This is a genomic window from Blautia sp. aa_0143 (genome assembly GCF_004167315.1).
Lineage (GTDB): Bacteria > Bacillota > Clostridia > Lachnospirales > Lachnospiraceae > Blautia_A > Blautia_A fusiformis.
This window is the reverse complement of record NZ_RCXU01000031.1, coordinates 1-46,156: the sequence shown is the minus strand read 5'-3', so window position 1 is coordinate 46,156 and position 46,156 is coordinate 1. Positions and strand designations below refer to the sequence as shown.

Below are 46,156 nucleotides of genomic sequence, written 5' to 3'. Positions count from 1 at the left end.
ACGTACTATTGTTTATATTGAAGCGAATGTTACTATGAGGAGCCGTATGCGGGAAAGCCGCACGTACGGATCTGTGAGGGGCTAAGATTGAGAGGTCTTAGTCTACTCGACTGTATATATCTTTTAAAAGGTATATGATTAAGAAAAACGGCAGGAGGTATCTGAATGAAATCACATAAATATTGGTCTATCGGTGCACTGATTACAATGCTTGGAACTTTTTATACAGGTTATAAGGGATCAAAAGAAGGCCATAAGTACTTTGCAGCAAGTTCTTTGCTTTGCATGATTATGGCTATTTATACAGGACACAAGATGATTTCTGGTAAAAGTAGGAAGAAAAAAGAAGTTTCAGTAGAGAGTGTTGAAGATTAAAAAACAAAATATTTTAATAAATAACGCCGGTGCGGGATTTTTGATATCCAGTACTGGCGTTATTTATTCTACAGGGGATTGGGGGGTGTAGCCACCAAATAGTCAGTTTGCATTCCTTGTCAAAAGACATCGGATCACAGTTCAGTACATCCATATAAAACTCTTTTCATAGGATGCTTCGTCTGAATTCATCTGCAATCTCCGTCATAATAAAAATATCTCCATCATTTCAAAAGAGAATGCTGGAGATATTTCGCCTTGCTTATTCTTGTAGTAACCAATCGGCTATATCGTAAATTACGATTCCTTCATAGCTATATTGGGGATGTTTGGTTCTAGCAATAATCATTTTCGGATAAGCATCTCGAATCTGAAGCCGAGGAAAGCATTCTCTCTCAAATGTTTACTGCCCGGAAATGTTGTCGCTGATCTGAATATAAAACTTCTCGTTGCTTCTCTGAGCAATAAAGTCGGTTTCCTTTTGATAGAGCTTGCCGACATAAACATTATATGAAAATAGATCATACGCTCTGTTTTTTGCAATATTTTATCTTGCGAATTTATCATTGTAACGAATATGCATATCTTCCCAATCCATGAACAATACATAAAATACTTTCCCGTATTGCGGGCTCTCTACAATTCTTCCATGATCAAGAACAGAAAAATAAGTTCCGTCAGCTTTTCGAAGATGAAAGTGAGTATAGTCATTTTCATTGCCGTTGTCAATCTGTTCCCAGATACTTGATTCTATCTGTTGCTGTTCATCTTCACGAATCAAGTTGCGAAAACTTTTCTCAGTAAGTCTGAACAGTTCATCTATATCTTTATATCCGGACATATGAAGAAATTCATCATTTGCAAAAATTAGTTCATCATCTTCTTTGTCAGCTCTGTATATGATGAATGCACCTGGAAGATGTTCAGAGATATCCTTGAATGCGAATCCAAGTTGTTTGCGGGCACCTGACGGAAGTCCTTCTCTGTAGACCATACATCCATTTTTTCCATGAAGCTTTATTTCATAAAGAGCGGCATCTGCGCAGCGCATGAGTTGTGAACGATTGGATGCAAATGTTGGATATTCTGCATATCCTAGAGAAATATAAAATGCATGTTCCTTACCATGGTATGAGAATGATTTAGGAAGTTTGGTGAATTTCTGCAGCTGTATATCTGCTTCTGCAAAGGTACAATTTGGTAAAAGAATGCAGAATTCGTCACCACCATTTCTTCCAAGTAATGCATCGGATGGGAAAAAAGTCTTCATGCTGTCTGCAAGATTCTTTAGTGCCCTGTCTCCGTAATTATGTCCATAGATATCATTAATAAACTTGAAATCATCGATATCAAGGAGCGCAGCCACAAAATGTGTTTTTGGATTTTTTTGAATCATTTTTTCTGCAAATTCATCAAATCCATAGCGGTTATAAATATTTGTAAGAGAGTCTGTGCGCGCCAGTATCTGAAACTTTTTCTTATGTTCTTTTGCTACTAACCATACTCTGGTAAGAACTGACAGGAGAAGGCTTATTGTAAGAAAAATTCCGATGATGATTACCAGTAATGTGGCATTTCTCCATCCACTTTTAGGAGTTACTTCAAATTTCCAGTTTTCGTCTCCTATTGTAAATGTATAAGAAACAGGACGATTTATTTGCCCATCTGATTGATAAACCACTTTATAAGTATCACTCCATGGAGCGTCTGTTTTTGAAATTTTGTATTCGTATCCAAAATTTGAAAGTGCACTGATTGAATCTGAAAAAATATCCGGAACACGCAGGATAACAATAGTAAATCCCCAGAAATACTCATGTCCGTTTTTATCTTTCAGGTATATGGGATTGCGGACTGCAATTCCATATCCTCCCTGTTTTAATTTGAAGGGGCCCTGCGTAATGATTGTATGGTTGTCTCTTGCGTAACAGGAAATTTTTCCGCGGTCTTTATCATGGATCAAATCAATCTTACCTGCCTCATTTTCATTAGCCGGATAAATATCTGTAACAACACCATTAGGAGCGAGCTGTACACTTTCAATAGAATCAGACATAAGATTTCCTGCAATTGTTTCAAACTGACGGATTTCGCCATCTTCACTTATTAAGATTTGCTTCAAGGTATCTGTGATCTCAATTCCATTTGTAATTTCATTCTTTATTTGTTCGCCATAGGTGGCTACGTTTAATTGTGCTGTTATGTGTCTCTGCTCTTTTTCGTGGGTGTCTGTTTTGTATACAATCAAACTAATAAGGCATATGCCCAGTAAAAAAGTGATAAGAGGCACAAGTGTTTTCTTTTTCACTTGGTTCACCTTATTCTGTTCATGGGAATTATTATAATAAAGCATTATATCACAGAAGTTGAAAAACAGAATAAGTTTTATGAAAAAAACGAACTGTGCAAAATCTTTATACATCTATGACAGAAGAATATATATCGATAGGGATTTGTGAAATCTATATATTTTAAGAAGGAGCCTTGGAATCATCATAAATATCCTGTATTTTTGCTTTTACAGCTTTACGACGTTTTTCTGTATCAGAAGGTACGTGGTGGAGCCATGCAAGATATCCTGAGCGAGAGACACCTAAAAATTTCAACATTCCGAAGACGGAAACCCGACGTCCAGCCTTTTTGGCAGCTTCCGTCTTCTCAGACACTTCAAGATAAATGGCTTCCGTCATTTTCCCAGAATGTTGATTGCTTTTTCTAACACATCAAGTGCATCTTGGGCATCACGTAATTCACGTCTGAGACGGGCAATTTCCTTCTGCTCATCAGATGCATAATTACCAGAACCACGAACAGGAATATCACCTGATTCCCGGAAGTCTTTTAGCCATTTTGTTAATGTGCTGTATCCGATGCCAAGATTTTCTGCACATCCACGTACTCCGAGATCTTTGTGATCCTGATAGTACTGGACTGCATCAAGTTTAAATTGTTTGTCATGTTGCTTTGCCATATGAGATCTTCCTTCAGCATGCCTCTATTGTATCATGCTTATGTGTATTTGGAATTTCTCATTTTGGTTTGTACTATTTATATTCTAGCACCAATACCTGCAATCTATGAAGGCAAATCTGAGAGAAATTATTCACTATATTGACGAGTCAACACTTGAAAAAGCGAAGAACGAAAAAGTTCAAAAGCAAGAGTCTCCCTCAAAGACGTCAAAAGACGTAGAGGAGTCTGTTGATAAGATGATCTCCAATCGTATGAGCAAAGCATATTCTGAATGGAAATCAAATCAAGATACACAGCCATTTAATGAAAATATAGAGAAGGAATACCAGAAGCTTTTGGAAACACTGTCTCCGGAACAAGAGGAAGTGCTTACGAAGTATTGTGATGAAATATTTGCCAGCGGAGCAGAGACAGAAGAGTTTTTCTATCGCCTGGGTATAAAGGATGGACTGAGATTAAAAAGTACGGTAAAATCTGTATTAGAAATGATGTCGTGAAATCGGAAGTTGGAGGGATAATGAGATGAATATAAAAGATTTTAAGTGGACGAGAGAACCTGATGATTACACGCTGACAGATGACAAAATTGAGATTATTACACAGCCTGGAACTGATTTGTGGCAAAGAACTTACTATCATTTCCGCAATGATAATGCTCCGGTTCTGCAGATAGAAACAGAGAAAAAGTTTTTTTCATTTATAGTAAAAACTGATTTTAAGGAAAGCCATCATCGCTTTGATCAGTGCGGTGTGGTTATGTATCTTGACAGTGAGAATTGGTTGAAAGGTTCTATAGAATATGAGAATGACTATTTTCAGCACCTGGGAAGTGTTGTGACAAACAATGGATATTCAGATTGGGCAACTACGGAAATTGATGCAGAGATTAAATCTATATGGTATTGTTTCAGTAGACGTGAAGATGATTATTGCATTGAATGTTCTGAGGATGGAATACGGTTTAAGCAAATGAGGATTTGTCATATGTGGGCTGGTGCAGGAAAAATCAAATTTGGAATTTATGCATGCAGTCCGGAAGATTCATCGTTTAAAGCGGTATTTACAGATATGAAATTGACGGAGTGTCAATGGAAAGCCCACGATGGTCAAAAGCCGGATGAGATGTAGCAGACTGTATTTGATATAAAAAACCAATATGAAAATAGTTAAAGTTTTTCAGTTTGTGTAACTGAGAAAAATGAAAATTGCGGAGGTGGATTTGTTGAAGGAAAGTACATATCAAACTCCTTGCGGAACAATTCACTATTGGTCAAATAATCTGAGTTTGGATACAACGACGCTTGTATTTCTTCCGGGGCTGACTGCTGACCATAGACTGTTTGATAAACAGGTTGCGTACTTCGATGGAAAATATAATATTATTGTATGGGATGCACCGGCTCATGCCTCTTCCTGGCCGTTCCGGTTTGATTTTGACTTGTTTGATAAGGCAAAATGGCTGAATGTGATTCTTGAAAAAGAAGAAATCATAAAACCAATTATAATCGGTCAATCAATGGGAGGATATGTAGGCCAGGCTTATGCACAATTGTATCCTGACCGGCTGGCAGGTTTTATTTCCATTGATTCAGCACCGCTCCAGAGAAACTATGTGACAGCAGTGGAGATCTGGCTTCTGAAAAGAATGGAACCAGTATATGCATATTACCCATGGAAGTTGCTTTTGAAATCCGGAACTGAGGGAGTTGCAACTTCTGAGTATGGCAGAAATCTGATGAAGGAAATGATGCTGGTCTATGATGGTGATCAGCATCGTTATGCCCAAATTGCCGGGCATGGATTTCGTATTCTGGCAGAGGCAATGGAAAAGGATCTGCCATATGAAATCAAATGTCCTTCCCTGTTGATATGTGGTACAAAGGATCATGCCGGTTCATGCATAAGGTATAACAGAGAATGGCATCGAAAAACGAAAATTCCTTTAAAGTGGATTGAAGGGGCCGGTCATAATTCTAATACAGATAAACCGGAGATGATAAATAGTTTGATAGAAGAATTCCTTTCAAACATATAAAGACTATTGAAAACAATTGGTCAACCGTTATAAAAGGACAATAAACAAATCGGAATCAGTAGGAGGATCATTATGAGATTTTATAACATATTTTTCAGCCCGACAGGAGGTACAGAGAAAGTAGCAGATATTGTTGCGAAAGGGACGAAGCTGGATGCTGAAGAAATCGACCTAATTAAAGAACCAAATAAACTCATGAAGGTGAAATTTGAAAAAAAGGACCTATGTTTGGTTGCTGTACCGTCTTACGGTGGACGCATTCCATCAGTTGTAACGGATATGTTCCGCAAAGTAAAGGCAGATGGTACGAAAGCAATTCTTGTGGCAGTATTTGGAAACCGTATGATTGATGATACTCTATTGGAACTACAGGATGTTCTGGAGGCATCAGGATTTGTATGTATCGCAGGAATGGAGGCAGTCGCAGAGCATTCCCTGATGCACCAATTTGGAACCGGACGCCCGGATCAGCAGGATGAAAAGGAATTGCTGGAATTTGCCGCAAAGATTATGCAAAACAGCGAAGCACAAAGGACACCTGCATTTCCGGGAAACAGACCATATCGAGAATATGGTGGTGTTCCACTCAAACCTGTTGCAAATGGAAAATGCACTTCCTGCGGTCTGTGCGCAAAAGAATGCCCGGCAGGTGCCATTCCGTTGGACAATCCGAAGATGACCGATAAGGATAAGTGTATTTCTTGTATGCACTGTGTAGCAGTCTGTCCGAAGAAAGCAAGAAATTACAGTAAGCTTGTCAGTTTTATCGCTGGACTGAAAATGAAAAAGGTTTGTTCCAGTAGGAAGGAAAACAAATTGTATTTATAATAGGGCGAGCAATACAATGAGAAACATGTAAATTGATACGTGAACAATCGGCTCAGTATGATATTTAATTAAATATTGCAATGAAAAGATCATTTACCGTAAACAAGCAGTAGATGGTCTTTTTTATATCTTTTTGTGAACAAGTAGAGATTTATAGCTGGTAATATGTGTTTTATCATAATCCGTGAAATAAGATGAGTTAATTCTTCGATTTACATATTTTTTAAGGTGTTCCGGCATGGTATTATGATACTTATAAAGAACCAATTATATCTGTTGGAGAGAGCGGTGAAAAGTTATGAAGTTATTGTTTAAACAAAGGCTGTTTTCATGGTTTGACAGCTATGATATCTATGATGAAGCAGGCAACACTGTTTATGTAGTAAAAGGCCAGTTGTCCTGGGGACATAAACTTGTAATTTATGATGCCTATGGAAATGAAGTAGGAATGGTTGTTCAGAAAGTACTTACTTTTCTTCCTAAATTTGAAATTTATAAAAACGGCAGTTATATCGGATGCCTGAGCAAAGAATTCTCATTCCTGACGCCACATTATAATATTGATTACAATGGATGGCATATTGATGGAACCATTATGGAATGGGACTATAGCATTCTTAATCAAAGCGGTTATTCAATTGCACGGGTTAGTAAAGAACTGTTTCATATGACTGATACATATGTTATTGATGTGCAGGATCCAGGAAATGCATTGGATGCGTTGATGTTCGTACTTGCGATTGATGCAGAAAAATGTTCCAGGAATTAGATAGTTGATCTTGTTACCGAAGATATTCGGAGATGGGGAGGTAGCATGGGATTATTTAAAAAGAAAATCGTGAAAAAAACATATGACCGAGAACATATGAAACCAGTTATTCGTGCAAGCATTTGTACTGGAGAAGAAGTAGCAGGATTCAAAGACATACGGACTGGAAAAATCGAAGAAATCATGCTGATCAGATCTCCAGAGGACTTAGAAAAATTCAAAGAGATATATGAGATAACAGAGGAAATTGCAAAAGAATATTAGACATTGGATGAGGAGGAGATGTTGTCATGAGAACTATAGGTAATATCCTTTGGTTTATATTTGGAGGATTACTGGGCGGTTTGGCCTGGGTTTTTGCAGGTTGCATATGGTGTATTACAATTATTGGAATTCCGGTAGGTCTGCAATGTTTTAAATTTGCAACCTTGGCATTTTGGCCGTTTGGAAAAGAAATCGTGTATGGAAATGGCATGTTTTCATTTCTGGTAAATCTTATATGGATTATATTTTTTGGATGGGAAATGGCACTTGGAAACCTGATAGTGGGTTGTATTTGGTGCATTACGATAGTTGGAATTCCATTTGGAAAGCAGTTCTTCAAGATGGCAAGACTCTCTTTCATGCCATTTGGTGCGAGTGTGATAGGGTAGAATGTGTAAGGTCTTATTGATGAAAAATGAAATAATATTATTCACGGATGGTAATATTAATATTGGAGTTCAAATAAAACCTGAACAGGAAACAGTCTGGTTGACACAGAAGTATTGTTTGATGTTAAGCATATGCAGCAGCCGGTCACTGATAAGGAATTTAAAAATTTCACAGACTGTGCGGTTAAGAAAAGTAACGAAAATGCCCTGATTTTCACAACTGAAGATATGGAGAAGCCTTTCATAAGCTTTAATGAAGGAATGTGGAATTTCTTTGAACCGGAGCTTCAGAAGAGATTGTATGAAATGGAAAAAATCTTTTAATATATATTGATCAATGATATAATATTCTAAAATTTTGATGATAAAGGAAATATAGTAATTAAAAATGTTACAAAGTTGTTCTTGATAAAAATATTATTTGGTAACATGAGATGTTTTATGTTAAAAAGAAAAGTGACGCATTACATAAAAAATGGGTAGATTCAAAAAATAAAAAATGTCTTGTAATTCAGGGAGCCAGACAAACAGGAAAAACATATATAGTTGAAAGATTTGCAGAAGAGAACTATGAAGAAATTGTTGAAATTAATTTTAAACAGATACCTTCTGCGATGGATATTTTTTCCGGTGATCTAAAAGTAGATGATATGGTTATGGCTATGTCCGTATTTGATGACGGAAAGTGCAAAAGCATTAGATAAAATATTGCAGACCATGAGAGAGTGGGGAAACTGATATTTATAACTTTGAATTTGGAGGTTATCGGAAATGACTGAAAGAGAAAAAATGCTAAGTGGAGAGTTGTACGATCCAACGGATAAAGAATTGGAGCAATTACGTGTGAATGCACGTAAATTAGCAAGAAAATACAATTCGACGGATGAAGATGATCAAGAAGAACAAGCACAGATATTGAGGGAATTATTGCCAGCAACAGAGGAACTCCCCTATTTACAGGCGCCTGTTTATTTTGATTACGGATGTAATACGTTCTTTGGAAGATTCAGCTCTGCTAATTTTAACTTTACATGTTTAGATGTATGTGAAATACATATAGGCGATAATGTGATGATTGGTCCAAATGTTACATTGGCAACTCCTATGCATCCATTATTACCTGAAGAACGCAATATTAGGAAAAGAGAAGATGGAAGTTTCTATAATCTTGAATATGCGAAGCCAATAACTATAAAGGATAATTGCTGGCTGGCATCCAATGTGGTTGTTTGCGGTGGTGTCACCATAGGAGAAGGGTGTGTAATTGGTGCAGGGAGTGTTGTAACAAAAGATATTCCGCCGTATAGTTTGGCAGTTGGAAATCCATGCCGGGTCATTCGAAAAATAACTGAGAAAGATCATATGCCAGATGGAATTGAAAAGAATTAAAAATTTGCATTGATGATAAGCAGTTCATCTGAATAAAGAAAATAAAATGATCACAATTAATAACGCCGATGCAGGATTTTTATAATCCTATATCGGCGTTTGTTGGTTATAAGAGAATGTATTTTACACTTATTTTCCAAATGTATTGCTGGATTTAGCAGCAGCTTTAGCTGCCATGGTGTTAGTGGACTCAAACAAGGAAGTTGTCGGTGCGACCGGACACATCAGTACCCGTCCTGTTCCACGATAAACATTTACCAGACCCTCTCCGCTAACTGCAGATCCGACAAGTGTTTTTGTAGATCTTTCTACGGTAAATTCAAGATTTGATGACCAGCATACAGCAAGGTTTCCATCAATTTTCAGTTCATCATTTTCCAATATGACTTCAATCAATTCATCTTCGGGAACATTAGACTCCAGTGCAGCTACACCATTTCCCTGCAAACTCAGATTAAACAGACCTTCGCTACCTAATACTGCTGATGAAAGGTTCTTTCTGGCTACAACTTTACTTTTTACATTTGCATCACAAGCCAGGAACATGCCATCTTCAATTGTCATTCCGGCTGGTCCCCATTTGCCAATGTCTGTAAGGATAATATATTTGTATGTCGGTTCTAATACCAGACAGCCTTCACCAACATATTCCGGTTTAACTGCGGTTTCTTTTGTAACCGCACCCTTGAATGCCTTTCCAAGGAAATCTCCGATACCTTTTACACCAGATGTGGCTTGTACATTACCACCCATCCATTGCATGGCACCAGCCTGGATAACAGCTGAATGGTCTTTATCAATATCAATAACAACCTGTCTTCTTCTGACATGCATTTTACTCATGAAATACTCATTCATTGCATTCATAGGTGAAACGCTGGCATCCTGCACATATTCAAGCACGTGGAAGTTTTCGATACTTTTCGCATATTTTCTGTTTTCATTTTGCAAGTTTTCAATTCGCATAGCATAATCTCCCTTTTAATAATAATTTATGATGTTGCTCGGATATGCTTATTATAAAAGAGGCAGCATAGATAGGAAACAATTCGTGCAGAGAAATATAAAGACAGAATTCTCAAAATTCGAGAAATATAAAGATGCAATTCTTCATGGTGGCTGTGTATTATGAAAAATAAATTTGTTATAGTGACAATATCAACAAAAAAACAGAATATAAATGGGGTGATCAGATGGAAGTGGCACAGAGAATTCGATTAATCCGGATAATAGAAAAGATGGAGAAAAATTCGGCATTCAGTAATAAGCTTGGCATAAAGAACACATCTGAATATTTAGCAGAAAAAGAACAGAAAAAATGAAAGACACATATCAGAATGAGTTTCAGAAGGAGTAAAAAAATGTTATCGTTATTATTTGCAATTTGTATGATTTGGTTTGTTGGAAAATTTTTTGTTTTTGGGTTAAGAGCATCCTGGGGAATTATGAAATTACTTTGCACAGTTATTTTCTTCCCGGTGATATTGATTGGTATGGTTGTAGGTGGACTGATGTACATTGCTTTTCCATTGTTGATTGTCGGTGGCATTATAGCATTGGTGACGTCACATTCATAATCGATCAGGAGGAGAAAACGAATGGATATGATATTGAAAAAGAAAAAAGAGAAGCAATTGAAGCTGGACGTAGAGCTTTGAACAGTCTTCAGGCAGCAAAAGAAAATTTAAACAGTGCAAAGAACTGGGGACTGGTAGATATGTTTGGCGGTGGTTTTTTCACTACGATGCTAAAACATTCTAGAATTGATCAGGCCAAACGGAATATGGAACAGGCAAAGTATGATCTTCGTAATTTCAGTAGAGAATTAAATGATGTAAATATGGTATGTAATTTGAATATCGATACTGGAGATTTTCTTTCTTTTGCGGATTATTTTTTTGATGGATTTGTTGTGGACTGGGTGGTCCAGGATCGAATCAATAATGCAAAAAGACAGGTAGAAGAAGCTATTCGAAGAACAGAAAGTATCGTCAATCAATTACAGCGTATGTAAAGGAAAAGGCAATGAGTCAGAAATGGTTCATTGCCTTTCGTTGCGTTATGGCTTATTTTAATTTTTCTTTTTTGGCATTTAAGAGCTCAAGATTCTTGGTGAAGGCGCTTTCTCCGGAACCTTGATACCAGCTTTGCAGATCATAGCATCAAAAATTTTTCAATTATATGCAGGGTATTCTGTTGCTTCTGGAGATCCTGCTTTTCTTTTTTTGCTGAGGACAGTTCTTCTTCCAGTTCCATCTGTTGGCGCTGCAGTTTTTCAGCCGACGGAAGTTTGTGAATACTAAATTCTGAGCACGTATGATGTCACGACAGGCCCGATAGACTTCACAGTGTTTCTGAATTACTTGTTGATTTTGAATTGCCAGTCTCGTTTGCTGAATCTTATTATCGGTGGCATGAATGGAAGCCTCCAAATCTGCAACATGATTTTGGAATTCTTTGTAGTTTAGTTGGCAATTAAAGGCCTTTAATCAGCGTTTAATCTGCCATAGGACCCAATTATCTCCGCCATAGAACCAGTTGGTTGTCGGGATTTTCGCACAGCCATTTATTGTAAGATGATAACATCAAAAAAGAAGAAAAATCCAAGGAGGACTGGCAGATGAAAGGTTATAACACAAGGTCAGTATGGATAATATCAGCAGAAATAAGGTATCTGCTGTCGGAACAGAAAAAGTTTCAAAATAAATCAAAAAATATTGATGAAGTCTACCAATCAGTGTTTTTTCGTTGTATAATGTTTTTGTCGTACAAGGTCACTTTCCTTTGTAATGTTTTGGGTCAAATTCATTATACATCAGAAAGTCCTGTACGATATTTTTTTATGAAAAAGTTGTAAAGTGGTGTTAGATAATAAAATATTGGAACAATGAAAGAGGAACAGGAAATATTTGAGCGAATTGTTATGACGAGAAAGATTTCTGGTCAAGATAGATAAGAATTAGAGTACAGGAGAAAGTAAATGGTAAAACAAATAGTAAGAGATGTTTTCTTCTTAGGCCAGCCATCTGAACCGGCCACGAAAGCTGACATCCAGGTTGGAAAGGATCTGCAGGATACGCTGCAGGCGAACAGAGAACGTTGTGTTGGTATGGCGGCGAACATGATTGGTGTAAAGAAGAATATCATCATTGTGAATATGGGATTCATAAATGTTGTGATGTTCAATCCGGTGATTGTTTCAAAACGTGACATGTATGAGACAGAAGAAGGTTGTCTGTCGCTGGATGGTGTTCGTAAGACGACCAGATACCAGGAAATTGAAGTAGAGTATTATGACTTTAACTGGAAGAAAAAGCGCCAGAAATTGTCAGGATGGACAGCACAGATTTGCCAGCATGAAATTGATCATTTGTCTGGAAAGATTATTTAACCGCATGCGGATTGCGAATATTCGCTTGACTCAAAGCGGATTGTGAGGTGACGGATATGCTGAAAAACGTACTGATCGTGGTGGATGATATAGAAAAATCCATAGAGTTTTATAAGGACTTATTTGGACTGCAAGTGATTCTTAAGAATGAAGGCAATGTGATCTTATCGGAGGGACTTGTTTTGCAGGATGCCGACGTATGGGGGAAAACATTGAATGAAACTTCTACGCCATTCAATAACAGGATGGAACTGTATTTCGAGGATTTTGATATAGATGGATTGCTTGCAAAATATGAATCCGGTAAGTATTTCGTCCGATATGCCACTGAACTAACAGAACTTGCAGGTGGGCAGAAGCTTGTAAGGCTGTATGATCCGAGTGGTAATCTCATCGAGGTTCGTACGCCATTTATGTGTAATTAAAGGAGAAGATATGCAGATTTTTGTTGATGCAGATGCCTGTCCGGTAATTGGTATTGTTGAAAAAGTTGCAAAAGAGCACAGTGTTCCTGTAACGTTGTTGTGTGATACCAATCATGTGTTATCTTCTGATTACAGTGAAGTGATCGTAGTTGGAGCCGGAGCAGATGCCGTGGATTATAAACTGATCAGCATTTGCCATAAAGGCGATATTGTTGTATCACAGGACTACGGTGTGGCTGCAATGGCATTAGGAAAAAATGCGTATGCGATTCATCAATCCGGGAAATGGTATACCAATGAAAATATTGACCAGATGCTTATGGAACGGCATCTGAATAAGAAAGCACGAAGGGCATCCGGAAAGAATCATTTAAAAGGACCACGAAAACGAACATCGGAGGATGATGAGCATTTTAGAGAATCCTTTGAGAAAATGATACATATGGCAATGGATAAGGAGAATTGATTTGAACGTACAGATTTTTGGAACAAAGAAGTGCAATGATACAAAGAAAGCAGAACGTTTCTTTAAGGAACGTGGGATCAAGTTTCAGTTTATTGATATGAAAGAAAAGGGCATGAGTAAGGGCGAATTTAATTCAGTTGCCCAGGCAAATGGTGGACTGGAAAATATGATCAACTGGGAGGGCAAGGATAAGGATCTGCTTGCGCTCATTAAGTATATTGCAGAGGAAGATAAACTTGAGAAGGTACTGGAAAATCCGCAGGTGATTAAGACACCGGTTGTCCGTAATGGAAAACAATCCACTCTTGGATATCAGCCGGATATCTGGAAGGCGTGGAAGTAAGAAACAGGATGTTTTACCATGTATGAGGAAGAAGAAAATTGTTGGCGTTGTTCCTTCCAATCTGATGGAAAATGGATCAATGTAAACGAACTTCTGCAGACGTTTGGCGGAGGTGGACATGCTGCAGCAGCTGGTGTGCGTAAACGGACGAATGATGTTGAAAAATTCAGGCAGGAAATCCTTGAGCGGATTGTTATGATGAGAAAGTTTTCCGGGCAGGATAAATAAGAATTAGAAACAGAACACAGGAGAATCGGGAGGTGTAGAATGATGGAAAAGGAAAGAACCTATATTGCAATCGATCTTAAGTCATTCTATGCGTCTGTGGAATGTAAAGAACGAAATCGCGATCCTTTGACAACCAATCTTGTGGTTGCAGATAAAAGCAGAACAGAAAAGACAATCTGTCTTGCGGTATCGCCAGCATTAAAGTGTTATGGGATACCAGGAAGGGCTCGTTTATTTGAGGTTGTTCAAAAAGTAAAAGAAGCCAACAGCGCCCGCAGGTGGAAAGTGCCGAACAGAACTTTTATCGGAGCCTCTGATGACAGCACAGAATTAGATACCAATCCGGAACTGGAGATTGATTATATTGTTGCTCCTCCCCGGATGGCTCTCTATCTGGAATACAGCACCAGAATTTACAGTATTTATCTGAAATATATTGCGCCGGAAGATATTTTCCCGTATTCGATCGACGAAGTATTTATGGATGTAACGGATTATCTGCATACTTATAATATGACAGCAAGAGAACTTGCAATGACCATGATACAGGATGTGCTGAAAACGACAGGTATAACGGCAACTGCTGGAATCGGAACGAATATGTATCTGTGTAAGATTGCGATGGATATCGTGGCGAAGCACATTAAAGCAGATAAAGATGGTGTACGAATTGCAGAACTGGATGAAATGTCATACCGAAGGAAACTCTGGGGTCACAGACCACTTACTGATTTTTGGAGAGTAGGAAAAGGATATGCAAAGAAGCTGGAAGAATACGGGCTTTATACAATGGGAGATATTGCCAGATGTTCCATCGGAAAAGAAAATGAGTTATATAATGAAGACCTGTTATATAGGTCGTTTGGTGTTAATGCAGAGCTGCTGATTGACCATGCCTGGGGATATGAGCCCTGTACCATGGAAATGGTCAAGGCTTATAAGCCGGAAACGAACAGTGTTTGTTCCGGGCAGGTACTTCATTGCCCTTATGATTTTGAAAAAGCAAAATTAGTCGTTAAAGAGATGACAGACCAGATGGTTTTGGATTTGGTGGATAAGAAGCTTGTAACGGATCAGATCGTGTTGACGGTTGGTTATGATATTGAGAATCTGAACAATGCCGACAGGAGAAAACAGTATCATGGAGAGGTTACGATCGACCGTTATGGAAGAAGAATTCCGAAACATGCACATGGAACGACTAATCTGAAACGGCAGACTTCCTCAACCAAGATGATAACGGATGCAGTAATAGAGTTATATGACAGGATCGTTGACAGAAACCTGCTTGTCAGAAGAATCAATATCACAGCGAACAGGCTTGTGGATGAAAGTTCTGTCAAGAAAGAAGAAGTATATGAGCAGCTGGATCTTTTTACGGATTATGAGGCGCAAAGGAAAAAGCAGGAAGAGGAAGAGGCTGCGCTGGATCGCGAAAAACGTATGCAGGAAGCAATGCTCAGTATCAAAAAGAAATTTGGAAAAAACGCTGTACTGAAGGGGATGAATCTTCAGGAAGGTGCAACCGCCAGGGACAGAAATGAACAGATTGGCGGTCATAAGGCGTAAAGGAGTTGAAAGAGGATGAAAAATAATTCTTATGACGATATCATTAATTTACCGCATCCGGTCTCTAAGAATCATCCGCAAATGCCACTTCGGGATCGGGCAGCGCAATTTGCTCCTTTTGCAGCCCTGACCGGACATGATGCTGCGATAAAGGAAACGGCAAGATTAACCGATGAAAGATTGGAACTGAGCGAGGAAGCGATTGCTCAGCTGAATGAAAAAATCAATATAATCAGAAATAATATCGGTATAGAACAGAAAGTATCGATAACTTATTTTATTCCCGATGCAAAAAAAGCAGGCGGCTCCTATGTTACGTGCTCTGGTATTGTAAAAAAGATAGACGAATACGAGCATACCATCATTATGACGGATCAAACGGTTATTCCAATCGAGCAGATAAGTGATATTAAATGTGAAGAGTGGCAAATCTGAGAGTTGGATGGCGGAAAGTATCGCATTCCGATGTTATGTGAAAGACTGGCTGGAAAAACAGGGATACTGTTAAAAAATACCCATTATAATTATAAGCCAAAGAATATGAATAGTGCTTATCTATTACTGTTTCGAAACTTCCCAGGGGTGGTATTATAATACTTATGAAAAAGTTCACAAAAATAACTGCTATTTGAAAACCCGCAGGTATATGCTATCTCAGTAACAGACATTGTAGTATTTTGAAGAAGAAAAACAGATTTTTCCAAACGATAGCGATTTAGATATACCATTGGGGAAGTATTCAAATATTTCTGAAAAAGGGAAGTGCATTTTGTCTTGCAGCAATTTCCTGAGGATGAAATATCTTTAAGCATAATTTTTTGGGAATAATTTTTTTGCACATATCCGATCATTGTAGTAAGAGCCAGAGTATCCTCTGTATCTTTATCATAATCTGGAAAATAGTTCATATTTTCAGCAAGGAGGCGAAAAATATGAACGGTTTTTTCCAGCGTAATAAATGGCTGTATTTCATCCACATTTTTTTTGTAAAGCATTTCAAGGTCACGAAGAATAGAATTCTGCCACAGGATAGACGGATTCAGTGGCTGATAGGGAAAATGAATATTCTGTATCAGGGGATTTAGACATTTTTCCACAAAATAAGTATTTACAGAAAGCAACTGCGGAGATAACATAATACAGGTAAAGAGACATTCTGTATGAGTATCGGAATAGCCATAATGAAAGCAGCGGCTGTTTACAAAAATTCCTTCACCTGCTTGCAAAGAAATCTTCTGACCATTCACATCATAAAACATCTGTCCCTCTAAAATCAGAATAAATTCCAGATCGTCATGCCAATGACTGACTGCACGAAAATCAGGATAGCGTGAAAGCTGTCCCTTTTTTATATATGCAGGAAAGTCTGGATTGTTATAGGCAACATTTTCAGATGCATCTGAATTTAAAACAATGCTTGGACATACTTCCATCAAAATAATCTCCTTTTCGAACGTTTGTTATATTATTATAGCTGATTATGGTATAAAAATCAATAAAATTGGTTTATTTTTATATTGTGCACAGAAAGGAAAAATTGTAGATGGGAAACGAATTCACAAATAAGATTTTGAAACTTGCTCTGCCCATTACAGCACAACAATTTATGTTAGCACTTGTAAGTGCATGCGATGCTTTTATGTTGGGAGGATTAAATCAGAACTCTCTGTCAGCAATTTCGCTGGCTTCGCAGATCACCTTTGTTTTTAATTTGATTTTAACAGCACTTACAATAGGGGAAAATATGTTTGTTGCACAGTATTATGGAAAAAGAGATTTTGATGGATTACGGACATCAGCAGGACTTGTATTAAGATATGTATTCATAATTTCCATTCTCTTTCTGCTTGCAACATTCTTTATTCCTGAAATGCTCATGCGACTGTTTACAAACGATACTATATTGATTGATTATGGTATTAAGTATTTGAAAGTGATTGGATTATCCTATATCTTTTCAGGGGTTCTGCAGGTTTTGCAGGGAATCTTGAAAAATTGTGGTTATGCAGGTAGATGTACCATAATAAGTGCAGTTGTTGTCTGTGTTAATATTATACTGAATGTTATTCTGAATGTTATTCTGATTTACGGATACATGGGCTTTCCAAGAATGGAGATTGCAGGTGCGGCACTGGCTACTGTCATTGCAAATGGACTTGGTCTGGTTATTACGATTTATATTTTGCACCTGAAAAAGGAATTTTGGATTGGAGTAAAAGACATAAAAAGCAGGGAAGTCCATATAACGAGGAAATTCTGGAAACATGTCTATCCGGTACTTTTTAATGAACTTGCCTGGGGCGGTGGATTTACGATGTATTCTGTCATACTTGGACATCTTGGTTCCGATGCTATCGCAGCCAATTCTATTGCAAATATAACCAAGAATCTTTTAATCTGTGGTTGTACCGGTTTTGGATATGGTGGAAGTATTATTGTCGGAAATCTGCTTGGTAAAGGGAACTTATCTGAAGCAAAGAAAAACGGAAATATTTTATGCAAAACTTCGGTATTTTTGGGCGTGGTGACGGCTGGAGTGATTTTTCTTGCGACACCTGTAATCCTGCATTTTACGAATCTGACTGATATAGCAACAGGATATTTAAAGAATATGCTGTTTATAAGCAGCTATTATGTAATAGGAAAATCAATTAATTCTATGACAATAGGTGGTATTTTTCCAGCAGGGGGAGATACAAAATTTGGATTAATATGTGATGTGGTTACCATGTGGTGCTTTGCAGTTCCACTGGGATGTATCGCAGCATTTGTATTTAAATTGCCAGTAATGATGGTGTATTTTGTCTTAAATCTGGATGAACTGGTAAAACTTCCGGCAGTATTTAAACATTATAAACAATATAAATGGTTAAAAAATTTAACAGAAATGGAGAATTAAATTATGGATATGAAAAAAAGAAGAGATATGCAGCTTGCTTACATTTCAGATGAAGCGGTTATGGAAGAACAGAGGATAGGTAGAAAAATTCTGCAAAAACTTAATTTTGCAGATCGGTCGGATTTTGATGGGATTGCAGAAATAGTAAAAGAACTTTTGGGAAAATCGGAAGGTGCATGGATTAACCCACCTTTTTACTGCGATTATGGTTCGCATATAGAAGTAGGTAAAAATTTCTTTGCAAATTATAACTGTACAATTATAGATGTGGCAAAGGTAAAAATCGGTGATAACTGTCAGATGGCACCCAATGTATCTATTTATACGGCAGGACATCCAATTTATCCAGATACGCGCAATTCTGCTTTTGAATACGGAAAAGAGGTTACCATCGGGGATAATGTATGGTTGGGAGGAAATACAGTAGTGTGTCCGGGAGTACATATTGGAGACAATGTGGTAATTGGTGCAGGAAGTGTTGTAACAAAAGACATTCCGGACTGGTCCATTGCAGCTGGAAATCCATGTCGTGTGATTAGAAAAATAACAGATGAGGACAGGAGAAAATTGTTTCACAATGAAGAAATTGATGATGAAGCATGGGATATGATATGTGCACAGGCGGAAAAATAATATGATCATGAGAGAACGGATTGCAGCCGGATAATTATCAGCAGATTATTGTGAAGGGCTTCCGGAAGATCGGATAAACTGTAAAAAAGGAATGATTCAGTTTAATTCGGGAGTTTTTTTGGGTATAAACATCAATGCTGTTGTATTGCGGGTTATATTTTGCAAATATTGTTCTCATCGTATCATATCTCCCTAAAGCCAATTGAGTCTGTAAAATGCCTTATGAATTATAAGATTTTGATCAGTCTTTTTCTTCATAACTTCATGGTTCCTTTAACAAAAAAACATAAAAAATCAGAATAAAAATCCATCGAGTTCGATAAATGCATGACTCGATGGATTTTTTTCTATTGGTTAATCAAAACTTTACTGCCCATAAAAGAGGAATTGCAATGATGTTTTTTGTCTAAAACTGTATTTTAAATAATGCAGTTTTTTAAATGTGTAGAATATCAGATTATGAAAGACAAAAAAATATACAAAACAGGTAAAAATACTGAGAAGAAAATAGAAAGAACAAATGTATAATAAAGTTACTAAAAAATACAAAAAAATAAACAGAAAACAAACAATTTAATGAATGGAGGAAGGGAAAATGAAAAGTAATACTGTTATTTTTACTGAACCATATAAGGCTGAAATACAAGAAATTGATTGCCCTAAGCCAGGAAAATCAGAGGTTTTGATTCGAACGGAACAAACCTTAATTAGCACAGGAACGGAATTAACTTTCTTGACTGGGGAATGTCCGGAAAAATCAAAATGGTCAGAATATATTCACTATCCGCAAAAGAGTGGTTACTCAAATGTGGGTATTATTGAAGAAGTAGGTGAAGGTGTTTCAAAGGATTTAATTGGAAAACGTGTAGCAAGTTTCAGTGGACATTCACAGTATGTCATTGTGAATGTAAATGAGCTTCGTATGATTAATTATGAAATTAAACCAGAAGAAGCAACATTTTTTGCACTTGCAGAAACAACGATCAATGGAATTCGAAGAACTGGTATCGAATTAGGAAACAGGGTTGTAGTATATGGAGCTGGTATTGTAGGTCAACTGGCGGCCAGGTTTTTACTTGCAGGAGGATGTACAGAAATTTTTGTGGTAAACAGGAGTGAAGCAAGACTGAAGCATTTACCTGATCAGAGGGCAATTATTCCGATTTGCTCCACAAAAGAAGATCCAATCTCGATTATAAAAGAATATACATATGGGGATATGGCAGATATTGTTATTGAAACAACGGGAAATGCAGATGCGATTCCGGAAGAATTTTTAGCTTTGCACCAGCAGGGAAAGCTTTGTATGTTGAGTTCACCTAAGAAAAAGACCTTAATTGATTTTCATGATTGTTGTAATGCAGTAAGTGTAAACATTATTGGCGCACATACATCTTCACAGGCACCGGTAAAAACTTATGACAATCCGTGGACATGTGAAAGAAATAGTGAAACATTTTTTAAGTTGATTTACAACAAACAGGTAGATATGTCAGAAATGATTACACATCGTGTAAGCTATAAAGAGGCACCGCAGATGTATCAGATGCTGTTAAAGGATCGCACGCAGGCAATGGGTGTTGTTCTGGATTGGAGATAAGATGAAGGGTAGTAAAGAAGAAATTAAGGCAATCGATTTACGTAGCGATTATAAAGTAAATCCGATAGGAATTCACAATGTAGCTCCACGCTTATCCTGGAGAATGACGGCGTATGGAAAAAACCGCAAACAGAGTGCCTACCAGATTCAGGTATTTAAAAAGGAGTCGGATATTAAGGAAGTTCTTGTCTGGGATAGCGAAAAAGTTTATTCCGGCGAATCTGTGAACATTCCGTATAAAGGAAAGCAGCTTGCATCCAGAGAGAGGGTTTATTGGAAAGTTCGTATATGGGATGAAAAGGAAAATGTTTCTGAATGGAGTGAGGAGGCTTTTTTTGAAGCCGGTTTATTAAATAAGACGGATTGGGAAGCAGAGTGGATTTGTGCGCCAGAGAAGGCAGCAGCGGTTTATTTTAGAAAAGTCTGCAATATAGAGAAGCAGCCGAAATCCGGGCGGTTGTATATTTCCGGGTTAGGGTATTACGAAGCTTATCTTAACGGAAAAAAATGTGGGGAAGATGTTCTCACGCCGAATCGAACGCATTATACGGAACGAGTTTTTTACCATACATATGATATAACAACTGCGGTTGTTCACGGAGAAAATGTTTTTGGTGTTGAGCTTGGTAATGGATGGTATAACCAAAAAGATAAAATTAACGAAAAAAAATTATGGTATGGATATCCAAAGCTTTTGTTCCAGATTGAAATAGAATATGCAGATGGAGACAAAGATGTATTTATAAGCGATGAAAATACGAAATGGCATGAAAGCCCTAGAATTTATAATAATATTTATTTTGGAGAAATATATGATGCACGTAAGGAGAGTATAGGCTGGCGAGAAAAAGATTTCGAAGACCTGGATTGGAAATTTGCAGGTAAAGCAGAGAAACCAGGCGGAGAATTAACCAAACAGAAAGCTCCGTCAGATCAAAAGATTTGCGAACTTTTTCCAAAGAAGATCAGTGAAGTAACGCCCGGAATGTATGTGATTGATTTTGGTCAGAATATGACTGGCTGGGTTAAAATGAGGGTATCTGGCAAAGAGGGAGATAAGGTTCAGTTACGGTTTGGTGAAGAACTATGGCCGGATGGGAAAATAAATTATTATAGTACTGGAAGCGGGTGGAAACAGCAAAAAGATATTTATATTTTAAGTGGAAAAAAAGAAGAATATTATGAACCGGCATTTACGTGGCATGGATTTCGATATGTAGAGGTACAGGGATATCCGGGAATCCCAAAGAGGGAAGACTTTGTGGCGGTGCATATTCGGGCAGGTGTCGAACGGTCAGGTAAATTTATATGCTCTAACGCATTGATCAATCAGATTCAGAAAGCAAGTCTGTGGTCGATGGAGAGTGGTTTACATGGAGGCATTCCACTTGATTCTCCTCACAGAGAACGGCAGGGGTATGGAGGGGATGCATTGATTACAGCAAAAGCTATGATGTATAGCTATGACATGCACGAATTCTATTCCGACTGGATGGATGACTTTATAGATGCACAGGACAAGACAACAGGATTTTTGCCACACACAGTACCATGTCAGGACGGCGGTGGTGGTCCGGCCTGGGGCAGTGCTTTGATTATTATCACATGGCTTATGTACCGTTACTACGGAGACACGAAGAGTGCAGAAGAGTATTTTGATAATATGATTCATTGGATGCAATTCCTGCAGACCGGAATGGAAAAAGGAATTGTTGAGGGTGAAGGTACAGATAAGGACTGTCTTGGAGAATGGTCGACACCTGGAGAAATTTTAATACCTCCGCGATTTGTTAATACTTTTTTCTATGCATATAATGCGAAACTTATGACAGAATTGGCAGAGGTGCTTGGCCGGTCAGCAGATGCAGAGTATTTTCAGAATCAGTATAATGAAACAGTGCTTAGCTTTAGAAACGAGTTTTATGATTCTAAAAATGGTAGGTACAGTATTGGGGCACAGGGAACGGAAGCATTTGCGAATAAGTTGGGTGCTATCAGAGAAAGAGAACTTTGCGAAGTAAAACAGTATTTGGAGAAACATATTACCAAGGAGTGCGAAGGAAACTTAGATACAGGAATTTTTGGGACACCATTATTATTTGAAACACTTGTTGAATTTGGCCTTGGTGAAGTAGCCTATCATATGATTACTAGCGTAACGTATCCAAGCTATGGATATATGATTACAAATGGAGCCACTACATTATGGGAATACTGGGAAAAAGAGTATGGATTTTATCAGTGTCCTGCGAATCATAATCAGCCGATGTTCGGCAGTATAAGCAGCTTCTTTTACGAAAAGCTGGCTGGAATTAAGCCATTAAAGCCGGCATACAAGAAAATTGAAATTAAGCCGGCAATGATAGGAGATCTCAGATTTGTATCATCCAGTGTAAAGACACCGTATGGAGAAGTCTGCATAGATTGGGAGAGAAACGAAGACGAAATTTTAGTGTCTGTGGTAATTCCGCCAAATACGGAAGCAGTTTTGCTGATTCCAGGACAAGAAAGAAAAGAAATTGGATCTGGTAACTATCAGTTTAGATATGTTGCATGTGAGAAATAATAAGAAATACAGCTTGCCTTTTTTAGCAGGCTGTATGACTATGAAAAACTGGAGTTAACACGATAAAAGTTTTAAGTTTATCAGTATGAAGATTGTGAGAGATTATAATTTATGGAAGGGTGATAAAAAATGTCTTACAGAAGTCATGAAATTTTACAGGGTCCCGGGTATGCAAATGTAAGAGCTTTATATAAAGCAGACGGATATGCAGAAGAGGAACTGAAACGCCCAATCATTGGGATTGCAAATGCATATAATTCGATTTGTCCGGGTCATATTGTCCTGCGCCAGATGGCAGAAAGAATTCGTGAAGGAATTCAGGCGGCAGGGGGGATGCCAATTGAATTTGGAACAATTGGTGCCTGTGATGGAATTGCAATGGGACACGAGGGCATGCGTTATATCCTTCCGGCAAGAGAAATGATTGCAAATGATGTGGAGGCAATGGTGCAGGCTCATCGTTTAGATGGCATTGTATTACTGGGAAGCTGTGACAAAATTATTCCGGGAATGTTGATAGGAGCAATGAGGGTAAATTTGCCTGCAATTTTTATTAATGGAGGACCAAGTCTTCCGGGACATATGGCAGATGGAAATCCCTATGGAGGAGAGTGGATCGACCATTCCTGTATTCAGCAGTCGGAAGGAGCTTTACAGGCAGAAAAGATTACAGAAAAAGAGTTTAAGTGGATAGAGGATAATGCAATGCCGACAGTTGGATCCTGCGCGATGCTTGGTACAGCAAATACAATGGGATGCCTTGCAGAAGCTATGGGAATCATGCTGCCAGGTTCAGCTACGATTCCGGCAGTATATAGTAAACGTATGGCCGCCGCTTACAATAGTGGAAAAGCAATCGTTGATTTGGTACATAAGAATATAAGGATTCAGGATATTATTACAAAAAGGGCGCTGGCAAATGCAATAATGGTAAATTCAGCGATGGGAGGGTCAACAAACGCTGTATTGCATTTGCTGGCAATTGCACATAGCGGAAAAATTAATTTAACAATAGATGATTTTGAAACGATCAGCAGTGGGATTCAGCATTTGGTGGCTATGATTCCGGCTGGAAAATATACATTGTTTGATTTCTTTGAAGCTGGCGGCGTACAGGCTTTGATGAAAGAGATGGAAGAAAAACTGTATGTGGATGCATTAACATGTACAGGAGATACATTATATGAGAATTTGATGCATGCAGAGAATAGATCTCGGGAAGTAATTCATGCAATTCAAAATCCAGTACATAAGCGAGCAGGTATTAAGATCCTGTATGGAAATATAGCACCCGACGGTGCGGTAACGAAGCCGTCAGCAATTCCAGAAGAGGCAGTACACTTTTGTGGAAAAGCAAAGATTTATGAAAGTGAAGAATCGGCGTTGACAGGAATTCGGAATGGAGAAGTACAAGGTGGGGAAGTTGTTGTGATTCGAAATGAAGGACCCAAAGGTGGACCAGGGATGCCGGAAATGTATAAAGCTATGAAGCTGTTAGTTGGCTTAGGCTTGGGATCGAAGGTATGTCTGATTACAGATGGCAGATTTTCAGGATCAAACAACGGGTGCTTTGTGGGGCATATTTGTCCTGAAGCTGCAGACGATGGAGCGATTGCATATTTACAGGATGGGGATATGATATCAGTCGATGTGGAAAATGGAAAAATTGATGCAATAGATGTAGATTTTGAAGAACGAAGGAAAAAGAAATACATATGTCATCAAAAGGTAGAAGGATATTTGTACCAGTATGCAAAAAATGTGACATCTGCATCAAAAGGAGCAGTGATTCCCACTTATGAGAACGAATGATAGATGCAGCATCGTTAATAATTGAGGGAAAGAGGCAGTAGTGTAGTGTGAAAGAAAGTAGAGGAAGACCATAAATTGACGCACTTGAATAAGCTGTCTAAGGCAGGCAACTTTTTAAAGTGTTATAGAGTTAGAAAATTAAATCAAGAAGCTAATGGTTCATCAGGAGGAAATAATCCCTCTCGTTGTAATAGTTTCTTGGCTTGCTTGATAGCTTTTGCTTTTTGTTTTTCAACAAGAGCTACAGGCATATCGATTTTGTAAAGATCGCTCGGATTCCACTGCTCACCAGTAGACAGCATCTGATAGATAGCAGTAAGAATCATACGGGCAATAGCGATAATGGCTCTTTTCTTGCCACGGCGTTTGACAAGAGAATCATATTTCTTTTTGTAGTAAGGAGATTTGTCAGATTTTACGGCTGCATGAGCACACTGTACTAATGCAGGTTTGAGGTAGATACCGGCACGTGTAATCCGAACAGACTTCTTCTTACCAGCAGACTCATTGCTGCCTGGCGTTAAACCAGCCCAGCAACACAAACGTTTAGAACTTGAGAACTGAGACATGTCAGTACCGATTTCGGAGATGACAGTGATTGCACTATCACGTTTGACACCCGGAATGGTACAGAGAAACTGGACAGCATCTTCTTTGGATTTGAGCCTCCTAAGAAGCTTAGATGCGATTTCTTCGTGGTTAATAGATGTACCCGATTGTTCAAGCAGATAGTCGATAATGGATGTGGATGACTTCCCAAAGATATCGGAAACAACAGAATCTAATGCAACATTACAAACGGTAAGAGCATTCTGATATCTATTCTTTTCACTTGAACGGCAGGAAACAAGCTTGTAACGATAGCGAGTGTATTCCCTAAGAATACGGACTTTCTTGCAAGTAATATAATTGCCTTTGACAAGTCCAAGGCGGAACAAATCTCCAATCCATTTAGAATCTTTTGTATCATCTTTGTTGCCTTTCACCGCCTTTACCCATTTAGGATTGGCAATGACAACATTGATATCATCTTCCAGAAGATTAAAGACAGGAACTCAGTATTTACCTGTGGATTCCATGCAGACATTATGGCAATCATTGTCGAGAAGCCATTGCTTGAATTCAAGAATTGAATTGTTAAAGGTGGAAAAGCGCTTCTTTTGGTAAGAAGGCTCAATGCCACCAGTGGTTTTTACAATTGTGGCAACGAGAAAAGATTTGTGGACATCGACACCACAACAGGTTTGATAAGTAACTTTCATAGTCAGACTCCTTTCGTGAATGATAAGAAGCCATTGACTGAACTGCCACACAATTAAACGAAAGGCTTAAACAATTCTTAGTGTACGGATTCATGATGTCACTTATTTGTGCTTGAAAAGGCAGAACTTACACTGATTAGTATGCTGTCTAAAACGAAGAAAGTTATTACAACTCCTCCTCCCGTGCTTTGTAGTGTAGCTTCTTGCAAACTATTTTACAGCACAGTGTAGAGAGTTGGAACACTTTCATTACTATTTGCGCCGCCAGCCGAAGGCGGCGGAATGGAGATTAGTATGAAGGATTTTCAGGAAAAAATTGAAAAAATAGGAGTTATTCCGGTTATCGTAATCGATGAAGCAAAAAATGCAGAACCGCTTGCAGAAGCATTAGTGGCGGGTGGGCTTCCGTGTGCGGAAATTACATTTCGAACACAGGCTGCGGAAGAAAGTATCCGCATTATGACGCAAAAGTATCCCGAGATGATAGTTGGAGCTGGGACTGTTTTAAATGTAGAACAGGTTGAACGTGCGATGAATGCAGGTGCACGATTTATTGTTTGTCCCGGGTTTGATTCAAAAGTGGTTGACTATTGCCTGGAACGAAAAATTCCAGTTTTACCTGGATGCGTTACACCATCTGAAATAATGCAGGCGATCGCCTGTGGTTTAAAAATGGTGAAATTTTTCCCGGCGGTTCAGTTTGGTGGGGTGGCAATGATTAAAGCGTTGGCAGCACCGTATAATGAAATGAAATTTGTGCCGACCGGTGGAGTAAATAAAGAGAATTTAAAAGAGTTTCTTTCGTATAAGGCAGTAGCAGCTTGCGGGGGGAGCTGGATGGTAAAAAGGGAATGGATTCAGAACGGTGAATTTGACAGAATCCGAAGTCTGGTAATAGAAGCTGCAAAATTAAAAGGTGAAATCAGGTCAGAAAATAGAAACGAAAAAAGGAGATAATGAAAAAATGGATTTACATCTAAAGGAATCGTGTGAATGTAAATATGATGCAGTTTCACTTGGCGAAGTAATGCTGCGACTGGATCCGGGTGAAGGAAGAATTCGCACTGCGCGTTCATTTCGAGTTTGGGAAGGCGGCGGAGAATATAATGTGATTCGAGGCCTGAGTAAGTGCTTTGGGTTAGATACAGCAGTTATTTCTGCATTTGCCAAAAATGAAGTGGGAATGTTGTTAGAAGATCTGATCTGTCAGGGAAAAGTAGATACATCATTGATTAAGTGGGCAGATACTGATGGAATAGGACGGGTATGCAGAAATGGCCTGAATTTTACAGAACGAGGATTTGGAATCCGCGGAGCGTTAGGATGCTCGGATCGTGCGAATACTGCAATTTCCAAGGCAACTTCGGCAGATTTTGATTTTGAATATATTTTTGGAAAGCTTGGTGTACGCTGGTTTCATACAGGAGGAATTTATGCAGCACTTTCAGAAAAATCATGTGAAACGGTAGTGGATGCAATAAAAATTGCCAAAAAATATGGTACAATTGTTTCGTATGATTTAAATTATCGCCCATCTATGTGGTCTGCAATTGGTGGTATTGAGAAAGCGCAGGAAGTAAATAAAGAAGTGGCAAAATATGTAGATGTAATGATTGGAAATGAAGAAGATTTTACTGCGTGTTTGGGATTTGATGTAGATGGTAATGATAATGAATTAAAGAAATTAAATCTTGAAGGATACGAGCGCATGATTAATAATGTAGTAGAGAAATATCCAAATCTGAAAATGGTGGCAACGACGCTTAGAGAGGTAAAGACGGCCACTGTGAATGATTGGGGTGCTATTTGCTGGGCAGAAGGTCGAATTTATAATTCAAAAAGGTATGAGAATCTTGAGATTTTAGATCGCGTAGGCGGTGGAGATTCTTTTGCATCTGGTCTGATTTATGGGATGTTGACGACAGGAGATCCGGAAACAGCACTTGAATTAGGAGTGGCACATGGAGCGCTTGCAATGACAACACCTGGAGATACGAGTATGGCAAACCGAAAAGAGGTTGAGGCGGTTATGCGGGGGGCTGGCGCACGAGTGAAGCGATAAAATGACAGGAAGGAGCAAGGGTAAAATATGAGAGCACTGGATGTACATGCTCATTTGGGCAAAGATGTTGTGTTTGGACATGTAATTACAGAGGAAAATTTACTGGATGGCTATAAGGATACGATCGTACAGGGAGCAATTGTACAGCCATCGTTACCACGTTTTTCATTAAAGGCAAATAAAGAAATCCATGATAGAATTTTTGAATTTTCGAAGTGTGATAAAATGAAAATCTGGGGGATGGCATCTATTTATCCGCATTTTACACAGGAAGAATATAGAGAAGAAGCTATTCGGTGCGTAAAAGAGCTTGGTTTTGTAGGATTGAAATTAACACCAATTGGTCACGCCTGTGATCCTGAATCAGAGGATGGCATGTATGCTTTTTCTGTGGCAGCTGAGTTGGGTGTGCCGATGATGGTTCATACCGGATCAGGAATACCATTTTCAAGTCCGATGCATATTTTGAAAGCTGCAAAAGAGTATCCTGAATTAAAAATTGTAGTGGCACATGCGGGAATGGGAGTGATGGCCAGAGAAGCGGTTATTTTGGCGCAGATTTGTGAAAATGTGTATCTTGAACCGACTTGGACCGGTGTTGCAGATATGGGCATGATTTATAAGGAACTGGGGGCAGGGAAGATAATGTTTTCTTCAGACCACGTAAACAATGTTACTGTGCAATATGAAACAATAAAAACCGTTGTGCCAGAAAAAGAAATGGAACAAGTGTTATATAAAACAGCAGAAAGTGTGTATAAAATCACGTTATAGAGGGATATGAATATACGTAAATTAATGAAAGAGAAAGTAAGCAGAGTAAGTATTTCCAGCAAAATGTCAATTGTTATGACCGTGTCGATTGTTTTAATCCTCACGGTCTTTCTTGGCGTAAACAGATATTATAATTCATTTTTCGTGTATCAAAAACTTGAAAATGCGTCTTTGACATATTTGGATAGTATAGATAGGATGATGGAAAATTTAGTAGACACTTTGGATGGTTATTCAAGAATTTGTTTTTCCAATGCAGGAGTTCAGGAGTTACTGGATAAAAATTCGAGTGGGCAGGTTGATTTTTCATTGCAGGACAATGTTAATAATTATCTGTGGGAACTGGTTGTAAATGTAAAGCAGATAGAATCTATTTATTTGTATAGTAATAATGGACTGGTAGCCTCAGCAGATAGGCAGGAGCTGCATTATCCACGATATCGTTGTATTAAAGATTATGAATGGTATGATGAAGAGGAATATGGGGAATATCATGTTGATTTTTCGAGCGATGATTTTTACAGAAAAGGTGATATGCCGGAGATTAGTTTCAGAAGAGCAGTAAGAAGTACGACTAATTTTAAAAAAATCGGTTATATGATTATGACGGTCTCTTCCGATGTATTAAAGGATTTTTTAGTGGCGGATAATGCGGACAAATATGAAAGGGTATTTTGTCTTTTGAATAATGAGGAATCTGTAATTGTGATCTCTGATAATGTGTATATGGACGAAATGCAGAAAATCGGAAAAGACATGATTCAGAATGAAAAAGCAATGGTGCTCCGGAATATGTTTGATGAAAAATATATGTTTTGTATTTTGAAATCGGAGGAAGGATATTATATGGATGCTATTTCGGTAGAGGATGCCTATCAAAGAAATCGAGAGAAAAGTTTAGTGGATATTGCATTGATTATTTTACAGGCTATGCTCACCCTGGTTTGCATTGTTATGATTTCTAAACTATATACACGACCGATAAAGGAGCTGATGATTGCGATGCGCTGTCTGCAAAACGGTGTATTTCAGCCAGTGAAAATGAATTCTGCTCATTACGAAATACAGGAACTAATACATGTTTACAATGAAATGGTAAAAAAAATCAATGAATTGCTGGAAAAAACAAAGGAGGCAGAACGATTAAAGGGAAAAGCAGATTTAAAAGTGCTTACTGCACAGATAAATCCTCATTTTTTATATAATACATTTGACTCCATAAAAGCGTTGTTTGTTTTGAAACGATATGATGATGCATATGCAATGATAGATGCGCTCTCCAGATTTTATAAAATTAATCTCAGCAAAGGAGATGATTTTATAACAATAGAGAAAAACCTGGTGATGTTAAAAAGCTATATTGATATTCAACAAATGCGTTTTGGTGGAGAGTTTGAATACATATACTCGGTTGATCCGGAAATTATGCAGTGGAAAATTTTGAAATTTGCTTTACAGCCGTTGGTGGAAAACGCAATTAATCATGGCATACATGGGTTTACGACAGAAGGGATTATTAATCTTGATATAGTCCGGACAGGAGAAAAGAGTCTTAAAATCACATTAATGGATAATGGACGCGGAATGTCTAAAGAAGCTCTGAAAAAAGCTATTTCAGGAGAAGAGGGAAGAAATGGCAAATCTTTCGGATTATTTGCAACGCTTCATCGACTTCAGTATTGTTATGGTGATCGAATTTGGTGGAGTATTGAGTCGGAAGAAAATGGTGGTACTACAATTATAATGAAAATTGAAGTGGAGGAGTGTTGAATATGCTAAGGCTGATTATTGTAGATGATGAATATTTACTTAGACAATTAATCAGAAATATAATCGATTGGAAAGCATTAGATATTGAAGTCGTAGGAGAAATGGCATCAGCAGAGCTGGCAATGCGGCAGCTTGAGTCTTTAAAGCCGGATATCATTTTGACGGATATCTGTATGCCAGATATAGATGGTCTGACTTTTGCAGAAAAAATAAAAGGTAGAAATCCAGACACAAAAGTGATCGCAATTACCGGCTATGATAATTTCGAATATGCGAAAAGGGGAATTTGCATAGGGTTGGACGGCTATATTTTAAAGCCGATCAATGAGGAAGAACTTACAGAATGTATTGTTAAGATCAAGAAAAAAATTCTGGAAGAAAACAGAAAGAGAAATGAAATAGAAACTCTTTCGATATTTAAAAGAGAAGCAGAGGAAATCGTTAAAAATTATTATTTGACAAAGCTTCTGGAATCAGATGTGCCGGAAAAAATTGTGAATAGCCAGTTGATGGAGGAATTGGCTTTGGAAACAAGCCCAATGGTATGGATAGTTGTTTTTCAATGGAAAACAAACCTGATTGCCAAAAGGACTGGGAATGAAGAACTTTTAGATTGTGAGATGTGGATTGTCAATTATTGTAAAGAAAAATTAAAAAAAATGGTTTGGGTTCATGGAACGGCTAATAGGTTGATTATTCTTGATCCTGAAAAAGATATCATGCCTGAGACAATATTAAAGCAGCTGCAAGAGGAATGGAAAAAGGAATTTGAGTGTCCGTTGTATTACGGGACAGAGGTTATATATAATCAGGAAAAGAGTATTCATGAGGGCTATATAGAGGCGGTTAATCAATTAAATATCGAATTGGTTAATGGAGAAAATAAACCAGAAGATATATGGAGATGGAAACAGCAAAAAAAAGAAACTAAGCAGTTATGGGATCTCAACGAGTTGAAAAGGCTGCAATATTGTGTTGAGGCAGAGGATTTAGAAGAAGTAGAAAAAGTAATTGATAGTTATTTTCTGAAATGGAAAGATGTTACGTTAGATGATATGGAACTGTTGCAGGTGCAATTATTGAATATCTATTTTTATTTTTACACTTCATTTGGAGATCGTTGCATTGATGCAGTTGCAATGCAATATATGAATTTTTATGAAAATGTAAAACATGCGGAGAATATACTTGAGTTAAAAAATGCATTTTTAATAGGATGTCAGGCACTGCAGGAGATGTTAAGGGGGAGGGAGACAGCGGCAGACAGTTACAAACTCATTTATTCTATGAAACAATACATAAAAGAAAACTTAGATGACCCGGATTTTTCATTAGGCGCATTGGCAAAGGCATATTATATGAATAGCAGCTATTTAAGCCGTTTTTTTAAAGAGAAGGTAAAAAGCTCATTTGTAGAGTATTTGACAGAACAACGTATTGATAAAGCAAAGCAGCTTTTGCAATATGGGAACTTTAAGATTTACGAAGTGGGCGAAAAAGTGGGAATTTATAATGCAAATTATTTTGGGATTTTATTTAAAAAGAAAGTGGGCGTAACGCCAGCTGAGTACAGAAAACAATACGAAAAATAGTGCAAAACAGATACAGGAAATGGAAAAATGGAAAAAATAAAAGGAAAAATAACTAATAAACATAGAATATAAAGCAAAAAAATATCAAAAACAGCTAACAGGTAAAATAAGTGTTGAAAAATGTAAAAAGTGTGAGATTGGAAGAGATAAGCTTTTGTTATAATAAAACCATCAAAAACAAAGGAAAGGAGAAGTTATTATTCATGTGAAGAATAATAACAAAAGGCAAATGAAAAAGCATTTAAAAAAGGCTGCAACAGTATTGGCATGTACGGGAATGGTTGCAGGAGCATTTACAACCACGGCTTTTGCAGAGGATGCAGAGCAGATCACATTAAACGTGTCCCATATCTTCGTGGATCAGACAGATGGGCAGTGCAGAGGATGGTATAAGGCATTGGATGAATATAAGGAATCTCATCCCAATATTACGATTGTAGAAGACACTGCAGACAATGATGCATATAAAACTAAGCTGAAGACGCAGCTTGCAGCAGGTGCAGTTCCAGATGTATTTTATGCTTGGGGAGGTGGCTTTACAAAGCCATTTGTAGAAGCAGGAATGGTAGAAAATCTTGATCCGTACGTGGAAGATGGAACGATTGATCTGGATGCTATGATGCCGGATATTTGTAACAACTTTTATTATGATGGCTCATTGTACGGCCTTCCATTGGATAGCTTCATAGGAGTGCTGATGTGCAATCAGTCTCTGTTTGATGAATATGGTCTTGAAATACCAAAAACAATGGATGATTTATATGCCGTGTCCGCCACCTTTAATGAAAATGGAATTACGCCAATTGCGATGGGGGAAAAAGATAAGTGGCCGGGACTGTTTCCATTTGGTGCATTGGCACTTCGATATGGCGGTGTAGAAAAAACAATAACGATGTTGAATGGCGAAGGAAACTTTGATCAGGAATTTGTGCAGAAAACTGCGGAAGAACTTCAGAAGATGGTTGATGAAGGTGTATTTGCTTCGGACAGTGTTGCTCTTACAGATGATGAGGCAACAGAGGAATTCCGTCAGGGAAGAGCGGCTATGTGGTATAGCGGAAACTGGAAGGTAGATTTACTTTGCGAAGAAGGATCTCCGCTTGAGGGCAAATTAACCATGGTAAACTGGCCGGCAGTTTCTGGTGCAGACGGAGACCAGAATTCATTTGTCGGAGGCGCAAGTGCAACGCTTGTAGCATCAGCGACGAGCGCTCATAAAAAAGAAGCAGTTGAATTTATGACATTTATGAGTGAGCATTTTTCCAATTACGCATATGAAGAAGGAGCGATCCTTCCGACATGGAAATATAGTGGCGATATGGAATTGAAACCATTTCAGCAGACATTACTGGATTTGATGCAGGGTGCAGATGGGTTCTGCCTTGCATGGGATACATTGCTGGATCCGGAAACAGCAGATGTTCATTCTACGTCACTGCAGGGAATTTATGCACAGCAGATGACAGCAGATGATTATGTTGAAGCTATGGCAGCTACGAGGTAAGTATGAATAAGATATTGGGAAATAAAACAGCGATTGCTGCATTTGTGGCACCTTCCCTCATTCTGTTCGGTGGCATTATCTTTTATTCGATTATTATGTCTTTCCGGTATAGTTTGCTTGACTGGAATGGATTTGGAGAAGGAATCTTTGTTGGGTTTTCCAATTACGCGAAAATGTTTCAGGATAAGGTGTTTTTAAGATCCGCTGTTAATTCACTGCTACTCGGATTTGTGACACTGGTTACGCAGCTGCCGCTGGCGCTTTTGCTGGCGTTGCTGCTCACCAGCGGCATTAAGGGAGAAGGATTTTACAGGACAGTGTTTTTTATCCCGATGACATTATCTTCGGTTGTAATTGGACAGCTGTGGTTGAAAATTTATAACCCGAATTATGGAGTACTGAATACTCTGTTGGGAGTATTGGGACTGGAAAGCTTACAAAGAAGCTGGTTAGGTGATGTAAATACAGCTTTATTTAGCGCTTTTGTTCCAATTATATGGCAGAATGTCGGATACCATATGTTGCTGCTTTATACATCTATTAATTCTATATCAAAAGATATATTGGAAGCAGCAAAATTGGATGGAGCAAGTGGAGTTAAGGCAGCGCGGTATATTACGATTCCATTAGTGAAACCAATGCTCAGAACATGTGCGATTTTTGTGGTAATTGGATCTTTAAAGGCGTTTGACATGATTTATGTATTAACAAATGGTGGACCGGCTCATATGACAGAAGTTCCAAGCTCCTTAATGTTTAGCAGTATATTCAATCTTAATAAATATGGCTATGGAAGTGCTATTTCTATATTTATCGTTGTTGAATGTATTGTTATGGCAGTTATTTTGCAGAAAGTATTTCTCGTGAAAGAGGAATCGGCTTGAGGAGGGAAAGAAGATGTATGCCAAACTTCATTCAAGAAAAGGAAATCTTTTAATACGGCTTATCATTACGGCTTTTTTGGTTTTTTGGGCCGCTGTGCAGATTTATCCGCTTATATGGCTTGTTTTCTTTTCCTTCAAAAGCAATGAAGAAATTTTTGGAGGAAATATTGCCGGGCCTCCGCTTGTATGGAAAGTTGAAAATTATAAAAATGCGTTAATGGGTGGAAATGTTTTTCGCTATCTTTTTAATAGCGTTTGGGTGTCTATGGCTGTTGTTATTGTTGCGTGTATTTTAATTGCAACATCGGCATATGCACTAAGCAGAATGAGATGGAAATTAAAGAAAATAGTTTACTGGATTTTTATTTCAGGAATGACAATCCCGCTTCATGCAACACTTCTGCCGTTGTTTTTACTTTTCCGAAAGATGCATATCATTAATAATCCTCTGTCAATTTTGATCCCGTATATTGTATTTGCATTACCGACAGGAATTTTGATTTTGACAAATGCCTATGCGTCTCTTCCTATAGAGATGGAAGAATCAGCCTGTATAGATGGATGCAATATATATCAGTTATTTTGGAAAATTATGTTTCCGCTTGTAAAGCCAACGGTAGCGGCAATTGCGTTATTTACATTCTTATCATCATGGAATGAGCTGATGTTCGCAATGACGTTTATAAGTGAACCCAAGTGGAAGACATTGACGATCGGATTACAGAGTCTTTCAGGAATGTTTTATACGGAATGGGGGCCAATTGGTGCAGGAATGGTAGTAGCAACAGCACCTGTTCTGATTATTTATTTGTTGCTGAACAGACAGGTACAAAATGCGCTTATTATGGGCGCAGTGAAAGGATGAGAACATGAAATTAAGAATAGGAATTATTGGATGTGGAGGAATCGCGACAGGAAAGCATTTATCAGCATTAAAATCAAATGGTGATTTGTGTGAAGTAGTAGCATTTTGTGATGGCATACTTGACAGAGCAAAAAAGGCGGCACAGGAGTATGGAGTAGAAAATGCACAGGTTTGCCAGAATTATAATGAGCTGCTGGCGAATCCGAATGTGGATGTTGTATATGTCTTAACGCCAAACATTAGCCATAGCCCAATTGCAGTAGACGCTTTTCATGCGGGAAAGCATGTGATGTGTGAAAAGCCGATGGCAATTAATACTGCAGAGGCGGAAAAAATGATGACCGCCTGGAAAGAGTCTGGTAAAAAATTTTCTATCGGATACCAGAATCGTTATCGTGCGGATGTCCGTCATCTCCGCAGCGCGTGCCAGAATGGTGATTTGGGTGAGATATACTATGCGAAAGCATATGCAATTCGCAGAAGGGGAGTTCCGACCTGGGGAAGTTTTATACAGGGAAGTCAGCAGGGTGGTGGACCGTTAATTGATATCGGAACACATTCGCTTGATCTTGCGTTGTGGTTGATGGACAACTATGATGTGGAATCTGTGACCGGGACAGTATTTAAAAAACTGGGAAAACTGCCGCAGGCCACAGATGGGAACTTATGGGGAGCATGGGATACATCAAAATATGATGTAGAAGATTCTGCGATTGGTTACATAAAAATGAAAAGTGGAGCACTGGTTGTTCTGGAATCCAGTTGGGCTTTAAATATACTGGAAGCGCGTGAAGCAGAGGTTACACTTTGTGGAACGAAAGCAGGAGCGGAACTTAGAAATCAAAAAGAAGTGATTTATAATCGTGGAAAATACGGTCGGCTGACAGAAGAAGTGCTTACACCGGGAGAGCCACATGACTTTTTTGGAACACGGTATGATGCGCCGTATCTGGAGGCTAAGGAATGGTTGACTGCCATTTTGGAAGACAGGGATCCACTTGTACGACCAGAACAGTCATTGGTTGTGACACAGGTATTGGATGCAATTTATGAATCAGCGGCTAAAAATGAGACCGTGTGGTTTTAATAGTAGTAACAGTTACAACAATTTTTAGATTATGCTACAAAGATATTCAGTTTTTCGATGGATGCGCCCGACAAGTTCTTTACAAAACGGTCGTACTGGTACTTGCAAACAGGGATCAGATGCGATATAACGAGTCGAAATGGGGAACTCAAATGGATGGGCTGAGAGTAGACGTTATAGTCTTGACCTGAAACCTGATTCGGATAACGCCAACGTAGGGAAATACATGTCGGAAATGATTGGATTTTGTGTCCGTGCTCCCTGTTTTTTATGTGAACTGGGGGCACCACTTTTCACAGATGCAGACAGGCGCCGGATGATACAGATATTGTATCGTCCGGTGTTTTTTGTATCATGAAGAAATTTTTTTGAATCACAGGTGTCCTGGAAAGGAGAGCTTGGCTATGGTAAAGATCAACGGAGAAGAAAAACAGCTTGACGGAAGAAATCTTCTCTTTTGCTGGTGGATTTCTACGTGGTGGATGTGACGAATCTGAATCGTCAGATGTATTTTGTTTCACAGCTTGGAAAACCAAAGGCAGAGGCTTTGCCGGAGGTGCTGTATCGGATAAATCCATATCTGGTCTGTGAGTCGAGATGCGAAAAAGTAACGCCTGAAAATGTCAGAGAATTATTTGCGGACTATCCGATCGTATGCTGAATAATTCTTATTTAACTAATATATATTGTTTTATGCGGTCATGGTAAGATATATAATCATGACCGCCAGTTTTAACATTCTTCTACAAAACACAGTTTACTGTTTATAGTATTTCGCAACATCGTTTTTGAATTTTTCAAAAAGAGGATAATAAATATTTATAATATCCTGAAATTTCTCTGCGGCGAAAGTACCATCGTAATCATGAGACAAATGATTTCTGGATTTCAGCATTTGCAGCCAGGTGTCATCATCAATAATACCATTGGTAAATGCCTGCTGCAGAGTTTCGCGTGGAGAGCCAACTGCAAAATCAAGAATTCCCATTTTTTTGATCAGAATATCTTTCATAACTTTCCAGGAGATGTCGAAAGTAAGACTGAAATTGAGAACAGTTCCTTCGAGAACAAAATCGGTCTTGGGGTCGGCTGTTTTGCTTTTTGCAAGATTGGAGAGACTTTTACAGAAAGTGTTATAGAGGTTAATAAATTTGTTTTCCATATTTTTTTATATCCTCCAATAAATACTCATTTTTTATACTGTCAAAGTCAAAAATATCAATTTTCCTTAGCGTTTCAATCTGCTGAAGATCATCTTCTAACTGCATTAGATTATTACAGCCGTATACTACAAAATCAATATCACTGGTGGGGGTCGCAGTGCCTGTGGCGAAGGAACCGAATAAATCAAGGCGCTTTACGTTATTTTTTTTGCAAATCATGGTTACTTTTTCGATGATTTCGGAAATGGGCATTACGTTCATGATCCACTCATGTCCTCCTTTACTTGGAAAATTCTGATAAAAATATGATAGCAGTTTCTATAGATTAATTCAACTTTAAAGACACTGACTGCGGTTGGTGTTATTCTATAGTCGTAATCCTTTCGTGGTGTTATGGATTATTTTAATTTTTCTTTTTCGGCATTTAAGAGTTCAAGATTGAGCCCTTGTTCTCCAGCTGTTTTATCTACCCAAAGATTCAAGGAGTCTATGGCTAAAGAAATTTCATCAAGTTTTTTACTGATATAAGCAAAATCTTTCATTTCATCATCACTGATCTTACCGTCACGGGCAATCTGGATCAGACGACCGGTAAGAGGATTGATTTCATTTAAACTGGCAATTGTCTCCAAAATGATATTTGACAGATCGGTCATTTCTATTTCTGGAACATAACGATAGCCGATTTCGCATTTGTGAGAGCAATAATAATTGCAAAGATCTGGTCTTTTATAGGCATCTGCCATCTGGAGGATATCATAAGGCGTAGGTTCTTGTGTTTCATATTCAAATTTTTCAATTTTTGAATCAGAGACAGCATCCATTTTTTCACTGGCTTCTGCTCTTGTAAGTCCTGCCGCTTCTCGGCAAAGCTGGTAAATTGTTTTGTTTTCCCTGGTGGATTGTTTACCCATGAGAATTTCCTCCTCGTATATCGCTAAACTCGCGGATTATTTATGTTCCAGGCCGCATGCTGAGCGTGTATTTCTTATATTAATTTTATTATACATAAATTATGAATTAACAACAAGTAATAGACTTTGTAAAATTACCTATTTTATAAAGCATTTCACGGGAATTTTTTACAATTAAATAATCCATTCCAAGGAAAAGCCAGCCCAGCTATTCATTGGAAAGACCATAGAAAAGACAGGTTCAGATACACTGATTAACCTCAGTATGTCCGGAACTGTTTTTTTGTTGCTATCGTTACTTTCGGGTGTCTTTGCCACGCTTGCTTCCTGGAGATTTCAATGACAAACCCTCTCCCATAAGGTATAATAAAGCAGAGTATTCAGCCGGATGCTTTTGAGGATGATCTGATTTTCAAATGGGATTCTCAGATTGGGAAAGGCCTGGATAGTTCTTATATGAAGGATGTACTTGAAGCACAAGTAATTATGAATTAGTGAAAGAAATGATGTTACAGGCGGAAGTCTATGTGTATGAAGATGATAAAATGATTCAGGGGTTTGTCGGATTAAGTAACGAATACATGGAAGGTATTTTTGTTTCTGATGAAATGCAGTCATGTGGTATAGGTAAGCTTTTATTAGACTATATCAAGAATAAAAAAGTTAGATTGCGATTAAACGTATACCAGAAGAATGCCAGAGCCCTCTCTTTTTATCAAAGAGAAGGGTTCGATATTCAATGTGAAGGATTCGATGATGCTACTGGTGAAAAAGAATACACAATGTTGTGGCAACAGAAATAGAAAGCGGATTTTTGGGGAGGATTTTATATGGAGTTTAACAATAAGGTAGTGATTGTGACGGGAGGCGCGCAGGGCATTGGAAAGACCATTGCAGAGGAATTGCCTTTATGAAAAAAGCATAAATATAATGACAACACCCAAAAGAAAGGAAGAAGTAATCATGTATAAAAAATTAATGACATGCCTGGAAAGCGTAAGAAAGAAAATTGATTTCAAACCAGAAGTTGCACTGATCCTTGGATCCGGACTTGGAGATTTTGCAGATGGAATTCAGATTGAACAGACCATCGACTATACGGACATCGAGGGATTTCCGGTTTCTACTGTAAAAGGACATAAGGGACGTTTTGTGTTTGGGTATGTGGAGAAAACACCGGTTGTAATCATGCAGGGACGTGTTCATTATTATGAAGGATACGCAATGTCAGATGTTGTTCTTCCAACGCGTCTTATGGGAATGCTCGGTGCGAAAAAAATCCTTCTCACTAATGCAGCAGGAGGAGCTAATCCTTCCTATAAACCGGGAGATTTCATGATGATCACAGATCACATTACAACGGGAGTTCCAAGCCCTCTGATAGGACCGAACATGGATGAGCTGGGAACCAGATTTCCGGATATGAGTGAGGTATACAGCCGCCGTCTTCAGGATGTGATCCGCAAATGTGCAAAAGAATGTGACATCAAACTTCAGGAAGGTGTTTATGTACAGTTTACAGGACCAAATTATGAGACTCCTGCAGAAGTAAGACTTGCACAGAGATGGGGTGGAGATGCAGTTGGAATGAGCACCGCATGCGAAGCTATGGCTGCCCGGCACATGGGAATGGAAATCTGTGGAATTTCCTGCATCACAAATATGGCAGCAGGAATTTCCCAAAAAGAGCTTAACCATAAAGAAGTGCAGGAAACAGCAGACCGCGTAGCGAAATCCTTCAAGGAATTAGTAACAAAAGTTGTTGTAAATATGTAAGATCCATAAGTAAGACATCAGAAAGGAGACAAAAATTATGAAGAAATATAAGAGAATATTTACTATTGTAATAGACTCCTTTGGGGCAGGAGAAATGCCGGACGCAGCCCAGTACGGGGATGAAGGAACAGATACTATGGGACATATTTCCCAGAATGTAGATGAATTTACGATTCCAAACCTTCAGAAGCTTGGAATTGCAAATCTTCATCCGTTGAAACAGGTTGCAGCAGTGGAGCGACCAATGGGTTATTATACATTTTTAAAAGAAGCCAGTACCGGAAAAGATACTATGACAGGACACTGGGAAATGATGGGGCTTCACATCACAAAACCGTTTAAGACTTTTACAGAGACCGGATTTCCAAAAGAGCTGATCGATGAGCTTGAGAAGAGAACGGGACATAAAGTAATTGGAAACAAGAGCTCCAGCGGAACAGAGATCCTGGATGAACTGGCTGAGGAAGAAATCGCTACCGGTCATATGATCGTTTACACATCTGCTGATTCTGTATTGCAGATCTGCGGAAACGAGGAGACTTTCGGACTGGATGAATTGTATCGCTGCTGTGAGATCGCCCGTGATATCACCATGAGGGATGAGTGGAAAGTCGGACGTGTTATTGCAAGACCTTACCTTGGCAAGAAAAAAGGTGAGTTCAAACGTACCAGCAACCGCCATGATTATGCACTGAAGCCTTACGGAAAAACTGCGCTTAATGCATTGAAGGATGCAGGTTATGATGTGATCTCCGTTGGAAAGATTTTTGATATTTTTGACGGCGAGGGACTGACAGAGTCCAATAAGTCAAAAAGCTCTGTTCATGGAATGGAGCAGACAATTGACATTGCGAAAAGAGAGTTTGAGGGGCTTTGTTTTGTAAATCTTGTAGATTTCGATGCTCTTTGGGGACATCGACGCAATGTAAAGGGATATGCAGAGGAACTTGAAAGATTTGATGTAAAACTTGGTGAACTTCTTGATGAGCTTCGTGAGGATGACCTTCTGATCATTACAGCTGACCACGGAAATGATCCGACGCATACAGGAACTGATCACACAAGAGAAAAAGTACCATTTTTTGCTTATTCTCCATCTATGGAGGGATACGGAAAACTGGAAGATCAGAATACTTTTGCAGTAATCGGTGCAACGATCGCAGATAATTTTGAAGTTAAGATGCCGGAGGGAACAATTGGAAGTTCTCTTCTGGATGAGCTGAAGTAAAAGGAACGTAAAATGGATAAAAAAGATATATTAAAAAAAGTGGATCACACATTACTTGGACAGACTGCAACATGGGATGATATTCGAGGAATCCTGGATGATATCAAAACTTCTACCGGATTTTCTACAGCGGGAGCAACTTTTGCAGATGTAGAGCTGATGAAGAAATGTATTGGAAAAGATGTAAAAGTTAAGGCAGCAGGTGGAATTTCATCCTTCGATGATGCAGAAAAATTTATCAGTCTTGGCGCAGAGCGTCTTGGAACAAGCCGTCTTATTAAGATCCTGAAAAATACGGACACTGGTGCAGGATATTAACACTGTGAAAGAGGACTGTCAAAGACAGGATTATACATAAATTATGAACTAACAACAAGTAATAGAATTTGTAAAAGTATCATTTCACATTTTTCTACCAGCTGTGGATAAAGGATGGACGGAATCTAAAAAATACGATAAAATCTGCATTAGAAATGCTGTTGTCGTGAAATTTACAAACGCTCGAAAAAGGAAAAATAAACATGGCAAAGAAAGATTTGCTATCCGGTACCGGCGTTAATTTATATAGGTGATATTATGAAAATTACTTACATTAACCACAGTGGATTTTTGGTTGAGACCAGAGACTGCTACTATATTTTTGATTATTACAAGGGTGAATTACCGAATCTTGACAAGGAGAAAGAAGTGATCGTTTTTTGCAGTCACTTCCATAAGGATCATTTTAACCCACAAATTTTTGGGATCCTTGATGATATGGGAATGACTTATCAGGCAATCCTGGCGAATGATATACGAAAAAGGAATCATTTGTCGGATATGAAGATCACATATGTTTATCATGATCAAGCTTATAGTTTGGATAATGAAACCAAAGTTGATACATTGCTATCTAACGATAGTGGTGTCGCATTTATTGTCAAAACAAAGGAAGGTACCATTTATCATGCCGGTGATTTAAACGACTGGTATTGGGATGGTGGGTCGAAAGCTGATAACCAGAGACTTACTTCAGCATATCGCGCGGCGATCAGGAAAATCAAGGGTATGCATTTTGACGCTGCATTTGTTCCCTTGGATCCGAGACAGGGAGATCACTATGCTGACGGGATCCTGTATTTCCTTAAAAATGTAGATTGCAATGTCATTTTTCCAATGCATTATTGGAATGATGCCAATGTAATTAAGCGGTTTATTACTGAATATCCGCAATATAAGTCACGCATTAGAAACACAGAATGTACAAAAGGAGAAGAAATTTCATCGTAGACCCAGATGGCTACTGGCTTGAGATTCTGCCGTAAAGCGGATGCATGTTGGTGATCTTTTATGGATCAGAGCATTTTATTCTGTGGTCATTTGTAATGAATTATGAGTAGAAGGAGACGGGCATGGAGCACTTACGTTGTGTAGTTGAAAGAATTACATATCAGAATGCCGACAATGGCTACACGGTTCTGAAATGTGCGGTGAAGAATTACAGTGATCTTGTCACAGTAGTTGGCACGATGCCGGATACCCATGTTGGTTCTGTGCTGTCTCTGGAAGGTATGTGGAAGATGGATGCCAAATATGGGCGGCAGTTTTTGGTGGAGAAATTTGAGGAGACACTTCCTGCTACAGTATATGGAATCGAAAAATATCTTGGTTCCGGTCTGGTGAAGGGCGTTGGTCCAAAGTTTGCAAAAAGAATTGTGGAAAAATTCGGGAAGGATACACTGGATGTTATTGAAGAGACACCAGATGAACTGCTCAAAGTATCAGGTATAGGAAAAGTACGTGTAGACCGGATCAAAACAAGCTGGCAGGAGCAGAAAGAGATCAAGAATATCATGCTTTTTCTGCAGAGTCATGAGGTCAGCACCTCTCATGCGACAAAGATTTTCAAGACGTATGGAAGTGAGAGCATTGCAATCGTAAAGGAGAACCCATACCGGCTTGCAGATGACATCTGGGGAATTGGATTTAAGACAGCGGATTCCATTGCACAGAAGATGGGGATTGACAAAGGCAAATTTGTCCGTCTGCGCAGTGGTATTTTTTATACATTGAATAAGCTGGCAGAAGCAGGTCATTGTTATACAACAAGAGAACAGCTGACTGGAAGGGCAAAGGAACTTCTGGAAGTGGAAGAACCGGAGCTGGAGATCACCTTGGATGAGATGATCCGCACGAATGATGTGATCAGAGATGAAGCAGAAGATCGGGAAGCAATCTATCTGCCCCCATATTATTTTTCAGAAAGTGGCTGTGCAAAGCGGCTGCTTCGGTTGATGTCCTGTGGAAAGAAGAAATCTGAGGATACGGAAGAAATATTGAAGAAAGTAGCAGCTTCATCAGAAATTACTTATGACGAGATTCAGTGGCAGGCGGTAAAGACAGCGGTTTCTTCTAAGGTCATGGTGCTGACCGGTGGACCTGGAACCGGAAAGACTACAACAACTCTGGGAATTATTTCTGCATATAAGCAGGCTGGATGTCAGATCATTCTTGCTGCACCGACTGGAAGAGCAGCAAAGAGAATGTCAGAAGCAACTGGAATGGAAGCAAAAACGATTCACCGGTTATTGGAATATAAACCTCCGGAAGGCTATCAGAAAAATGAAGAACATCCGCTGGAAGGAGATGTGCTGATACTGGATGAATGTTCCATGATCGATATTATGCTGATGTATAATCTTTTAAAAGCATTGCCGCAGCAGATGTCTCTGATTCTGGTAGGCGACATTGATCAGCTGCCAAGTGTCGGAGCGGGCAATGTTCTCAGAGATATCATTGATTCCGGATGTGTTCCGGTAGTTCGTCTGACACGGATTTTCCGTCAGGCACAGGGAAGTCGGATCATCATGAATGCACACCGGATCAATAAAGGGGAAGGCATTGATATGAGAGGCGGAAAAGATGCCGACTTTTTCTTTGCCACCAAAGAGAGTAATCAGGAAGTGGTGGATACTATCGTCCAATATTGTAAGACGAACCTGCCGAGATACTATCATGTAGATCCACTGCAGGATATTCAGGTGCTGACTCCGATGCAGAGAGGCGAATGTGGGGCAGTAAATCTGAACCAGGTGCTGCAGGAAGCCATGAATCCGTCAAAGACCTTTCTGCGGAGAGGCGGCACACAGTACCGGCTGAAGGATAAGGTGATGCAGATCCGGAATGATTACGATAAGGAAGTATTTAACGGAGATATTGGGACTATCACAAAAGTTGACGTGGAAGAACGGGAACTGACAGTTCTGTTTGATGAACGGAAAGTAGTCTATGATGTGACAGAGCTGGACGAACTGGCGCTTGCCTATGCAGTGACGATCCACAAATCCCAGGGAAGCGAATATCCAATCGTTGTCATGCCATTTACCATGAGTCATTTTGTCATGCTGCAGAGAAATCTCCTTTATACGGGTGTGACCAGGGCGAAAAAGATCCTGGTACTTGTCGGAGAGAAGAAAGCTGTGTATTATGCGATAAAAAATGAAACGACAACTGGCAGAAATACATGTCTGGCAAGACGTCTGCAGCCGGACAGCAAAGAAGCACAGGAAGTGAAGGCACAGCTTTTGAAAGAAGCAGTAGACGAGACCGCAAATGAGAACGGAAGCGACAGTAAGAAGATGATCGTCTATAAGGGCAGTATCCAGCCTTCTATGGTATGTGAGACACCGGCAGTTTATGAGGGAAATCTCTGGAAACGCCTGTCGCAGTCAAAGTTCAGAAGCAGTTTTTCTCTGAAGGCAAACGATCGGAGTTATGTATCAGAAAAGGGAATGGAGAAAGTACGTGAGCATGCCTGTGATTTTATCAGAAAGCGTCTTGCACCGGCAGAAATACCAAATGATGGAAAACAGACACCGATGAGAGGGCATCCGGTTTTTGTAGCCCAGCATGCCACAGCTACCTGTTGCAGGGGATGTCTGGAAAAATGGCATCGTATTCCGAAAGGACGGGAATTGACAGAAGCGGAGCAGGAATATGTTGTAAATGTGATCATGGAATGGATCGGTCGGGAAATTCATTGAGAGAACGTCTCAGCTTTGGGGGCTGATTTCTATAGCCGCAACCCTTTAATATCTTTAACAAATGTAGCAAGAATTCTCCCACCTCTTCAGGTGGGGAGATGAATTGCACATCTGAGCATATCTGCTCAAAAAAATCTCTATAGTATAAAAGAAACACTTGTTCTCCCTTCCCTGATGTAGTATACTGAAAAAGAACAATTAGTTCATAAATACATATCCGTCGATATAAGAAAAAGGATGATAAATATAATGGAGTTAGACCATGAAAGATGCATTCTGGGGTCAGATATTCTGTCTGC

45 protein-coding genes and 4 pseudogenes are annotated in these 46,156 nt (G+C 38.8%); 39 read left to right on the top strand and 10 right to left on the bottom strand.

The window, feature by feature from the left end; translation table 11 throughout:
* Positions 1-165: 165 nt before the first annotated feature.
* Positions 166-375, top strand: coding sequence for a DUF6219 family protein (locus tag EAI83_RS14415; protein ID WP_008392833.1), 210 nt, complete (start codon positions 166-168; stop codon positions 373-375).
* Positions 376-637: 262 nt separating this feature from the next.
* Here the strand turns inward: EAI83_RS14415 and EAI83_RS14410 are convergent.
* The 4 genes and pseudogenes from EAI83_RS14410 to EAI83_RS14395 all read right to left on the bottom strand — a co-directional run.
* Positions 638-886 (bottom strand): annotated as a pseudogene (locus tag EAI83_RS14410) (ATPase); the annotation flags it as partial.
* A gap of 36 nt (positions 887-922) precedes the next feature.
* Entirely contained in the window at positions 923-2,683 is a 1,761-nt protein-coding gene (locus EAI83_RS14405; RefSeq protein WP_084449113.1) for a diguanylate cyclase domain-containing protein, read from the bottom strand.
* Between the two features lie 163 nt (positions 2,684-2,846).
* Positions 2,847-3,065 (bottom strand): hypothetical protein, encoded by a 219-nt coding sequence (locus EAI83_RS14400; RefSeq protein WP_021650115.1) that lies wholly within the window; start codon positions 3,063-3,065, stop codon positions 2,847-2,849.
* A complete protein-coding gene (locus tag EAI83_RS14395; protein WP_021650114.1) occupies positions 3,062-3,346 on the bottom strand; it encodes a transposase in 285 nt (94 codons plus the stop codon). The genes EAI83_RS14400 and EAI83_RS14395 overlap by 4 nt, the downstream gene beginning before the upstream one ends.
* Positions 3,347-3,452: 106 nt before the next feature.
* On the opposite strand from EAI83_RS14395, the gene EAI83_RS17630 reads away from it, so the two are divergent.
* The 9 genes from EAI83_RS17630 (at position 3,453) to EAI83_RS14340 (ending at position 9,022) form a co-directional block, all read left to right on the top strand.
* On the top strand, positions 3,453-3,845 hold the full coding sequence (locus tag EAI83_RS17630; RefSeq protein WP_227588488.1) for a hypothetical protein: 393 nt from the start codon (positions 3,453-3,455) through the stop codon (positions 3,843-3,845).
* A gap of 25 nt (positions 3,846-3,870) precedes the next feature.
* On the top strand, positions 3,871-4,476 hold the full coding sequence (locus EAI83_RS14385) for a DUF1349 domain-containing protein (protein WP_129975860.1): 606 nt from the start codon (positions 3,871-3,873) through the stop codon (positions 4,474-4,476).
* A 70-nt stretch (positions 4,477-4,546) separates the two neighbouring features.
* A complete protein-coding gene (locus EAI83_RS14380; RefSeq protein WP_330547805.1) occupies positions 4,547-5,383 on the top strand; it encodes an alpha/beta fold hydrolase in 837 nt (278 codons plus the stop codon).
* Positions 5,384-5,455: 72 nt separating this feature from the next.
* Positions 5,456-6,211, top strand: coding sequence for a 4Fe-4S binding protein (locus EAI83_RS14375; RefSeq protein ID WP_021650110.1), 756 nt, complete (start codon positions 5,456-5,458; stop codon positions 6,209-6,211).
* A 298-nt stretch (positions 6,212-6,509) separates the two neighbouring features.
* The gene (locus EAI83_RS14370; protein ID WP_021650109.1) at positions 6,510-6,980 is read left to right on the top strand and encodes an LURP-one-related/scramblase family protein; all 471 of its coding nucleotides are present in this window, start codon (positions 6,510-6,512) and stop codon (positions 6,978-6,980) included.
* 45 nt (positions 6,981-7,025) lie between these two features.
* The gene (locus EAI83_RS14365; RefSeq protein ID WP_015526477.1) at positions 7,026-7,244 is read left to right on the top strand and encodes a hypothetical protein; all 219 of its coding nucleotides are present in this window, start codon (positions 7,026-7,028) and stop codon (positions 7,242-7,244) included.
* 26 nt (positions 7,245-7,270) lie between these two features.
* Positions 7,271-7,633: a YccF domain-containing protein gene (locus EAI83_RS14360; RefSeq protein ID WP_015526476.1), complete on the top strand. Its 363-nt coding sequence runs from the start codon at positions 7,271-7,273 to the stop codon at positions 7,631-7,633.
* Between the two features lie 434 nt (positions 7,634-8,067).
* Complete coding sequence (locus tag EAI83_RS14350) at positions 8,068-8,337, top strand: AAA family ATPase (protein WP_021650107.1); 270 nt, start codon at positions 8,068-8,070, stop codon at positions 8,335-8,337.
* A 67-nt stretch (positions 8,338-8,404) separates the two neighbouring features.
* Positions 8,405-9,022 carry a sugar O-acetyltransferase gene (locus tag EAI83_RS14340; protein WP_015526473.1) on the top strand — a complete coding sequence of 206 codons (618 nt, stop codon included), beginning with the start codon at positions 8,405-8,407 and terminating at the stop codon, positions 9,020-9,022.
* 129 nt (positions 9,023-9,151) lie between these two features.
* Here EAI83_RS14340 and EAI83_RS14335 read toward each other — a convergent pair whose 3' ends face one another.
* Positions 9,152-9,988 (bottom strand): AIM24 family protein, encoded by an 837-nt coding sequence (locus EAI83_RS14335; RefSeq protein ID WP_021650106.1) that lies wholly within the window; start codon positions 9,986-9,988, stop codon positions 9,152-9,154.
* 610 nt (positions 9,989-10,598) lie between these two features.
* Here EAI83_RS14335 and EAI83_RS14325 point away from each other — a divergent pair.
* The 8 genes from EAI83_RS14325 to EAI83_RS14290 all read left to right on the top strand — a co-directional run bounded on the left by EAI83_RS14325 (position 10,599) and on the right by EAI83_RS14290 (position 15,879).
* The gene (locus EAI83_RS14325) at positions 10,599-11,036 is read left to right on the top strand and encodes a hypothetical protein (protein ID WP_129975862.1); all 438 of its coding nucleotides are present in this window, start codon (positions 10,599-10,601) and stop codon (positions 11,034-11,036) included.
* Positions 11,037-12,002: 966 nt separating this feature from the next.
* Positions 12,003-12,413, top strand: a complete 411-nt coding sequence (locus EAI83_RS14320) for a peptide deformylase (RefSeq protein ID WP_129975856.1) — start codon at positions 12,003-12,005, stop codon at positions 12,411-12,413.
* Between the two features lie 56 nt (positions 12,414-12,469).
* Entirely contained in the window at positions 12,470-12,838 is a 369-nt protein-coding gene (locus tag EAI83_RS14315; protein WP_129975854.1) for a VOC family protein, read from the top strand.
* A 10-nt stretch (positions 12,839-12,848) separates the two neighbouring features.
* Positions 12,849-13,304 (top strand): YaiI/YqxD family protein, encoded by a 456-nt coding sequence (locus EAI83_RS14310; RefSeq protein WP_015526463.1) that lies wholly within the window; start codon positions 12,849-12,851, stop codon positions 13,302-13,304.
* 1 nt (position 13,305) lies between these two features.
* Positions 13,306-13,647, top strand: coding sequence for an arsenate reductase family protein (locus EAI83_RS14305; protein ID WP_019163300.1), 342 nt, complete (start codon positions 13,306-13,308; stop codon positions 13,645-13,647).
* 18 nt (positions 13,648-13,665) lie between these two features.
* Positions 13,666-13,875 (top strand): DHHA1 domain-containing protein, encoded by a 210-nt coding sequence (locus EAI83_RS14300; protein ID WP_129975851.1) that lies wholly within the window; start codon positions 13,666-13,668, stop codon positions 13,873-13,875.
* Between the two features lie 42 nt (positions 13,876-13,917).
* Positions 13,918-15,444 (top strand): Y-family DNA polymerase, encoded by a 1,527-nt coding sequence (locus tag EAI83_RS14295; RefSeq protein WP_044960399.1) that lies wholly within the window; start codon positions 13,918-13,920, stop codon positions 15,442-15,444.
* Between the two features lie 15 nt (positions 15,445-15,459).
* Positions 15,460-15,879 carry a hypothetical protein gene (locus EAI83_RS14290; RefSeq protein ID WP_021650095.1) on the top strand — a complete coding sequence of 140 codons (420 nt, stop codon included), beginning with the start codon at positions 15,460-15,462 and terminating at the stop codon, positions 15,877-15,879.
* 116 nt (positions 15,880-15,995) lie between these two features.
* Here EAI83_RS14290 and EAI83_RS14285 read toward each other — a convergent pair whose 3' ends face one another.
* Positions 15,996-16,877, bottom strand: a complete 882-nt coding sequence (locus EAI83_RS14285; RefSeq protein WP_021650094.1) for an AraC family transcriptional regulator — start codon at positions 16,875-16,877, stop codon at positions 15,996-15,998.
* A gap of 110 nt (positions 16,878-16,987) precedes the next feature.
* On the opposite strand from EAI83_RS14285, the gene EAI83_RS14280 reads away from it, so the two are divergent.
* The 5 genes from EAI83_RS14280 (at position 16,988) to ilvD (ending at position 24,954) form a co-directional block, all read left to right on the top strand.
* Complete coding sequence (locus tag EAI83_RS14280; RefSeq protein ID WP_021650093.1) at positions 16,988-18,343, top strand: MATE family efflux transporter; 1,356 nt, start codon at positions 16,988-16,990, stop codon at positions 18,341-18,343.
* Positions 18,344-18,346: 3 nt separating this feature from the next.
* The gene (locus EAI83_RS14275; RefSeq protein WP_021650092.1) at positions 18,347-18,976 is read left to right on the top strand and encodes a sugar O-acetyltransferase; all 630 of its coding nucleotides are present in this window, start codon (positions 18,347-18,349) and stop codon (positions 18,974-18,976) included.
* A 595-nt stretch (positions 18,977-19,571) separates the two neighbouring features.
* Positions 19,572-20,576 (top strand): zinc-binding dehydrogenase, encoded by a 1,005-nt coding sequence (locus tag EAI83_RS14270; RefSeq protein WP_161206385.1) that lies wholly within the window; start codon positions 19,572-19,574, stop codon positions 20,574-20,576.
* Position 20,577: 1 nt separating this feature from the next.
* Positions 20,578-23,142 carry an alpha-L-rhamnosidase gene (locus tag EAI83_RS14265; protein WP_044960367.1) on the top strand — a complete coding sequence of 855 codons (2,565 nt, stop codon included), beginning with the start codon at positions 20,578-20,580 and terminating at the stop codon, positions 23,140-23,142.
* Positions 23,143-23,271: 129 nt separating this feature from the next.
* Positions 23,272-24,954, top strand: coding sequence for a dihydroxy-acid dehydratase (ilvD, locus tag EAI83_RS14260; RefSeq protein ID WP_021650088.1), 1,683 nt, complete (start codon positions 23,272-23,274; stop codon positions 24,952-24,954).
* A gap of 143 nt (positions 24,955-25,097) precedes the next feature.
* Here ilvD and EAI83_RS14255 read toward each other — a convergent pair.
* Positions 25,098-26,216, bottom strand: a pseudogene (locus tag EAI83_RS14255) (IS110 family transposase).
* 294 nt (positions 26,217-26,510) lie between these two features.
* Here EAI83_RS14255 and EAI83_RS14250 point away from each other — a divergent pair.
* From EAI83_RS14250 to EAI83_RS14205, 10 genes are all read left to right on the top strand, one after another.
* Positions 26,511-27,173, top strand: a complete 663-nt coding sequence (locus EAI83_RS14250) for a bifunctional 4-hydroxy-2-oxoglutarate aldolase/2-dehydro-3-deoxy-phosphogluconate aldolase (protein ID WP_044960365.1) — start codon at positions 26,511-26,513, stop codon at positions 27,171-27,173.
* Between the two features lie 7 nt (positions 27,174-27,180).
* On the top strand, positions 27,181-28,278 hold the full coding sequence (locus EAI83_RS14245) for a sugar kinase (RefSeq protein ID WP_044960363.1): 1,098 nt from the start codon (positions 27,181-27,183) through the stop codon (positions 28,276-28,278).
* A gap of 27 nt (positions 28,279-28,305) precedes the next feature.
* Positions 28,306-29,052 (top strand): amidohydrolase family protein, encoded by a 747-nt coding sequence (locus EAI83_RS14240; RefSeq protein WP_021650083.1) that lies wholly within the window; start codon positions 28,306-28,308, stop codon positions 29,050-29,052.
* 6 nt (positions 29,053-29,058) lie between these two features.
* Complete coding sequence (locus EAI83_RS14235; RefSeq protein ID WP_129975847.1) at positions 29,059-30,822, top strand: cache domain-containing sensor histidine kinase; 1,764 nt, start codon at positions 29,059-29,061, stop codon at positions 30,820-30,822.
* 2 nt (positions 30,823-30,824) lie between these two features.
* Positions 30,825-32,414: a response regulator transcription factor gene (locus tag EAI83_RS14230; RefSeq protein ID WP_021652527.1), complete on the top strand. Its 1,590-nt coding sequence runs from the start codon at positions 30,825-30,827 to the stop codon at positions 32,412-32,414.
* Between the two features lie 205 nt (positions 32,415-32,619).
* Positions 32,620-33,918, top strand: coding sequence for an ABC transporter substrate-binding protein (locus EAI83_RS14225; protein WP_044962128.1), 1,299 nt, complete (start codon positions 32,620-32,622; stop codon positions 33,916-33,918).
* Between the two features lie 2 nt (positions 33,919-33,920).
* Positions 33,921-34,802 carry a carbohydrate ABC transporter permease gene (locus tag EAI83_RS14220; RefSeq protein WP_021652525.1) on the top strand — a complete coding sequence of 294 codons (882 nt, stop codon included), beginning with the start codon at positions 33,921-33,923 and terminating at the stop codon, positions 34,800-34,802.
* Positions 34,803-34,815: 13 nt separating this feature from the next.
* The gene (locus tag EAI83_RS14215; RefSeq protein WP_021652524.1) at positions 34,816-35,667 is read left to right on the top strand and encodes a carbohydrate ABC transporter permease; all 852 of its coding nucleotides are present in this window, start codon (positions 34,816-34,818) and stop codon (positions 35,665-35,667) included.
* Between the two features lie 4 nt (positions 35,668-35,671).
* Positions 35,672-36,754, top strand: coding sequence for a Gfo/Idh/MocA family protein (locus tag EAI83_RS14210; RefSeq protein ID WP_021652523.1), 1,083 nt, complete (start codon positions 35,672-35,674; stop codon positions 36,752-36,754).
* A gap of 463 nt (positions 36,755-37,217) precedes the next feature.
* Positions 37,218-37,415, top strand: coding sequence for a ThiF family adenylyltransferase (locus tag EAI83_RS14205; protein ID WP_227588502.1), 198 nt, complete (start codon positions 37,218-37,220; stop codon positions 37,413-37,415).
* Positions 37,416-37,511: 96 nt separating this feature from the next.
* Here the strand turns inward: EAI83_RS14205 and EAI83_RS14200 are convergent, their stop codons facing one another.
* The 3 genes from EAI83_RS14200 to EAI83_RS14190 form a co-directional block, all read right to left on the bottom strand.
* Positions 37,512-37,916 carry an HI0074 family nucleotidyltransferase substrate-binding subunit gene (locus tag EAI83_RS14200; RefSeq protein WP_021652518.1) on the bottom strand — a complete coding sequence of 135 codons (405 nt, stop codon included), beginning with the start codon at positions 37,914-37,916 and terminating at the stop codon, positions 37,512-37,514.
* On the bottom strand, positions 37,897-38,178 hold the full coding sequence (locus EAI83_RS14195; protein WP_129975845.1) for a nucleotidyltransferase family protein: 282 nt from the start codon (positions 38,176-38,178) through the stop codon (positions 37,897-37,899). The genes EAI83_RS14200 and EAI83_RS14195 overlap by 20 nt, the downstream gene beginning before the upstream one ends.
* A 137-nt stretch (positions 38,179-38,315) precedes the next feature.
* Complete coding sequence (locus EAI83_RS14190) at positions 38,316-38,831, bottom strand: helix-turn-helix domain-containing protein (RefSeq protein ID WP_015526458.1); 516 nt, start codon at positions 38,829-38,831, stop codon at positions 38,316-38,318.
* Between the two features lie 479 nt (positions 38,832-39,310).
* Here EAI83_RS14190 and EAI83_RS14185 point away from each other — a divergent pair.
* From EAI83_RS14185 to recD2, 6 genes and pseudogenes are all read left to right on the top strand, one after another.
* Positions 39,311-39,634: pseudogene (locus EAI83_RS14185) on the top strand (GNAT family N-acetyltransferase); the annotation flags it as partial.
* Positions 39,635-39,794: 160 nt separating this feature from the next.
* The gene (locus tag EAI83_RS14175; protein WP_022427082.1) at positions 39,795-40,607 is read left to right on the top strand and encodes a purine-nucleoside phosphorylase; all 813 of its coding nucleotides are present in this window, start codon (positions 39,795-39,797) and stop codon (positions 40,605-40,607) included.
* 37 nt (positions 40,608-40,644) lie between these two features.
* Complete coding sequence (locus EAI83_RS14170) at positions 40,645-41,835, top strand: phosphopentomutase (RefSeq protein WP_015526454.1); 1,191 nt, start codon at positions 40,645-40,647, stop codon at positions 41,833-41,835.
* A gap of 96 nt (positions 41,836-41,931) precedes the next feature.
* Positions 41,932-42,153: pseudogene (locus EAI83_RS14165) on the top strand (deoxyribose-phosphate aldolase); the annotation flags it as partial.
* 258 nt (positions 42,154-42,411) lie between these two features.
* Positions 42,412-43,104, top strand: coding sequence for an MBL fold metallo-hydrolase (locus EAI83_RS14160; RefSeq protein ID WP_114002500.1), 693 nt, complete (start codon positions 42,412-42,414; stop codon positions 43,102-43,104).
* Positions 43,105-43,226: 122 nt separating this feature from the next.
* Complete coding sequence (gene recD2 / locus EAI83_RS14155; RefSeq protein ID WP_129975841.1) at positions 43,227-45,857, top strand: SF1B family DNA helicase RecD2; 2,631 nt, start codon at positions 43,227-43,229, stop codon at positions 45,855-45,857.
* The last annotated feature ends 299 nt before the right edge of the window (positions 45,858-46,156 follow it).

Excerpts from the sequence above, each read along its gene's own strand:
- EAI83_RS14315 (WP_129975854.1), top strand. The coding sequence starts at position 12,470 with ATGCTGAAAAACGTACTGATCGTGGTGGATGATATAGAAAAATCCATA.
- EAI83_RS14400 (WP_021650115.1), bottom strand. The coding sequence starts at position 3,065 with ATGACGGAAGCCATTTATCTTGAAGTGTCTGAGAAGACGGAAGCTGCC.
- EAI83_RS14215 (WP_021652524.1), top strand. The coding sequence starts at position 34,816 with ATGTATGCCAAACTTCATTCAAGAAAAGGAAATCTTTTAATACGGCTT.
- EAI83_RS14285 (WP_021650094.1), bottom strand. The coding sequence starts at position 16,877 with ATGGAAGTATGTCCAAGCATTGTTTTAAATTCAGATGCATCTGAAAAT.
- EAI83_RS14395 (WP_021650114.1), bottom strand. The coding sequence starts at position 3,346 with ATGGCAAAGCAACATGACAAACAATTTAAACTTGATGCAGTCCAGTAC.
- EAI83_RS14335 (WP_021650106.1), bottom strand. The coding sequence starts at position 9,988 with ATGCGAATTGAAAACTTGCAAAATGAAAACAGAAAATATGCGAAAAGT.
- EAI83_RS14340 (WP_015526473.1), top strand. The coding sequence starts at position 8,405 with ATGACTGAAAGAGAAAAAATGCTAAGTGGAGAGTTGTACGATCCAACG.
- EAI83_RS14245 (WP_044960363.1), top strand. The coding sequence starts at position 27,181 with ATGGATTTACATCTAAAGGAATCGTGTGAATGTAAATATGATGCAGTT.
- EAI83_RS14280 (WP_021650093.1), top strand. The coding sequence starts at position 16,988 with ATGGGAAACGAATTCACAAATAAGATTTTGAAACTTGCTCTGCCCATT.
- EAI83_RS14265 (WP_044960367.1), top strand. The coding sequence starts at position 20,578 with ATGAAGGGTAGTAAAGAAGAAATTAAGGCAATCGATTTACGTAGCGAT.
- EAI83_RS14310 (WP_015526463.1), top strand. The coding sequence starts at position 12,849 with ATGCAGATTTTTGTTGATGCAGATGCCTGTCCGGTAATTGGTATTGTT.
- EAI83_RS14350 (WP_021650107.1), top strand. The coding sequence starts at position 8,068 with ATGTTTTATGTTAAAAAGAAAAGTGACGCATTACATAAAAAATGGGTA.
- EAI83_RS14190 (WP_015526458.1), bottom strand. The coding sequence starts at position 38,831 with ATGGGTAAACAATCCACCAGGGAAAACAAAACAATTTACCAGCTTTGC.
- EAI83_RS14300 (WP_129975851.1), top strand. The coding sequence starts at position 13,666 with ATGTATGAGGAAGAAGAAAATTGTTGGCGTTGTTCCTTCCAATCTGAT.
- EAI83_RS14240 (WP_021650083.1), top strand. The coding sequence starts at position 28,306 with ATGAGAGCACTGGATGTACATGCTCATTTGGGCAAAGATGTTGTGTTT.
- EAI83_RS14160 (WP_114002500.1), top strand. The coding sequence starts at position 42,412 with ATGAAAATTACTTACATTAACCACAGTGGATTTTTGGTTGAGACCAGA.
- EAI83_RS14230 (WP_021652527.1), top strand. The coding sequence starts at position 30,825 with ATGCTAAGGCTGATTATTGTAGATGATGAATATTTACTTAGACAATTA.
- EAI83_RS14370 (WP_021650109.1), top strand. The coding sequence starts at position 6,510 with ATGAAGTTATTGTTTAAACAAAGGCTGTTTTCATGGTTTGACAGCTAT.
- EAI83_RS14295 (WP_044960399.1), top strand. The coding sequence starts at position 13,918 with ATGGAAAAGGAAAGAACCTATATTGCAATCGATCTTAAGTCATTCTAT.
- EAI83_RS14170 (WP_015526454.1), top strand. The coding sequence starts at position 40,645 with ATGAAGAAATATAAGAGAATATTTACTATTGTAATAGACTCCTTTGGG.
- EAI83_RS14385 (WP_129975860.1), top strand. The coding sequence starts at position 3,871 with ATGAATATAAAAGATTTTAAGTGGACGAGAGAACCTGATGATTACACG.
- EAI83_RS14320 (WP_129975856.1), top strand. The coding sequence starts at position 12,003 with ATGGTAAAACAAATAGTAAGAGATGTTTTCTTCTTAGGCCAGCCATCT.
- EAI83_RS14200 (WP_021652518.1), bottom strand. The coding sequence starts at position 37,916 with ATGGAAAACAAATTTATTAACCTCTATAACACTTTCTGTAAAAGTCTC.
- EAI83_RS14290 (WP_021650095.1), top strand. The coding sequence starts at position 15,460 with ATGAAAAATAATTCTTATGACGATATCATTAATTTACCGCATCCGGTC.
- ilvD (WP_021650088.1), top strand. The coding sequence starts at position 23,272 with ATGTCTTACAGAAGTCATGAAATTTTACAGGGTCCCGGGTATGCAAAT.
- EAI83_RS14270 (WP_161206385.1), top strand. The coding sequence starts at position 19,572 with ATGAAAAGTAATACTGTTATTTTTACTGAACCATATAAGGCTGAAATA.
- EAI83_RS17630 (WP_227588488.1), top strand. The coding sequence starts at position 3,453 with ATGAAGGCAAATCTGAGAGAAATTATTCACTATATTGACGAGTCAACA.
- EAI83_RS14210 (WP_021652523.1), top strand. The coding sequence starts at position 35,672 with ATGAAATTAAGAATAGGAATTATTGGATGTGGAGGAATCGCGACAGGA.
- EAI83_RS14250 (WP_044960365.1), top strand. The coding sequence starts at position 26,511 with ATGAAGGATTTTCAGGAAAAAATTGAAAAAATAGGAGTTATTCCGGTT.
- EAI83_RS14195 (WP_129975845.1), bottom strand. The coding sequence starts at position 38,178 with ATGAACGTAATGCCCATTTCCGAAATCATCGAAAAAGTAACCATGATT.
- EAI83_RS14175 (WP_022427082.1), top strand. The coding sequence starts at position 39,795 with ATGTATAAAAAATTAATGACATGCCTGGAAAGCGTAAGAAAGAAAATT.
- EAI83_RS14360 (WP_015526476.1), top strand. The coding sequence starts at position 7,271 with ATGAGAACTATAGGTAATATCCTTTGGTTTATATTTGGAGGATTACTG.
- EAI83_RS14235 (WP_129975847.1), top strand. The coding sequence starts at position 29,059 with ATGAATATACGTAAATTAATGAAAGAGAAAGTAAGCAGAGTAAGTATT.
- EAI83_RS14415 (WP_008392833.1), top strand. The coding sequence starts at position 166 with ATGAAATCACATAAATATTGGTCTATCGGTGCACTGATTACAATGCTT.
- EAI83_RS14220 (WP_021652525.1), top strand. The coding sequence starts at position 33,921 with ATGAATAAGATATTGGGAAATAAAACAGCGATTGCTGCATTTGTGGCA.
- EAI83_RS14375 (WP_021650110.1), top strand. The coding sequence starts at position 5,456 with ATGAGATTTTATAACATATTTTTCAGCCCGACAGGAGGTACAGAGAAA.
- EAI83_RS14365 (WP_015526477.1), top strand. The coding sequence starts at position 7,026 with ATGGGATTATTTAAAAAGAAAATCGTGAAAAAAACATATGACCGAGAA.
- recD2 (WP_129975841.1), top strand. The coding sequence starts at position 43,227 with ATGGAGCACTTACGTTGTGTAGTTGAAAGAATTACATATCAGAATGCC.
- EAI83_RS14380 (WP_330547805.1), top strand. The coding sequence starts at position 4,547 with ATGAAAATTGCGGAGGTGGATTTGTTGAAGGAAAGTACATATCAAACT.
- EAI83_RS14275 (WP_021650092.1), top strand. The coding sequence starts at position 18,347 with ATGGATATGAAAAAAAGAAGAGATATGCAGCTTGCTTACATTTCAGAT.